General features: G+C 72.5%; 43 protein-coding genes, 1 other RNA gene and 1 pseudogene (1 of these 45 running past the window's edge). 25 read left to right on the top strand and 20 right to left on the bottom strand.

What is annotated here, in order from left to right:
- Positions 1-111: 111 nt before the first annotated feature.
- Genes IE237_RS29485 through IE237_RS29505 form a run of 5 tightly spaced genes read right to left on the bottom strand, consistent with a single transcriptional unit; the run spans position 112 to position 5,522 of the window.
- A complete protein-coding gene (locus IE237_RS29485) occupies positions 112-1,422 on the bottom strand; it encodes a DUF58 domain-containing protein (protein ID WP_189805182.1) in 1,311 nt (436 codons plus the stop codon).
- Between the two features lie 12 nt (positions 1,423-1,434).
- Positions 1,435-2,418: an AAA family ATPase gene (locus tag IE237_RS29490; RefSeq protein ID WP_189805183.1), complete on the bottom strand. Its 984-nt coding sequence runs from the start codon at positions 2,416-2,418 to the stop codon at positions 1,435-1,437.
- Positions 2,415-3,614 carry a DUF4350 domain-containing protein gene (locus IE237_RS29495; RefSeq protein ID WP_189805184.1) on the bottom strand — a complete coding sequence of 400 codons (1,200 nt, stop codon included), beginning with the start codon at positions 3,612-3,614 and terminating at the stop codon, positions 2,415-2,417. Before IE237_RS29495 ends, IE237_RS29490 begins: the two co-directional genes overlap by 4 nt.
- On the bottom strand, positions 3,611-4,303 hold the full coding sequence (locus IE237_RS29500; protein ID WP_189805185.1) for a DUF4129 domain-containing protein: 693 nt from the start codon (positions 4,301-4,303) through the stop codon (positions 3,611-3,613). The genes IE237_RS29495 and IE237_RS29500 overlap by 4 nt, the downstream gene beginning before the upstream one ends.
- A gap of 4 nt (positions 4,304-4,307) precedes the next feature.
- The gene (locus IE237_RS29505) at positions 4,308-5,522 is read right to left on the bottom strand and encodes a DUF7847 domain-containing protein (RefSeq protein ID WP_189805186.1); all 1,215 of its coding nucleotides are present in this window, start codon (positions 5,520-5,522) and stop codon (positions 4,308-4,310) included.
- A 330-nt stretch (positions 5,523-5,852) separates the two neighbouring features.
- Between IE237_RS29505 and mtrA the strand changes: the two genes are divergently transcribed.
- The 6 genes from mtrA (at position 5,853) to IE237_RS29535 (ending at position 13,218) form a co-directional block, all read left to right on the top strand.
- Positions 5,853-6,530, top strand: coding sequence for a two-component system response regulator MtrA (mtrA, locus tag IE237_RS29510; RefSeq protein ID WP_010356958.1), 678 nt, complete (start codon positions 5,853-5,855; stop codon positions 6,528-6,530).
- 1 nt (position 6,531) lies between these two features.
- Positions 6,532-8,544 (top strand): MtrAB system histidine kinase MtrB, encoded by a 2,013-nt coding sequence (gene mtrB, locus IE237_RS29515; RefSeq protein WP_189805187.1) that lies wholly within the window; start codon positions 6,532-6,534, stop codon positions 8,542-8,544.
- Between the two features lie 91 nt (positions 8,545-8,635).
- Positions 8,636-10,399, top strand: a complete 1,764-nt coding sequence (locus IE237_RS29520; protein ID WP_189805188.1) for an LpqB family beta-propeller domain-containing protein — start codon at positions 8,636-8,638, stop codon at positions 10,397-10,399.
- A 77-nt stretch (positions 10,400-10,476) separates the two neighbouring features.
- Positions 10,477-11,280 (top strand): ComF family protein, encoded by an 804-nt coding sequence (locus IE237_RS29525; protein ID WP_189805189.1) that lies wholly within the window; start codon positions 10,477-10,479, stop codon positions 11,278-11,280.
- Positions 11,281-11,575: 295 nt separating this feature from the next.
- Entirely contained in the window at positions 11,576-12,256 is a 681-nt protein-coding gene (gene hpf, locus IE237_RS29530; RefSeq protein ID WP_370468315.1) for a ribosome hibernation-promoting factor, HPF/YfiA family, read from the top strand.
- Between the two features lie 209 nt (positions 12,257-12,465).
- Positions 12,466-13,218, top strand: coding sequence for a response regulator (locus IE237_RS29535; protein ID WP_056558135.1), 753 nt, complete (start codon positions 12,466-12,468; stop codon positions 13,216-13,218).
- A gap of 11 nt (positions 13,219-13,229) precedes the next feature.
- On the opposite strand, the gene IE237_RS29540 is transcribed toward IE237_RS29535, so the two are convergent.
- Positions 13,230-14,393 carry a winged helix-turn-helix domain-containing protein gene (locus IE237_RS29540; protein ID WP_189805191.1) on the bottom strand — a complete coding sequence of 388 codons (1,164 nt, stop codon included), beginning with the start codon at positions 14,391-14,393 and terminating at the stop codon, positions 13,230-13,232.
- A 42-nt stretch (positions 14,394-14,435) separates the two neighbouring features.
- Positions 14,436-15,023, bottom strand: coding sequence for a GNAT family N-acetyltransferase (locus IE237_RS29545; RefSeq protein WP_189805192.1), 588 nt, complete (start codon positions 15,021-15,023; stop codon positions 14,436-14,438).
- A gap of 239 nt (positions 15,024-15,262) precedes the next feature.
- On the opposite strand from IE237_RS29545, the gene secA reads away from it, so the two are divergent.
- The gene (gene secA / locus IE237_RS29550; protein ID WP_189805193.1) at positions 15,263-18,073 is read left to right on the top strand and encodes a preprotein translocase subunit SecA; all 2,811 of its coding nucleotides are present in this window, start codon (positions 15,263-15,265) and stop codon (positions 18,071-18,073) included.
- 53 nt (positions 18,074-18,126) lie between these two features.
- On the opposite strand, the gene IE237_RS40960 is transcribed toward secA, so the two are convergent.
- On the bottom strand, positions 18,127-18,654 hold the full coding sequence (locus IE237_RS40960) for an Rv3235 family protein (protein ID WP_229842968.1): 528 nt from the start codon (positions 18,652-18,654) through the stop codon (positions 18,127-18,129).
- A 284-nt stretch (positions 18,655-18,938) separates the two neighbouring features.
- On the opposite strand from IE237_RS40960, the gene IE237_RS29560 reads away from it, so the two are divergent.
- Complete coding sequence (locus IE237_RS29560; RefSeq protein ID WP_189805194.1) at positions 18,939-19,445, top strand: DUF6912 family protein; 507 nt, start codon at positions 18,939-18,941, stop codon at positions 19,443-19,445.
- Between the two features lie 44 nt (positions 19,446-19,489).
- Positions 19,490-20,146: an HAD family hydrolase gene (locus IE237_RS29565; protein WP_189805195.1), complete on the top strand. Its 657-nt coding sequence runs from the start codon at positions 19,490-19,492 to the stop codon at positions 20,144-20,146.
- A gap of 87 nt (positions 20,147-20,233) precedes the next feature.
- Here the strand turns inward: IE237_RS29565 and IE237_RS29570 are convergent, their stop codons facing one another.
- Positions 20,234-20,788 (bottom strand): DJ-1/PfpI family protein, encoded by a 555-nt coding sequence (locus IE237_RS29570; protein WP_189805196.1) that lies wholly within the window; start codon positions 20,786-20,788, stop codon positions 20,234-20,236.
- Positions 20,789-21,218: 430 nt separating this feature from the next.
- Between IE237_RS29570 and IE237_RS29575 the strand changes: the two genes are divergently transcribed.
- Positions 21,219-26,186 (top strand): NAD-glutamate dehydrogenase, encoded by a 4,968-nt coding sequence (locus tag IE237_RS29575; RefSeq protein WP_189805197.1) that lies wholly within the window; start codon positions 21,219-21,221, stop codon positions 26,184-26,186.
- 102 nt (positions 26,187-26,288) lie between these two features.
- Here IE237_RS29575 and IE237_RS29580 read toward each other — a convergent pair whose 3' ends face one another.
- The 3 genes from IE237_RS29580 to IE237_RS29590 are packed head-to-tail and all read right to left on the bottom strand — an operon-like array spanning position 26,289 to position 29,429.
- Positions 26,289-27,701: a glycosyltransferase 87 family protein gene (locus tag IE237_RS29580; protein WP_370468316.1), complete on the bottom strand. Its 1,413-nt coding sequence runs from the start codon at positions 27,699-27,701 to the stop codon at positions 26,289-26,291.
- A gap of 26 nt (positions 27,702-27,727) precedes the next feature.
- Entirely contained in the window at positions 27,728-28,525 is a 798-nt protein-coding gene (locus IE237_RS29585; protein ID WP_189805198.1) for an ABC transporter ATP-binding protein, read from the bottom strand.
- A complete protein-coding gene (locus IE237_RS29590; RefSeq protein ID WP_189805199.1) occupies positions 28,518-29,429 on the bottom strand; it encodes an ABC transporter permease in 912 nt (303 codons plus the stop codon). The genes IE237_RS29585 and IE237_RS29590 overlap by 8 nt, the downstream gene beginning before the upstream one ends.
- Before the next feature lie 159 nt (positions 29,430-29,588).
- Between IE237_RS29590 and IE237_RS29595 the strand changes: the two genes are divergently transcribed.
- Positions 29,589-30,188 (top strand): TetR/AcrR family transcriptional regulator, encoded by a 600-nt coding sequence (locus IE237_RS29595; protein WP_189805200.1) that lies wholly within the window; start codon positions 29,589-29,591, stop codon positions 30,186-30,188.
- A 10-nt stretch (positions 30,189-30,198) separates the two neighbouring features.
- On the opposite strand, the gene IE237_RS29600 is transcribed toward IE237_RS29595, so the two are convergent.
- The 4 genes from IE237_RS29600 to IE237_RS29615 all read right to left on the bottom strand — a co-directional run bounded on the left by IE237_RS29600 (position 30,199) and on the right by IE237_RS29615 (position 37,911).
- Entirely contained in the window at positions 30,199-31,116 is a 918-nt protein-coding gene (locus tag IE237_RS29600) for a carbohydrate ABC transporter permease (protein ID WP_189805201.1), read from the bottom strand.
- Positions 31,113-32,423 (bottom strand): carbohydrate ABC transporter permease, encoded by a 1,311-nt coding sequence (locus IE237_RS29605; protein WP_229842969.1) that lies wholly within the window; start codon positions 32,421-32,423, stop codon positions 31,113-31,115. The genes IE237_RS29600 and IE237_RS29605 overlap by 4 nt, the downstream gene beginning before the upstream one ends.
- 10 nt (positions 32,424-32,433) lie before the next feature.
- Positions 32,434-33,795: an ABC transporter substrate-binding protein gene (locus IE237_RS29610; protein WP_189805202.1), complete on the bottom strand. Its 1,362-nt coding sequence runs from the start codon at positions 33,793-33,795 to the stop codon at positions 32,434-32,436.
- A gap of 138 nt (positions 33,796-33,933) precedes the next feature.
- Positions 33,934-37,911 (bottom strand): FHA domain-containing protein, encoded by a 3,978-nt coding sequence (locus IE237_RS29615; protein WP_189805343.1) that lies wholly within the window; start codon positions 37,909-37,911, stop codon positions 33,934-33,936.
- Positions 37,912-38,396: 485 nt separating this feature from the next.
- Here IE237_RS29615 and IE237_RS29620 point away from each other — a divergent pair, with 485 nt between their 5' ends.
- The 3 genes from IE237_RS29620 (at position 38,397) to prfB (ending at position 42,650) form a co-directional block, all read left to right on the top strand.
- Positions 38,397-40,124, top strand: coding sequence for a serine/threonine-protein kinase (locus tag IE237_RS29620; RefSeq protein WP_189805203.1), 1,728 nt, complete (start codon positions 38,397-38,399; stop codon positions 40,122-40,124).
- A 107-nt stretch (positions 40,125-40,231) separates the two neighbouring features.
- Positions 40,232-41,470: a serine/threonine-protein kinase gene (locus tag IE237_RS29625; RefSeq protein ID WP_189805204.1), complete on the top strand. Its 1,239-nt coding sequence runs from the start codon at positions 40,232-40,234 to the stop codon at positions 41,468-41,470.
- Positions 41,471-41,546: 76 nt separating this feature from the next.
- Complete coding sequence (gene prfB / locus IE237_RS29630) at positions 41,547-42,650, top strand: peptide chain release factor 2 (RefSeq protein ID WP_189805205.1); 1,104 nt, start codon at positions 41,547-41,549, stop codon at positions 42,648-42,650.
- Positions 42,651-42,886: 236 nt separating this feature from the next.
- Here prfB and IE237_RS41540 read toward each other — a convergent pair whose 3' ends face one another.
- Positions 42,887-43,777 carry a hypothetical protein gene (locus tag IE237_RS41540; RefSeq protein ID WP_308433124.1) on the bottom strand — a complete coding sequence of 297 codons (891 nt, stop codon included), beginning with the start codon at positions 43,775-43,777 and terminating at the stop codon, positions 42,887-42,889.
- Between the two features lie 64 nt (positions 43,778-43,841).
- On the opposite strand from IE237_RS41540, the gene IE237_RS41545 reads away from it, so the two are divergent.
- Positions 43,842-44,042, top strand: coding sequence for an LPXTG cell wall anchor domain-containing protein (locus IE237_RS41545; RefSeq protein WP_229885608.1), 201 nt, complete (start codon positions 43,842-43,844; stop codon positions 44,040-44,042).
- Positions 44,043-44,144: 102 nt separating this feature from the next.
- Here IE237_RS41545 and IE237_RS29640 read toward each other — a convergent pair whose 3' ends face one another.
- Positions 44,145-44,327 carry a hypothetical protein gene (locus IE237_RS29640; protein ID WP_189805207.1) on the bottom strand — a complete coding sequence of 61 codons (183 nt, stop codon included), beginning with the start codon at positions 44,325-44,327 and terminating at the stop codon, positions 44,145-44,147.
- Between the two features lie 233 nt (positions 44,328-44,560).
- Between IE237_RS29640 and ftsE the strand changes: the two genes are divergently transcribed.
- Both ftsE and ftsX read left to right on the top strand, forming a co-directional pair.
- Complete coding sequence (gene ftsE, locus IE237_RS29645) at positions 44,561-45,250, top strand: cell division ATP-binding protein FtsE (protein ID WP_030692056.1); 690 nt, start codon at positions 44,561-44,563, stop codon at positions 45,248-45,250.
- Positions 45,251-45,278: 28 nt separating this feature from the next.
- The gene (ftsX, locus tag IE237_RS29650; protein WP_189805208.1) at positions 45,279-46,196 is read left to right on the top strand and encodes a permease-like cell division protein FtsX; all 918 of its coding nucleotides are present in this window, start codon (positions 45,279-45,281) and stop codon (positions 46,194-46,196) included.
- Between the two features lie 33 nt (positions 46,197-46,229).
- Here the strand turns inward: ftsX and IE237_RS29655 are convergent.
- Positions 46,230-46,601: pseudogene (locus tag IE237_RS29655) on the bottom strand (zinc ribbon domain-containing protein); the annotation flags it as partial.
- A gap of 127 nt (positions 46,602-46,728) precedes the next feature.
- Between IE237_RS29655 and IE237_RS29660 the strand changes: the two are divergent.
- From IE237_RS29660 to ssrA, 3 genes are all read left to right on the top strand, one after another.
- Positions 46,729-47,904 (top strand): S41 family peptidase, encoded by a 1,176-nt coding sequence (locus IE237_RS29660; protein ID WP_189805209.1) that lies wholly within the window; start codon positions 46,729-46,731, stop codon positions 47,902-47,904.
- Positions 47,905-47,922: 18 nt separating this feature from the next.
- The gene (gene smpB, locus IE237_RS29665; protein ID WP_229842970.1) at positions 47,923-48,462 is read left to right on the top strand and encodes an SsrA-binding protein SmpB; all 540 of its coding nucleotides are present in this window, start codon (positions 47,923-47,925) and stop codon (positions 48,460-48,462) included.
- Positions 48,463-48,551: 89 nt separating this feature from the next.
- Positions 48,552-48,945, top strand: a transfer-messenger RNA (tmRNA) gene (ssrA, locus tag IE237_RS29670).
- Between the two features lie 52 nt (positions 48,946-48,997).
- Here ssrA and IE237_RS29675 read toward each other — a convergent pair.
- On the bottom strand, positions 48,998-50,314 hold the full coding sequence (locus IE237_RS29675) for an MFS transporter (protein WP_189805210.1): 1,317 nt from the start codon (positions 50,312-50,314) through the stop codon (positions 48,998-49,000).
- A gap of 83 nt (positions 50,315-50,397) precedes the next feature.
- Between IE237_RS29675 and IE237_RS29680 the strand changes: the two genes are divergently transcribed.
- The 5 genes from IE237_RS29680 to IE237_RS29700 form a co-directional block, all read left to right on the top strand.
- Positions 50,398-51,363 (top strand): LysR family transcriptional regulator, encoded by a 966-nt coding sequence (locus IE237_RS29680; protein WP_229842971.1) that lies wholly within the window; start codon positions 50,398-50,400, stop codon positions 51,361-51,363.
- Between the two features lie 179 nt (positions 51,364-51,542).
- Positions 51,543-52,898 (top strand): nitrate/nitrite transporter, encoded by a 1,356-nt coding sequence (locus tag IE237_RS29685; RefSeq protein WP_189805212.1) that lies wholly within the window; start codon positions 51,543-51,545, stop codon positions 52,896-52,898.
- A gap of 84 nt (positions 52,899-52,982) precedes the next feature.
- Positions 52,983-54,119: a uroporphyrinogen-III synthase gene (locus IE237_RS29690; protein WP_189805213.1), complete on the top strand. Its 1,137-nt coding sequence runs from the start codon at positions 52,983-52,985 to the stop codon at positions 54,117-54,119.
- Positions 54,120-54,271: 152 nt separating this feature from the next.
- Positions 54,272-56,602 (top strand): HelD family protein, encoded by a 2,331-nt coding sequence (locus IE237_RS29695; RefSeq protein ID WP_189805214.1) that lies wholly within the window; start codon positions 54,272-54,274, stop codon positions 56,600-56,602.
- A gap of 388 nt (positions 56,603-56,990) precedes the next feature.
- Positions 56,991-57,671, top strand: partial view of an NAD-dependent malic enzyme gene (locus IE237_RS29700; RefSeq protein WP_189805215.1) — the 5' end (the start) only. The gene runs 750 nt beyond the window's last position; 681 of the gene's 1,431 nt are visible here — the first part of the coding sequence; it begins with the start codon at positions 56,991-56,993; its stop codon lies beyond the right edge, outside the window.

The following is a 57,671-nucleotide window of genomic DNA, read 5'->3' on the forward strand; positions in this document are numbered from 1 at the left end:
CCGCCGAACAATCATTGTGGGAAAGCCCCGCACCTCATGGTGCGGGGCTTTTCTGCGTTTACGGCACGTCCACGCCACCGAGCCCCTTTTCGGAGGGATGCGGCGCCGTGCTCAGAGGCGGCCGGCTGCCTTCAGAGCGAGGTAGGCGTCCGCCAGGGCGGGAGCGAGGGTGTCGGGGGTGGCGTCGACGACCGTGACGCCGTGGCGCTGGAGCTGGTCCGCGGTGCGGGCACGCTGGGACTGGGCCTGAGTGGCGGCGGCCGCCTCGTAGACGCCTTCGATCGTGCCGCGGGCGGCGGCCATGCGGGCGACGTGGGGGTCGGCGACGGAGGCCACCAGGACCGTGTGGCGCTGGGCCAGCTGCGGCAGGACCGGGAGGAGGCCCTCCTCGATCGGGGCCGCGTCGAGGCTGGTCAGAAGGACGATGAGAGAGCGGCGTGGAGCGCGTGCGAGGGCGGTCGCGGCCAGGCCGCGGGCGTCCGTCTCCACCAGTTCGGGTTCCAGCGGGGCGAGGGCGTTGACGACGGCCGGCAGGACATCGCCGGCGGAGCGGCCCTGGACCTGGGCGCGGAGCCGGCGGTCGTAGGCCAGGAGGTCCACGCGGTCGCCCGCGCGGGAGGCGAGCGCGGTGAGGAGGAGGGCCGCGTCCATGGAGGCGTCCAGGCGGGGCACGTCGCCGACGCGGCCGGCCGAGGTGCGGCCGGTGTCGAGGACGATCAGGATGTGCCTGTCCCGCTCGGGACGCCAGGTGCGGACCGCGACGGCGGTCTGGCGGGCCGTGGCCCGCCAGTCGATGGAGCGGGTGTCGTCGCCGGGGACGTACTCGCGGAGGCTGTCGAACTCCGTGCCCTCGCCGCGGGTGAGCACGCTGGTGCGGCCGTCGAGTTCGCGGAGCCGGGCCAGGCGCGACGGCAGGTGCTTGCGGCTGGTGAAGGGGGGCAGGACGCGGACGGTCCAGGGGACCTCGTGGTGGCCCTGTCGGGCCGCGAGACCGAGGGGGCCGAAGGATCGGACCGTGATGCGTTCGGCGTGGCGGTCGCCGCGTCGGGTCGGGCGCAGGCTCGTGGTGAGGCGGCGGCGCTCGCCGGCGGGGACGGTCAACTCGTGGCGCGAGGAGCCCTGTTCGGTGCCGGGAACCCAGCTGCTGGGCGGCCAGGCGTCGCGGAGCTGGGCGCGCAGCCGTCGGCGGGAGGGGTTCGTGACGGTGAGTTGGACCTGTGCCCCGTCACCGAGTCGAACGGATGTATCACCACTTCGGGTGAATTGGAGCGTTCGTACTGGCGCCGCCAGGGCGTAGTCGCACAGAATTGCGAGGGAGAGGGGCGCGTTCACCGCCAGCATCCCCGCCCAGCTGGGCGCGAGGATGCCGACGGGGAGCGATCCGAGGGCGGCGAGCAGCGCGGTTCGTCCGGTGAGGGCCATGGGGCGCCGTTCTCAGCGGGGGACGGGGACGTGGGCGAGGATCGAGTTGATGACGGAGTCGGGGGTGACCCCCTCCATCTCGGCCTCGGGCCGCAGGTGGATGCGATGACGCAGGGTGGGGAGAGCGAGGGCCTTCACATCGTCCGGGGTGACGTAGTCCCGGCCGGTGAGCCAGGCCCAGGCGCGGGCGGTGGAGAGCAGGGCGGTGGCGCCTCGGGGGGAGACCCCGAGCGTGAGTGAGGGGGATTCACGCGTGGCACGACAGATATCGACGACATAGCCGGCGATCTCGGCGGAGACCGAGACCTTGGCGACGGCGGCCCGGGCCGCTTCGAGCTCGGCGGGGCCCGCGACGGGGCGGACGCCGGCGGCCTTCAGGTCGCGCGGGTCGAAGCCCTCGGCGTGACGGGTGAGGACGTGGATCTCGTCCGCGCGTGAGGGCAGAGGGACCGTCAGCTTGAGGAGGAACCGGTCCAGTTGGGCCTCGGGGAGCGGGTAGGTCCCCTCGTACTCGACGGGGTTCTGGGTCGCGGCGACGAGGAACGGCTCCGGGAGGAGGCGGGGGGTGCCGTCGACCGTGACCTGACGTTCCTCCATCGCCTCCAGGAGGGAGGACTGGGTCTTCGGGGGCGTGCGGTTGATCTCGTCGGCGAGCAGCAGGTTGGTGAAGACCGGCCCGGGCTGGAAGGAGAACTCGGCGGTGCGGGCGTCGTAGACCAGGGAGCCCGTGACGTCACTCGGCATCAGGTCGGGGGTGAACTGGACGCGCTTGGTGTCGAGTTCGAGCGCGGCGGCCAGCGTGCGGACCAGGAGGGTCTTGGCGACTCCCGGGACGCCTTCGAGGAGGACGTGTCCCCGGCAGAGCAGGGCGACGACGAGACCGGTGACGGCGGGGTCCTGGCCGACCACGGCCTTCGCGATCTCGGTGCGCAGGGCCTCCAGGGATGCGCGGGCGCTGTCCGAGTCCGTCGCGGTCTCGGGGGTCGGGGCGCTCATGAGGTGCGTACCTCTCTTTCGAGGGCGTCGAGTTGGTCCGCCAGGCGGATGAGGGTGGCGTCGTCGGCGGGAGCCGGGCCGAAGAGGAGGTTCCTGGGGTCCGCGGTGGTCTCGGGGAGACGGGCGGAGAGTGCGGGGAGGAGACGGTCGGGGGAGTGGGCGTCCTGGACGGGGACGCCGAGCAGCGGGGCGAGCCGGGTGCGGGTCGCGGTGCGCAGGACGGAGGCGGCGCGGTCGCGGGCGTTCGCCTTGCGGTAGAGGCGGGCGCGGCCCTCGGTGGCCTCGGAGGCGCGGAGGGCGACGGGGAGGCGCTCGGTGACCAGCGGGCCGAGGCGGCGGCCGCGCCAGATGGCGGCCAGCACGGCCGCGAGGGCGAGTTGGAGAGTGCCCCACAGCCAGCCGGAGGGGATGAGGGCGAGGAAGTTGCCCGTGGTGTCGTCGGCGGGCGCGTCGGCGGTGTCGGAGAGGGAGGGGAGGTACCAGACGAGATGGGGCCGGGAGCCGAGGAGTTGCAGGGCCAGCGAGGCGTTGCCCCGTTGATCCAGGCGGGAGTTGTAGAGGATGTCGGGCGAGCCGAGGAGGACGGTGTCGGTGGCCGTGCCGTCGCTGGTGCCGGGGAGGAGGAGCAGGGTCGGCAGGCCGTCGGCGCGGTAGCAGGCTTCGGCGGTGGCGCCGGGGGCGGTCTCGTAGCGCTCGCCGCCGAGGTCGACGCTGCCGGCGCGGGTGGCGGCGGGCAGGGTGCAGGAGGGGGTGCGTTCCCGCACGGGGGTGCTCGGGGCGGCGGTGACTCCGGGGGCCAGGGTGGCGAGGGAGGCGTGGCCGGCTCCTACGAGGACCGTGCGGTTGGAGTTGTCCATCGCCGAGTGGAGCGTGGCCTGCTGAGTCTCTGTCAGCAGGTCGGGGGTGGTGACCAGGAGGGTGGTTCCGGTGCCCGTGGCCGCGGTGGCCTCGGCGAGGGTCGTCGCGAGGGTGAGGGTGACGCCGCGGGCCTTGAGGAGTTCGGCGACGGCTCGGCTTCCGTGGGGGTCGGCGGAGCGCGGGTCGAGGGCGCCGTGGGCGTCGGTGGACCGGACCGTCGCGAGGGCGAGGCCGCCGGTCAGGATCAGGGCGAGGACGAGGGCCGCGCCGCGGACGCGGGTCCAGACCTGGCGGGCGGAGGGGGCGGTCGAGGTGGTTCCGGTGTCCGCGCGGCTCATGCGGGTGCCCCCGTGGAGGCGGTGTCGAGGGTGGGGCGGGTCCGCTCGAGGGCGGTGTCCAGGTCCTCGACGCGGCGGTACGCGGGCTCGTCGGCGGTGCGGCCGCCGTACGTGACGTCGTCGAAGGTGCGCGCCGCGAGGCGCAGGTCGTCCGCGTGGGACGGGAGGGAGCGGCCGGCTTCGGCGGCGGCCTCGTCGGCGGTGCGGCCGGGGCGGGGTTCGAGGAGGGTGCGTTCCTCGAGGGAGCGGACGATGGCCCGCATCCGTTCCTGGACGGCTTCGTTCCAGCGGCCGGCGGAGGCGTGGCGGGCGGCGGCCGTCCGGTGGTCACGGGCGGTGCGGGGGCCGTCCGCGAAGAGGGAGTCTCCGGTGGTGCCCGGCGCGCGGTGCGGGGTGCCGAGGCGCCACCAGAGCGCGGCGACGAGCCCGGCCGCGGCCAGGACGATGACGACGAGTCCGAGGACGCCGCCCGGGGTGGCCCCCGAGGCGGCGCCGAAGAGCTCGTCGAGCCACTCCCAGAAGCGGTCGAGGCCGCGCTGGAGGAGGTTCGGGTCGTTCTCGTGGTACCTCGGGTCGGACAGCTCCCGCTCCGCCGCCTCACGGGCGGGGAGGCGGGAGATGTCGACCGGTACGTCGCCGTCGGCGCGCAGCCGCGCCAGTGCCGCGGCCGCTCCCCCCGTGACCGTCACCGCATCAGCCCCCGACGGTGTCGGTGCCCGGTGTGGGGCCGTAGCCGGGGAGGCCCGCCGCCCGGGCCAGTTCGAGGTCCAGGGCTTCGCGGCGGATGCGCTGGTCCACGTACAGGAGGACGGTCACACCGGCCGAGATCGGGTAGGTGACGGCGCTGGTGATCACGCCGCCGATGCCCGTGACGATCAGGAACGGCCAGCCGAAGGTGGTGGCGGTGCCGGAGAGCAGACCGGAGAAGCCCTCGCCGTCGACCGCGATGCCGATGATGGTGAACGGGATCGCGATGATCATGGCGAAGAGGAAGATCAGCAGCTGCGTCAGCAGGGTGATGCCGAAGATCCGCCACCACGAGCCCTGCACCAGCTTCGCCGAGCGCTTCAGCGACTGGACGACGCCCCGGCGCTCCAGCATGAGGGCGGGGGACGCGAGGTTGAAGCGGATCATCAGCCAGACGACCGCCACGATGGCGCCGAGGCCGCCGACGACAGTGAGGGCCACGCCGGCGGCGCCGCCGATCAGGAGCCCGGGGACCAGGCCGACGCTTATGATGGCGACGCTCATCGCCGCGAGCAGCAGGGTCAGGCCCAGCAACTGGAGCAGGCGCGGGCGGGCCTCCTGCCAGGCGGAGCCGAGCGAGACCGGGCGGCCGAGGACCGCACGGCTGATGACGACGGTCAGCAGGGCCGCGCTCACGAGCGAGGCCATCATCGTCACGAGCAGAGCCGGGCCCAGGCCGATCAGGGAGGCCTGGGCGGAGTCCAGGGACTGCTCCAGCTGCTCGGCGGGCGTGGCGTCCGCGTTCACCTCCGGGGCCGCCGGTACGAGGTACTTCTGGGCCAGGATGTCGGCGATCTGGGAGATCACCGCGACCGTGACCGTGATGGCGAGGACCGTGCGCCAGTAGCTGCGGAGGGTCTTCACCGCGCCGTCGAGGATCTCGCCCATGCCCAGCGGGCGCAGCGGGATGACACCGGGTTTCGCGGCCGGAGGCTTGCCCCAGTTGACGTTCGGGGGCGGGGCTCCCCAGTTCTGGCCGGGTGCGGGGGGCGGGGTCCGGTCGGTCGGCGGGGACCACTGGCCGGCGGGCGGCTGGTCCTTGGACCACTGGGCGGCGGAGCCGTTCGCGTCGGCCGGGGCGGAGGGCACGGGGACCCCCGAGCCCTCCTGGCCGTCGGAGGGGGCGGATCCGGGCGAGGTCCAGCCCGGAGTGTCGTTCACGGTCGTCCACCTCGGAGGAATGGTCGCGGTGCCGGATCGGCGAACCGGCTCGGTCACGGCGGCCGACACCTGACACGGCGGCGGGCCGGGTGCCATCGTGCCACGCGGGGCCCGCCCGTGGGCCGGAGCCCGGATCTCCTTCGTACGTTCGTCCGGACCTTCATTGTGGGAGCGGCAGACGGCACACTGTGCGGATGCCCGATCAGGTCGCACGAACCGTGCGCCGGCGGGCCGAGCGGGCCCTCTTCCACGAGATCGGGGCCCGGGCAGGGGGAGGCGCTGTGGGACAGGTCACGGCAGGTAACGATTGGCTAATGGGATGATGTCGATATGAAGGGACGCGTTCTTGTCGTCGACGACGACACCGCACTGGCCGAGATGCTCGGCATCGTGCTGCGGGGTGAAGGGTTCGAGCCGTCGTTCGTCGCGGACGGTGACAAGGCGCTGGCCGCTTTCAGAGAGGCCAAGCCCGACCTGGTGCTGCTGGACCTGATGCTGCCCGGAAGGGACGGCATCGAGGTGTGCCGGCTCATCCGGGCCGAGTCCGGGGTGCCGATCGTCATGCTCACGGCCAAGAGCGACACGGTCGACGTGGTCGTGGGTCTGGAGTCCGGCGCCGACGACTACATCGTGAAGCCGTTCAAGCCGAAGGAGCTCGTCGCCCGTATCCGGGCGCGGCTGCGGAGGTCCGAGGAGCCGGCTCCCGAGCAGCTCACCATCGGTGACCTGGTCATCGATGTGGCGGGGCACTCCGTGAAGCGGGACGGCCAGTCCATCGCGCTGACCCCGCTGGAGTTCGATCTGCTGGTCGCGCTGGCGCGCAAGCCGTGGCAGGTCTTCACCCGTGAGGTCCTGCTCGAGCAGGTCTGGGGCTACCGGCACGCGGCCGACACTCGGCTGGTGAACGTGCACGTCCAGCGGCTGCGCTCGAAGGTCGAGAAGGACCCCGAGCGCCCGGAGATCGTGGTGACCGTCCGCGGTGTCGGATACAAGGCGGGGCCGAGCTGACATGACTACAGGCAGTGCTGCTCCGAAGCCCGGGGACCCGGGAGTCCGTACGGGGCGGACTGCCGGACCGGGGCGGGGGGGCTCGCGATTCGGCCGTCTGCTCCGTGGCGGACGGCTCTTCCGTGACGGGGCGCGCGGCGGACCGGTCCTCCGGCTCTTCGCGCGCTGGGTCCGCCGGCCGCTGCTGCCCGCCGTGCGGCTGTGGCGGCGGAACATCCAGCTGAGGATCGTCGCGGGCACCCTGCTGATGTCTCTCGGAGTGGTGCTGCTCCTCGGCATCGTCGTCATCGGGCAGGTCCGCAACGGTCTGCTCGACGCCAAGGAGAGGGCCGCCCAGAGCCAGGCCGCCGGAGGGTTCTCCGCCGCCCAGGACCGGGCGGCGACCACTCCCTCGGCGTCGGGACAGCAGGACGGCGGGCGGGCCGGTTCCTCCGTGAACTGGCGCTCCACGCTGGTCGAACAGCTCGCCAGTGGTGGCCAGAGCGCCTTCAACGTGGTCGCGCTCTCCCTCGACACCGGTGACACCGCGAGCCGCGGCGCCCGCGCCTCGGGCGAGGTCGACCCGACCACGAGCATCCCGGCGGACCTGCGGCCCTCGGTCGCCCAGGGCACCGGCACCTTCCAGAAGTTCACGCGGATCCACTACACCAGCGGCAAGGCGTCCGAGCCCGGCCTGGTGATCGGCAAGCGGCTGAACGACGCCGACGGCGACCAGTACGAGCTGTACTACCTCTTCCCGCTGACCCAGGAGGAGGACTCCCTCACCCTGGTCAAGGGCACCCTGGCGACCGCCGGGCTCTTCGTCGTCGTCCTGCTCGGCGCCATCGCCTGGCTCATGGTGCGCCAGGTCGTCACGCCCGTGCGGATGGCCGCGGGGATCGCCGAGCGGCTCTCTGCGGGCCGCCTCCAGGAACGCATGAAGGTCACCGGCGAGGACGACATCGCGCGCCTCGGCGAGGCCTTCAACAAGATGGCCTCCAATCTCCAGCTGAAGATCCAGCAGCTGGAGGAGCTCTCGCGGATGCAGCGGCGCTTCGTCTCCGACGTCTCGCACGAGCTGCGCACCCCGCTGACCACCGTCCGGATGGCCGCCGACGTCATCCACGAGGCGCGCGTCGACTTCGACCCGATCACCGCCCGCTCCGCCGAACTCCTCGGCGACCAGCTCGACCGCTTCGAGTCGCTGCTCTCCGACCTCCTGGAGATCAGCCGCTTCGACGCGGGCGCGGCGGCCCTGGAGGCCGAGCCGATAGACCTGCGCCAGGTCGTCCGCCGGGTCATCGGCGGCGCCGAACCCCTCGCCGAGCGCAAGGGCACCCGGATCGTGGTCCGCGGCGACCAGCAGCCCGTGGTGGCCGAGGCGGACGCCCGCCGGGTCGAGCGGGTGCTGCGCAACCTGGTCGTCAACGCCGTCGAGCACGGCGAGGGCCGGGACGTGGTCGTGAAGCTGGCCGCCGCCGGAGGCGCCGTCGCCGTCGCCGTCCGCGACTACGGCGTCGGGCTCAAGCCGGGCGAGGCCACCCGGGTCTTCAACCGCTTCTGGCGCGCCGACCCCGCCCGCGCGCGCACCACCGGCGGCACCGGCCTCGGCCTGTCGATCGCCGTCGAGGACGCGCGGCTGCACGGCGGCTGGCTCCAGGCCTGGGGCGAGCCCGGCGGCGGTTCGCAGTTCCGGCTCACCCTGCCGCGCACCGCGGACGAGCCGCTGCGGGGTTCTCCGATCCCGCTGGAGCCCGAGGACTCACGGCGCAACCGTGAGCAGGCGGCCGCCGGGCGCGATCAGGAGAGCGGCCGGCTCACGGCGGTGCCGGCGCAGCCCGTCGGCGACAGGTCGGCGCTCGCCGTACAGCCGAGGCTGCCCGCGCCGCCGCGGGCGACCGTCGACCCGACGGCGCTGCCGGGCAGCGGCGCGCGGGTCGTGGCACGAGCCGCGACGGACGGCGACGGCGGCGGGGTGGGGACGGCCGGTGGGAACGGGCATCTGGAGCGGGAGGACGGGACACGTGGGCGCTGACTCCCGAGTGGAGCACGCGGGGCGGGGACGGAGTGCACGCGCGGTGGTGCTGGCCGCGTGCGGCGGGCTCCTCGTGACCGGGTGCGCGAACATGCCCGACAGCGGGGACGTGCAGCCGGTGAAGGGGTCCGGCACGGGCGACTCGCAGGTGCGGGTCTACGCCGTCGCCCCGCGGGAGAACGCGGACCCGGACGAGATCGTCGACGGCTTCCTGGAAGCCATGACCAGTGACGACCCCGGCTTCGCCACCGCCCGCAAGTACCTCACGAAGAAGGCCGCGCAGGGCTGGAAGCCGGAGCAGAGCATCACCGTGCTCACCACCGCGCCCGACCGCGAGCCGACCGACCGCAACGCCGACCCCGACAACCAGGGCCGCGCCTACCCGCTGTCCGGTCGCAAGATCGCGACCGTGGACGCCCGCCACGCCTACCAGCCGGTGAGCCCCTCCGAGTACCTGCAGTCGATCCACGTCGTGCAGCAGCCGACGGCGAACGGCAAGGGCAAGGAGTGGCGCATCGACAGCCTCCCGCCCGGTCTGGTCCTCGGAGAGGCCGACTTCCTCCGCAACTACCGGTCGGTCAACAAGTACTACTTCGCCTCCGAGGAGGACTGGGTCGTCGCCGACCCCGTCTACATCCGGCAGCGGCAGGACCCGGTCACCCGGATGGACCCGGTGACGCAGACGGTCAAGGCACTGCTGGAGGGCCCGACGAACTGGCTGAAGCCGGCCGTCGACTCGCAGTTCCCCTCCGGCACGGAGCTGAAGAGCGGCGTCACCACCCTGGCCACGGACGACCAGTCCACGCTGCGGGTGCCGCTCAACCGCAAGGCGGACCACGCCAGTGGCGAGGCGTGCCGGCGGATGGCGGCACAGCTGCTGTTCACGCTGGGCGACCTGACCTCCGTACGCGTCGAGCAGGTGGAGCTCCTGGGGTCGGCGGGGCAGTCGCTGTGCCGACTGGGCAAGGCGCAGGCGGTCGAGTTCGCGGCGGTGCGGAACACCGAGCGCGACGAGCACCCGTACTTCGTCGACGAGCACGGCAAGCTGATGATGCTCCTGGTCGGCGGCAAGGAGGCGGACGCGCCGGTCGAGGTGCCCGGTCCGTTCGGCCAGGGCACGGTGCCGCTCAGGTCGGTCGCCGTCGACCGGGGCGAGACCCGGGCCGCCGGGGTCGGGCAGACCGGCCGCGAGCTGCTGGTCTCCTCCATCAGCACGGAGCAGGACCCGCTGCCGCCGGTCCTGACCAGCCGGGCCGCCCGGCCGGGCGACCGGCTGTCCGCGCCCAGCTGGGACGGCAGGGGCGATCTGTGGGTCGCCGACCGCGACCCCGCCGCGCCCCAGCTGTGGATGGTGCCGGACGGCACCGGTCACCCCGTCAAGGTCCGCACGCCGTGGCTGGGGGACGACGTCCGCATCGATTCCCTGCGGGTCTCGGCGGACGGGGTACGGATCGCCCTGGTGATCACCCGGGGCGAGCGCACGACCCTGCAGATCGGCCGGATCCAGCGGCATACGACGGGTGAGGAACCGGTCGTCTCCGTCCTGGACCTCCAGCCCGCCGCGCCCCGCATGGAGTCGGTCACGGCCGTCTCCTGGGCCGGCCCGAGCCGGCTCGTCGTGGTCGGCAAGGAGGCGGGCGGCGTCCAGCAGATCCGCTACCTCCAGACCGACGGCTCGACCTCGACGACCTCGGTGCTCCCCGGTCTGAACGGGGTGACCTCGGTGGCCGCCCCGCACATGGACAAGGCGCCGGTGGTGGCCGACTCCGGCGACGACGGCATCGTCCGGCTGGCACCGGGCACGAACTGGCAGCCGGTCGCCAAGAAGGGGCGCTCGCCGGTCTACCCCGGCTAGCACCTGACGTACTCCGGGGGGCCCGGCGGTTTTCCACAGGGGTGGCCGGGAGGCGTCCGGAGGCGCACAGTGGAGCCATGCGGGGGTGGTGGCGCGAGATCGCCGGACTGGTGCTGCCGGTCGCCTGCGGAGGCTGCGGCAGACCGCGGACGGAGTTGTGCCCGTCCTGCGCGGACGCGCTCGCCGGGGCGGCACCGCGCCGGGTGCGGCCCGCGCCCGAGCCCGCCGGGCTGCCGGTGGTCCATGCCGCCGCGCCGTACGCCGACGCCGTACGGCAGCTGCTCCTCGCCCACAAGGAACGCGGCGCGCTCCCGCTCGCCGGCCCCCTGGGCGGCGCCCTCGCGGGGGCCGTGGAGGCCGCTGCAGGGCCCTGGGCGGGTCCGGAGGACCGCCCCCTGCTCCTCGTACCGGTGCCGTCCTCGCGGAGCTCCGTACGGGCGCGTGGCCACGATCCGACGCGACGGATCGCGCGGGCCGCGGCGGCCCGGCTGCGGCGGGCGGGCAGGCCGGCGCGGGTCGTGCCCGTGCTGCGGCAGGCGCGCCCCGTCGCGGACCAGGCGGGGCTCGGGGCGCGCGGACGGCGCGCGAACCTGTCGGGGGCACTGGAGGTCGTGCCGGGCGGCGCGCGGCTCCTGACGGCGGGAAGGGTGATTCTCGTGGACGATCTGATGACCACGGGTGCCTCGCTCGCGGAGGCGGCGCGAGCCCTCGGAGCCGTACACCTTCCGTTCATTCCTGGAATACCGCACGGTTTACCGACCGGTTCGGTGCAGCGCGGAATCGAACAGCGGGTGGCGGCTGTGATCGCATCCTCTCCCGCTTCGTTCGAAATAAACCGGAACTCGCCGGAAACTTGGATCGTTGCAGGTGGTGAGAGGTGAAAGCACCCGTCCGGAGGTATGTCGCGGTACCGGGTGCCGACACCCGTCCGAAGGGGCTATGTTCGGTTGTGAGGAACGGCGAATGCCATCGCCTCACCAAGAATATGGTTGCGCCTACAGGACAGGAGTTCAGGGCGAATTAACCTCTTGTCGATGGGGTGGAGATCTCATCGGCGGGGCAGGAGGAGGGCGAAGTCGCCAAGTCCGAGCTCCGGTGACCAGCCGGAGTCTGGTGCAAAGGGAGATGCCCTGCGGCCAAGGTGCCGACCAGGGCGATCCGGGAACGGAGTTCTGCGTGGACATCGTCGTCAAGGGCCGCAAGACCGAGGTGCCCGAGCGGTTCCGCAAGCACGTGGCCGAGAAGCTGAAGCTGGAGAAGATCCAGAAGCTCGACGGCAAGGTGATCAGCCTCGACGTCGAGGTGTCCAAGGAGCACAACCCGCGGCAGGCCGACCGGTCCGACCGCGTGGAGATCACCCTCCACTCCCGAGGCCCGGTGATCCGGGCGGAAGCTGCGGCAGGCGACCCGTACGCAGCGCTCGACCTCGCCAGCGACAAGCTCGAGGCACGACTGCGCAAGCAGCACGACAAGCGGTACACCCGCCGTGGAAACGGCCGGCTGTCCGCCGCGGAGGTCGGGGACGTGGTGCCCGGCGCCGCCAAGCTCAACGGAGACGGTCAACTGGCCGTCGACGAGGCCGACAAGGTGCCCACCACGATGATGGGCTCCATCGAGGTCCAGGGCGAAGGCCCGCTCGTGGTCCGCGAGAAGACCCACCGGGCCGCACCGATGACGCTCGACCAGGCGCTCTACGAGATGGAGCTGGTCGGGCACGACTTCTACCTCTTCGTCGACTCCGACACGAAGCAGCCGAGCGTCGTCTACCGGCGACACGCCTACGACTACGGCGTCATCCACCTGGAGAGCGACCCGCTCGCCGAGGGCGGCGGCGCCGGCGGTGCGCTCGGCGGCTGACCGCCGCTCCGTACCGCCTCCGAACTGAGGTGTCCCTCTCGGTGCCCCTGGAGCGTATTTCGCGCCACCAGGGGCACCCCCGTGCCGCAGTGGATCGCCCCGTCGGCGCCCGGGCATGAAATCATGGCGTGCACGCCAACCGGTGCCGAGTGAGTGCGGGTTGGAGGACCGGAAACGAATTCAGGCCACGGCCTTCAGGGGGAGGAACGATGGCGGACAGCTTCGGGCCGGTGCTCAGCGGGCGCGAGCACGGTGGTGCGGTCCCGGAGGGATCGGATTCGGACAGCGGTGCATTCCGCAAGGAGCCGATCCGGGTCCTCGTCGTGGACGACCATGCCCTCTTCCGCCGCGGACTCGAGATCGTCCTCGCCCAGGAAGAGGACATCCAGGTGGTCGGCGAGGCCGGTGACGGCGCCGAGGCCGTCGACAAGGCCGCCGATCTGCTCCCGGACATCGTCCTGATGGACGTACGGATGCCCCGGCGCGGCGGCATCGAGGCGTGCACCTCCATCAAGGAGGTGGCCCCCAGCGCGAAGATCATCATGCTGACGATCAGCGACGAGGAGGCCGACCTCTACGAGGCGATCAAGGCGGGGGCCACCGGCTACCTGCTCAAGGAGATCTCCACCGACGAGGTCGCCACCGCGATCCGCGCGGTCGCCGACGGACAGTCGCAGATCAGCCCGTCGATGGCGTCCAAGCTCCTCACCGAGTTCAAGTCGATGATCCAGCGCACCGACGAGCGCCGGCTCGTGCCCGCGCCCCGGCTGACCGACCGCGAGCTGGAGGTCCTCAAGCTCGTCGCGACCGGGATGAACAACCGGGACATCGCCAAGGAGCTCTTCATCTCGGAGAACACGGTGAAGAACCACGTCCGGAACATCCTGGAGAAGCTGCAGCTGCACTCCCGGATGGAGGCCGTGGTCTACGCGATGCGGGAGAAGATCCTGGAGATCCGCTAGCGCCGCAGGCGCTAGCCCAGGGCCGTCACCAGGGCCTTCGCCAGCTCCGGCTGGTCCATCCGCTCCACCGCCACCGCGTCGCAGCCCACCCATGCGGCCGCCTCGCGCAGCGCACGCGCCACGGCGGGCACGGCCTTGGGGCCGTCGAGCGAGACCTGCTTCGCCACCAGCGTCCGGCCCTCCCGCGCCGGGTCCACCCGGCCGACGAGCCGGCCACCGGCGAGCACCGGCATCGCGAAGTAGCCGTGGATCCGCTTCTGCTTCGGCACGTACGCCTCCAGGCGGTGCGTGAAGCCGAAGATCCGCTCGGTGCGCGCCCGCTCCCAGATCAGCGAGTCGAACGGCGAGAGCAGCGTCGTGCGGTGCCTCCCGCGCGGCTCGGCGGCGAGCGCCGCCGGATCCGCCCAGGCGGGCTTCCCCCAGCCCGCCACCGTCACCGGCACCAGACCCGCCGCCTCCACCACCGCGTCGAACTGCTCGCCCTTGATCCGGTGGTAGTCGGCGATGTCCGCGCGCGTGCCCACGCCGAGGGCCTCGCCCGCCTGGCGCACCAGGCGCCGCACGCACTCGGCGTCGTCCAGGTCGTCGTGGAGCAGCGCCTGCGGGATCGCCCGCTCGGCCAGGTCGTAGACCCGCTTCCAGCCCCGCCGCTCGACGACCACCACCTCGCCGTACATCAGGGCCCGCTCGACGGCGATCTTGGCGTCGGACCAGTCCCACCACTCGCCCTTGTTCTTCGCGCCGCCCAGCTCCGTCGCCGTCCGCGGCCCCTCGGCCCGCAGCTGGTCGATCACCTTGTCGTACGCCCCGGCCGACAGCTCGTGGCCCCAGTGCGGGCGGTCGCGGTAGGCGCGCCGGCGGAAGGCGAAGTGCGGCCACTCCTCGACGGGCAGGACGCAGGCGGCGTGCGACCAGTACTCGAAGGCGTGAGCCCCCGTCCAGTACGCCTCCTCCACCGCCGGGCGGCCCACGGCGCCCAGCCGTGCGTACGGAATGAGCTCGTGCGAGCGGGCGAGGACCGAGATGGTGTCGAGCTGGACCTGGCCGAGCCCGCGGAGGACCCCGCGCACCCCGGCCCGGCGGTCCGGCGCGCCCAGGAACCCCTGGGCGCGCAGGGCGATCCTGCGGGCTTCGTCGGCGGACAGTTCGGCGGCGGGGCGCGGCGCAGTCGTCATGGACCGCACCCTAGGCCTCGCCACTGACAACGGGCGCGTGGGTCAGTCACCGGTGGAGCGCTCCGGGGCGGGGAGGTAGGGCAGGGGGCTCGGCAGGCCGAAGTCGGACGGCAGGAGGGCTCCGACCCAGGCGTCCCGGAGCGTGCCCTTGTTGGCCAGGCCGGCGCGCTGCACGCCTTCGAGGACGAAGCCGGCCCGCTCGGCCACCGCGCGCGAGCCGGCGTTGCCGACCTCGGCGCGCCAGATCAGGCGGGTGCAGCCGAGCCCGGTGAAGGCCCAGTGGGCGAGGGCCCGGACGATCTCCGTCATGTGGCCGGCGCCGCGATGCTCCTTCGCCAGCCAGTAGCCGATCTCCCAGGCGCCCTGGCCGCGACTGCTCAGGGTGGCGGCGGCGAGCAGCGGGCCGCCCTCCACGGGTTCGGCGGCGAAGGAGTACTCGGTGTCCTCGCGCCAGCCGTCCGGGACCAGCCGGTGCACGAAGAGCTCGGCGTCCTCGCGCTTGTACGGGGAGGGGACGACGGTCCAGCGCTGGATGTCGGGGTCCTGGCAGACGGCGTACACCGCGTCGATGTCCTCGGGGACGAAGTTCCGCAGTCGCAGTCGGTCGGTGGTGAGGGTGATGGGATCCATGCCGGGATTGTGGTGACCCGACGGAGCGGAAGCGAACACTTTTCGGATGGGGCGGCACCTTCCGCCCACCTCGTGCGTTCTCTTTGCGGGCGGACGTACGGCTCGGGCACTGCGGGCCTCCCTGCGCGAGGGCGGTCTCGCTTACGATGGCCGTTGCGGTGGGGACCACCTGCCGTGCCCGCGCTCGCGTCCATCACAAGACCCAGTGCCAGGCCCGACCGGCAAGGAGACCAGCCTCAGTGTCCGTCTTCAACAAGCTCATGCGTGCAGGCGAAGGCAAGATCCTGCGCAAACTGCACCGCATCGCGGACCAGGTCAACTCCATCGAAGAGGACTTCGTCAACCTCTCCGACGCCGACCTGCGGGCGCTCACCGAGGAGTACAAGCAGCGGTACGCCGACGGCGAGAGCCTCGACGACCTGATGCCCGAGGCCTTCGCGACCGTCCGCGAGGCCGCCAAGCGCGTCCTCGGCCAGCGCCATTACGACGTCCAGCTGATGGGCGGCGCCGCCCTGCACCTCGGCCATGTCGCCGAGATGAAGACCGGTGAGGGCAAGACCCTCGTCGGCACCCTCCCGGCGTACCTCAACGCGCTCTCCGGCAAGGGCGTGCACCTGATCACGGTCAACGACTACCTGGCCGAGCGTGACTCCGAGCTCATGGGCCGGGTGCACAAGTTCCTCGGTCTGAGCGTCGGCTGCATCCTGGCCAACATGACGCCGGCCCAGCGCCGTGAGCAGTACAACTGCGACATCACGTACGGCACGAACAACGAGTTCGGCTTCGACTACCTGCGCGACAACATGGCGTGGTCCAAGGACGAGCTCGTCCAGCGCGGCCACAACTTCGCCTGTGTCGACGAGGTCGACTCCATCCTCGTCGACGAGGCCCGTACGCCGCTGATCATCTCCGGCCCCGCCGACCAGGCGACGAAGTGGTACGGCGACTTCGCCAAGCTCGTCACCCGGCTGAGCAAGGGCGAGCCTGGCAACCCGCTGAAGGGCATCGAGGAGACCGGCGACTACGAGGTCGACGAGAAGAAGCGCACCGTCGCCATCCACGAGGCGGGCGTCGCCAAGGTCGAGGACTGGCTGGGCATCGACAACCTCTACGAGTCGGTCAACACCCCTCTCGTCGGCTACCTGAACAACGCCATCAAGGCGAAGGAGCTGTTCAAGAAGGACAAGGACTACGTCGTCATGGACGGCGAAGTCATGATCGTCGACGAGCACACCGGCCGTATCCTCGCCGGCCGCCGCTACAACGAGGGCATGCACCAGGCGATCGAGGCGAAGGAGGGGGTGCAGATCAAGGACGAGAACCAGACGCTCGCCACGATCACCCTCCAGAACTTCTTCCGCCTGTACTCGAAGCTCTCCGGCATGACCGGTACGGCCATGACCGAGGCGGCCGAGTTCCACCAGATCTACAAGCTCGGCGTCGTCCCGATCCCCACGAACAGGCCGATGATCCGCAAGGACCAGTCCGACCTGATCTACCGGACCGAGGTCGCCAAGTTCGCCGCGGTCGTCGACGACATCGCGGAGAAGCACGAGAAGGGTCAGCCGATCCTCGTCGGCACGACCTCCGTCGAGAAGTCCGAGTACCTCTCGCAGCAGCTCTCCAAGCGCGGCATCCAGCACGAGGTCCTCAACGCCAAGCACCACGAGCGCGAGGCCAGCATCGTCGCCCAGGCCGGCCGCCGCGGCGCCGTCACCGTCGCCACGAACATGGCCGGTCGCGGTACGGACATCAAGCTCGGCGGCAACCCGGACGACCTCGCCGAGGCCGAGCTGCGCCAGGCGGGCCTGGACCCGGTCGAGCACGTCGAGGAGTGGGCCGCGGCCCTGCCCGGCGCCCTGGAGCGTGCCGAGAAGGCCGTGAAGGCGGAGTTCGAGGAGGTCAAGGACCTCGGCGGGCTCTACGTCCTCGGTACCGAGCGCCACGAGTCGCGTCGTATCGACAACCAGCTGCGCGGTCGTTCCGGCCGTCAGGGCGACCCGGGCGAGTCCCGCTTCTACCTGTCGCTCGGCGACGACCTGATGCGGCTGTTCAAGGCGCAGATGGTCGAGCGCGTGATGGCCATGGCCAACGTGCCGGACGACGTGCCGATCGAGAACAAGATGGTCACCCGCGCCATCGCCTCCGCGCAGTCCCAGGTCGAGACCCAGAACTTCGAGACCCGTAAGAACGTCCTGAAGTACGACGAGGTCCTCAACCGGCAGCGCGAGGTCATCTACGGCGAGCGCCGCCGCGTCCTGGAGGGCGAGGACCTGCACGAGCAGGTCCAGCACTTCATGGACGACACGATCGACGACTACATCCGCCAGGAGACCGCCGAGGGCTTCGCGGAGGAGTGGGACCTCGACCGTCTGTGGAACGCCTTCAAGCAGCTCTACCCGGTGAAGGTCACCGTGGACGAGCTGGAGGACGCGGCCGGGGACCGGGCGGGCATCACCGCCGAGTTCATCGCCGAGTCCATCAAGGACGACATCCACGAGCAGTACGAGACGCGCGAGAAGCAGCTCGGCTCGGACATCATGCGTGAGCTGGAGCGGCGCGTGGTCCTCTCCGTCCTCGACCGCAAGTGGCGCGAGCACCTCTACGAGATGGACTACCTCCAGGAGGGCATCGGCCTGCGCGCGATGGCGCAGAAGGACCCCCTGGTCGAGTACCAGCGCGAGGGCTTCGACATGTTCACCGCCATGATGGAGGGCATCAAGGAGGAGTCCGTCGGCTACCTGTTCAACCTGGAGGTCCAGGTCGAGCAGCAGGTCGAGGAGGTCCCGGTGCAGGCGAGCGCGCCGTCGCTCGACAAGGAGGACGCCGTGCCGGCGGGCGCCGGGCGTCCGGAGATCCGCGCCAAGGGGCTCGACGCCCCGCAGCGGCCGGACCGGCTGCACTTCTCCGCGCCGACCGTGGACGGGGACGGCGGTGTCGTCGAGGGCGACTTCGCCTCCGACGACGCGGACTCCGGCGACGGGCTGACCCGCGCGGAGCGGCGCAAGGCGCAGAAGAACGCGGGCGGCGGGCGTCGCCGCAAGAAGTGACGTTCTGAACGATGACGAAGGGGCCGGTCGCCGAGGGGCGGCCGGCCCCTTCGTCATGCCGGGCGGGCGGCCGTGCCGAGCCCGTCCAGCTCCACGGCCGCGCAGCGCCAGCGCTGGTCCTCGCCGCGCTCCAGACGGAAGGCCATGGCCCGCACCCGGGCGCCGGTGGCGATGGTCGCGAAGGCCTCGACCGCCGTCTGCGGGGTGCCGCGGCCGGGATGCACCTGGACCGAGCAGCGGCGCAGGACCGGGCGGGGGCCGTGCGAGCGCAGGGGCGTCCCGGGCGCGAGACGGACGAGCTGCTCGTACGCGTCGCCGACGGTGTGGCCGAGCATCCAGTGGACGGGGCGTTCGCCGCTGAGCACGGCGAGCAGGCGCTCGGCGAAGACGGTGTGCGGCGGGAGCGTGCGGGGCGCGGTGCGGGGCGGGCCGCCCTGTGCGGGAGTACGGGGGCGGGTGTCGGCGGGGCCGCGGGGGCGGGCTCCGGCCGCGCCTCGCGGGCGGGTGCCGGCCGGGCCGCCGGGGGCCGTGCGGGAGCGGGGCCGGGGGAGCGGGGAGGGCGTGGTGAGCGTGGTGTTCATGGCGGACCCCTGTCTCTGCGTAACCGAGTGATACCAGTCGGTAACTTCCGTTGGGGATCTTGTACGGGGGGACTCCGGGGGCCCGCAAGGAGGCCGCCGCGGCGGGGCGGCCCCGGAACCGGATCACCTATCAGGGTGACCCGGCCGGAAATCGGCTCCTCCTGCGGCTCGGGGGCTCGGCGGGGCGCCTTCCGCGGCGGGCGGGCGGTGTGCCCGGCCCGCCACCCCGAAGGGGGACTCCGCACGTATCCTGAGGGCCTCTCCGTCTACGAAAGCGGCCTGCCATGCGCGTCTACGTCCCCCTGACCCTCCCCGGTCTCGCACAGGCGCACAAGGCGGGCGAGCTGGGCCCCGGGCCGCTGACCGCCTACGCCGTCACCCCCGCGCTGCGCGAGTGGTACGTCTCCGACGACATCGAGGAGCTGGAGTACGCGGCGCTCAACCGTGCCGCCTCCGCCTCCCTGCGGCTCCTCGCCGGCGACCCCGAGGCCCCCCGGCGCCGGATCGTCGTCGCCGTCGACGTGGCCGACAAGGACGCGACCGTCGACCCCGACCGGGGGCTCGACGCCGGTTCCATCGGCGAGGTCCGCATCGCCGGAGCCGTACCGCTGACCAAGGCGGCGGCCGTGCACGCCGACGCGGACGACGCCGAGGCGGACGTCACGGCGGCTGCGGGCGCGCTCGGCGCGGCGGACCAGGGCGACGACGACGCGCAGTTCGTCGTGGACGGGGCCGAGGACCACGAGCTGCTGTGGTTCGGGGTGCAGGAGATCCCGGGGCTGCTGGGCTGAGTCCGCCGGTCTTCGGTGTCGGTGGCGCCGGGTACCGTCTCTTCATGGGGAAGCACGGAAAACACCTGGTCTGGGACTGGAACGGCACACTGCTCGACGACATCGGCGCGGTGATCGGGGCGACGAACGCGGCCTTCGCCGAGCTCGGACTCGAGTCGATCACTCTGGAGCGGTACCGCGAGCTGTACACGGTGCCGGTGCCGAAGTTCTACGAGCGCCTGATGGGGCGGCTGCCGACGGACGAGGAGTGGACCGTCATGGACGGGGCCTTCCACCGTCACTACTGGGAGCGGGCCGAGTCCTGCGGGCTCACGATCGGAGCGGCGGAGCTGCTCGCCGCGCGGCAGGAGTCCGGGCTCACGCAGTCCCTGCTGTCGCTCGCGCCGCACACCGAGCTGATACCGCTGGTGCGACGGCACGGGATCGCCGAGCGGTTCGTCCGCATGGACGGGCGCCCCGACGCCTCGACCGACGGGAAGTCCGGGCACATGGTCCGGCACCTGGCCGCGCTGGAGGTCCCGGCGGAGCGGGTGGTCGTGATCGGCGACGCCGCGGACGACGCGTTGGCGGCGGCGCACGTGGGGGCGCGGGCGGTGCTGTACACCGGGGGGTCGCACAGCCGGGCCTCGCTCGCGCGGGTGGGGGTGCCGGTCGTCGACTCCCTGGAGGAGGCGGTGGCCGTCGCGGAGGAGCTGGCCTAGGGCCTGTCCTTCGGATCAGTCCCGAGGGGTGTCAGGCCCCAGGGGTGTCCGGCCCGATCGGCAGGACACCCCCCAGGGCCCGGGGCGTCAGGCCTTGGCGCGGAGGACCTTCAGGAACTCGCGCATCCAGGTGGGGTGGTCCGGCCAGGCCCGGGAGGAGACCAGGAGGCCGTCGACGACGGCCGCGCTGTCCTGGAAGGTCGCCCCGGCCGCCTGCATGTCGAGCTCCAGGGCCGGGTAGGCCGTGACGCGGCGGCCCTCCAGGCCGCCGACGGCAGCCGTCAGGAGCGGGCCGTGGCAGATCTGGGCCACCGGCTTGTCGGCGTCGAAGAACGCCTTCAGGATCTTGCGGAGCTCCGGGTCGTTGCGCAGGTACTCCGGCGCGCGGCCGCCCGGGATCACCACCGCCGTGTACGCGCCCGGGTCGACCTCCGAGAAGGCCAGGTCGGCGGGCCAGGTGTACCCCGGCTTCTCCGTGTACGTGTCGTAGCCCGGCTCGAAGTCGTGGACGACGAACCTCAGGGTCTTGCGGGCAGGGGCCGCGATGTCGACCTCGTAGCCCTCCTCGAGCAGCCGCTGGTACGGGTACATCACCTCCAGCGACTCCGCCGCGTCCCCGGTCACGATCAGGATCTTCGCCATGGCTCTCCCAGATCACAGATGGTCGGTCTGTCGTGCTGTGACCATGCTTGCGCACAGGCCGCCCCCGGCGTGGGGGTTTGGCGAGAGGACGCGTGTCGCTGTCCATATCGTCAAACTTCCCCCGCGCTTTTGTACGCATACGGCTCATGACGGTTCGGGGGTCATGAGCGATAGGCTTTTGCCGTGATCAGCGCGATACGCCAGGGGGGCAGTGAAGCCCCCGGCTGCCGCCCGGTCCGCGACAGCGGCCGGGTCGCCCGTGCGTTCGCCGATCCTCTCCGTCCGGGCGCGCCACGCTCCGTGGCCGATAACGACCTGGGCATCTCTCATCCGGGCATAACGTCGACTTCGACCGGAATCACCGCGTCGAGGCGTTGTGTCCTTTCTTCCACCGACGTCACGCAACGGCGCGCGACAGGAGTCAGAGGACATGCAGACCAAGCTGGACGAAGCAAAGGCCGAGCTGCTCGAGAGGGCCGCTCGGGTAGCTGAGCACAGCCCGGTCGGGGGGCGACTTCCGACGGGCCCGGAGGGTGCGGGCAAGCGCCCGGACCGGGACACCGTGCTCGACTACCTCCAGCGCTACTACCTGCACACCGCGCCCGAGGACCTCACCGACCGTGACCCGGTCGACGTGTTCGGTGCCGCGCTCTCTCACTACCGGCTCGCGGAGAACCGCCCGCAGGGCACCGCGAGCGTGCGCGTCCACACCCCGACGGTGGAGGAGAACGGCTGGACCAGCAGCCACTCCGTCGTCGAGGTCGTCACCGACGACATGCCCTTCCTCGTCGACTCGGTCACCAACGAGCTGTCCCGCCAGGGCCGCGGCATCCACGTCGTGATCCACCCGCAGGTCCTCGTCCGCCGAGACGTGGCCGGAAAGCTCATCGAGGTCCTGTCGGCCCAGATCCACGGCGAGCTGCCGCACGACGCGCTCACCGAGTCCTGGATCCACGTCGAGATCGACCGCGAGACCGACAAGGCCGACCTCAAGCAGATCACCAACGACCTGCTGCGTGTCCTGTCCGACGTCCGCGAGACGGTCGAGGACTGGGACAAGATGCGCGATGCCGCCCTGCGCATCGCCGAGGGCCTCGCCGAGGAGCCCACCGCCTCCGACCTGCGGCCGACCGAGGTGGAGGAGGCCCGTGAGCTGCTGCGCTGGCTCGCCGACGACCACTTCACCTTCCTCGGCTACCGCGAGTACGAGCTGGTCAACGGCGACGCCCTGTCCGCCGTGCCCGGCACCGGCCTCGGCATCCTGCGCTCCGACCCGCAGCACGGCGCCGACGGCGAGGGCCACCACGCCCACCCCGTCTCGCCCTCCTTCAGCCGGCTGCCCGAGGACGTCCGCGCCAAGGCGCGCGAGCACAAGCTGCTGATCCTGACGAAGGCCAACAGCCGCGCGACCGTGCACCGCCCCTCGTACCTCGACTACGTCGGCGTGAAGAAGTTCGACGCCGACGGCAACGTCATCGGCGAGCGCCGTTTCCTCGGCCTGTTCTCCTCGGCCGCCTACACCGAGTCCGTCCGCCGGGTCCCCGTCGTCAAGCGCAAGGTCCAGGAGGTCCTCGCGGGCGCCGGCTTCTCGCCGAACAGCCACGACGGCCGCGACCTGCTCCAGATTCTGGAGACCTACCCGCGCGACGAGCTCTTCCAGACCCCGGTCGACCAGCTGCAGTCCATCGTCACCAGCGTCCTGTACCTCCAGGAACGCCGCCGGCTGCGCCTCTACCTGCGCCAGGACGAGTACGGCCGCTACTACTCGGCCCTCGTCTACCTGCCGCGCGACCGCTACACGACCCGCGTCCGGCTGCGGATCATCGACATCCTGAAGGAGGAGCTCGACGGCACCAGCGTCGACTTCACCGCCTGGAACACCGAGTCGATCCTCTCCCGGCTGCACTTCGTCGTCCGCGTCAAGCCCGGCACCGAGCTGGCCAAGCTCACCGACGCCGACGTCGACCGCATCGAGACCCGGCTCGTCGAGGCCACCCGCTCCTGGGCCGACGGCTTCGGCGAGGCGCTCAACGCCGAGTGCGGCGAGGAGCGCGCCGCCGAGCTGCTGCGCCGCTACGGCAACGCCTTCCCCGACGGCTACAAGGCCGACCACTCGCCGCGCGCGGCCGTCGCCGACCTGGTCCACCTGGAGACCCTCGCCGACAGCGGCAAGGACTTCGCGCTCTCCCTCTACGAGCCGGTCGTCGCGGGCCCCGGCGAGCGCCGCTTCAAGATCTACAAGACGGGCGACCCGATCTCCCTCTCCGCCGTCCTGCCGGTCCTCAACCGGCTCGGCGTCGAGGTGACCGACGAGCGCCCGTACGAGCTGCGCTGCGCCGACCGCACCCACGCCTGGATCTACGACTTCGGTCTGCGGATGCCGGCCGCGACGGGCAACGGCGGCGACTACCTCGCCGACGACGCCCGCGAGCGCTTCCAGGAGGCCTTCGCCGCCACCTGGACGGGCGAGGCCGAGAACGACAACTTCAACTCGCTCGTCCTCTCCGCCGGCCTCAACTGGCGCGAGGCGATGGTGCTGCGCGCCTACGCCAAGTACCTGCGCCAGGCCGGTGCGACCTTCAGCCAGGACTACATGGAGGACACCCTCCGCAACAACGTCCACACCACCCGGCTGCTCGTCAACCTCTTCGAGGCCCGCATGGCCCCGGAGCGCCAGCGTGCCGGCACCGAGCTGATCGACGCGCTCCTCGAAGAGCTGGACGCCGCCCTCGACCAGGTCGCGAGCCTGGACGAGGACCGGATCCTGCGGTCCTTCCTCACCGTCATCAAGGCGACGCTGCGGACCAACTTCTTCCAGACCACGGCGGACGGCAAGCCGCACTCCTACGTGTCGATGAAGTTCGACCCGCAGGCCATCCCCGACCTGCCGGCCCCGCGCCCGGCCTTCGAGATCTGGGTGTACTCCCCGCGCGTCGAGGGCGTCCACCTGCGCTTCGGCAAGGTCGCCCGAGGCGGTCTGCGCTGGTCCGACCGCCGTGAGGACTTCCGTACGGAGATCCTCGGCCTGGTCAAGGCGCAGATGGTCAAGAACACCGTCATCGTGCCGGTCGGCGCCAAGGGCGGCTTCGTCGCCAAGCAGCTCCCGGACCCGACCGTGGACCGCGACGCCTGGCTGGCCGAGGGCATCGCCTCGTACAAGACCTTCATCTCGGCGCTCCTCGACATCACCGACAACCTGGTCGCCGGCGAGGTCGTGCCCCCGGTCGACGTGGTCCGCCACGACGAGGACGACACGTACCTCGTGGTCGCCGCCGACAAGGGCACCGCGACCTTCTCCGACATCGCCAACGGCGTCGCGGAGTCGTACGGCTTCTGGCTCGGCGACGCCTTCGCCTCCGGCGGCTCCGCCGGCTACGACCACAAGGGCATGGGCATCACCGCCCGCGGCGCCTGGGAGTCCGTCAAGCGCCACTTCCGCGAGCTGGGCCACGACACCCAGACCGAGGACTTCACCGTCGTCGGCGTCGGCGACATGTCCGGTGACGTCTTCGGCAACGGCATGCTGCTCTCCGAGCACATCCGCCTGGTCGCCGCCTTCGACCACCGGCACATCTTCATCGACCCGAACCCGGAGGCGGCCGTCTCGTACGCCGAGCGCCGCCGCCTCTTCGACCTGCCGCGTTCCTCGTGGGCGGACTACGACACCTCGCTGCTGTCGGCGGGCGGCGGCATCCACCCCCGTACCGCCAAGTCCATCCCGGTCAACGCGCAGATGCGGGCCGCCCTCGGCATCGAGGACGGCGTCACCAAGATGACCCCGGCCGAGCTGATGAAGGCGATCCTCCAGTCGCCCGTCGACCTGCTGTGGAACGGCGGCATCGGCACGTACGTCAAGTCCTCGGCCGAGTCCAACGCCGACGTCGGCGACAAGGCCAACGACGCCATCCGCGTCGACGGCCAGGACGTCCGCGCCCAGGTCGTCGGCGAGGGCGGCAACCTCGGCGCGACCCAGCTGGGCCGCATCGAGTTCGCCCGCACCGGCGGCCCCGAGGGCCAGGGCGGCAAGGTCAACACCGACGCCATCGACAACAGCGCCGGCGTCGACACCTCCGACCACGAGGTCAACATCAAGATCCTGCTCAACGGGCTCGTCGCCGAGGGCGACATGACCGTCAAGCAGCGCAACAAGATCCTCGCCGAGATGACGGACGAGGTCGGCCGGCTCGTCCTGCGCAACAACTACGCGCAGAACACCGCCCTGGCCAACGCCGTCGCCCAGTCGCCGTCCCTGCTCCACGCCCACCAGCGGTTCATGCGCCGCCTGGGCCGCGACGGTGCCCTGGACCGCTCCCTGGAGTTCCTGCCCAACGACCGGCAGATCCGTGAGCTCCTCAACAACGGCCGGGGCCTGAGCCAGCCCGAGCTCGCCGTCCTCCTCGCGTACACCAAGATCACGGTGGCCGACGAGCTGATCGGCACGGAGCTGCCGGACGACCCGTACCTGCGCGGGCTGCTCCACGCCTACTTCCCGACGCTGCTGCGCGAGAAGTTCACCGAGGCCGTCGACAACCACGCCCTGCGCCGCGAGATCATCACGACGGTCCTGGTCAACGACACCGTCAACACCGGTGGCTCGACCTTCCTGCACCGCCTCCGCGAGGAGACGGGCGCGTCGATCGAGGAGATCGTCCGCGCGCAGACCGCCGCCCGGGTCGTCTTCCGCCTCGGCCAGGTCTGGGACGCCGTCGAGGCCCTCGACAACCAGGTGCCGGCCGACATCCAGACCCGGATGCGGCTGCACTCCCGCCGGCTCGTCGAGCGCGGCACCCGCTGGCTGCTCAACAACCGGCCGCAGCCGCTCCAGCTCACCGAGACCATCGAGTTCTTCGCCGACCGCGTCGAGGAGGTCTGGGCGCAGCTGCCGCAGCTGCTGCGCGGCTCGGACCTGGAGTGGTACCAGTCGATCCTGGAGGAGCTGACCGAGGTCGGCGTGCCGGAGCAGCTCGCGCTGCGGGTCGCCGGCTTCTCCTCCGCCTTCCCGACGCTCGACATCGTCGCGATCGCGGACCGGACGGGCAAGGAGCCGCTCGCGGTCGCCGAGGTCTACTACGACCTGGCCGACCGGCTGCGGATCACCGACCTGATGGACCGCATCATCGAGCTGCCGCGCAGCGACCGGTGGCAGTCGATGGCCCGCGCCTCGATCCGCGAGGACCTCTTCGCGGCGCACGCGGCGCTGACCGCCGACGTCCTGACGGTCGGCAACGGCACGACGAGCCCCGAGGAGCGGTTCAAGGCCTGGGAGGAGAAGAACGCGGCGATCCTGGGCCGCGCGCGGACGACCCTGGAGGAGATCCAGGGCTCGGACACCTTCGACCTGGCGAACCTGTCGGTGGCGATGCGGACGATGCGGACGCTGCTCCGTTCGCACAGCTAGTCGTCGCCTGAGTCGTTCTCCGAGTCGTTCTCCGAGTCGCTCTCCGAGGAAGGGCCCCGCCGGTGTTCCGGCGGGGCCCTTCCCGTGTGCGCGGCGGCGGGTTCAGGTGGCGGGTGGTCCGCCGGTGGTCGAGGTCCACAGGCGGCGGGCGGCGAGCAGGGCCGCCGCGAGCAGCAGGCCGTTGCGGAGCACCATGACGGCCAGGCCGGTGGTGGTGCCGGCGACGACCTCGTCGTAGAGGACGGGGTACGCGAGGGAGCTGAGGGCGGCGGCCGGGAGCAGCAGCAGGGCGACCGGGCGCATCACGGTGGAGCGGGAGGTCAGGCAGGCGGCGGCGAGGCCGAGCAGCCAGATCATGTACTGGGGGCTGATCACCCGGCTGGTGACGGTGAAGAGCAGGACGGCGGCGAGGGCCGCGTCGAGCGGGGTGGCGGGGGTCCAGCGGTGGGCCGTGAGGCGCCACAGGAGCAGCCAGCCGAAGGCGATGACGGTGAGCAGCAGGGCGAGGTGGCCGAGGCTGGAGACGTACGGTCCGACGTACTCGAAGGCGCCGTAGCGGAACTCGACCCTGCCCGGCCAGACGCCGGTGGCGCGGGCCACCGCGAGGGCCGTGCCGCCCAGGGACTCGATCTGGATGCCCCGGCTGCCCTGCTGGCGCAGGAAGCCCAGCGAGTCGGAGAAGAACAGCGCGAGGGTGGCGAGGAGCGCGAGGGCGGTGACGACGGCGGCGGTCCAGGCCTCCCGGGTGGTACGGCCCCGGGGCGTGCCGATCAGGGCGAGCGCCGGCCAGACCTTGACCATGGCGCCGATCCCGGCGAGGGCCCCGCCGAGCTGGTGGGCGGCGGTGGAGCGGGCGCCCACGGCGAGGAGGGCGAGCACGGCGAGGGCGGTGGTCTGGACGTCGTACCGGGCGAGCGGGAGGTGGAGGAGGAGCGGGAGGCCGCAGACCCAGATCCAGGTGCCGTGGGTGAGGCGGGCGCTGTCGGCGCGGGCGAGGGCGAGCGTGACGACGGCGTCGGCGAGGAGGGTGAGGGCGACGAAGGCCTGGAAGTAGGTGAGCCAGGGGAGGATGCCCGGCGACATGATCACGAGTCCCGCGCCGGGCGGGTACTGCCAGGTGGCGTCGTCGGGCGGGAAGGTGCCGTCGGCGAACTTCCCGTACCAGTACTGGTAGAGGGCCACCTCGCGGCCCACGCCGCCGATGCCGAGGTCGTCGCGGGCGAGGAGCAGGAGCATGCCGGCCCGGGTGAGCAGCCAGACGGCGGCGAGGGCGAGGTGGGGGCCGCGCTCGACGGTGACGAAGGTGGCGGAGGTGAAGGTGTCAGAGTCGAAGGGGGACCCGGTGAGGGCGGACGGCTCGCTCCGGGAGCGGGCCGGGGCGGAGGGGGCGTTCCCGGGGCGGGACCCGGACCGTGCGGAGGGTTCGCCTTCCTGGAGGGACCCGGGCCGTGCGGAGGGTTCACCTCCGGGTTCTCCTCCGGGGTGGGGCGGCGACTGGGGGTGATCGTTCGTCATCCCACCGCACTTTAGCCCTCAATGTCTTATTTATTCGCTTTCTCCGTGCCCGGCCGGGCCGTGAACTCCTCGTACGCCGCCACCACCTCCTTCGCCGGACCGTCCATCCGCAGCGTCCCCGCCTCCAGCCACAGCGCCCGCTCGCAGGTCTCCGTGATCGTGGAGTTCGAGTGGCTGACCAGGAAGACCGTCCCCGCCTCCGCCCGCAGCTCGTCGATCCGCCGCTGACTGCGTCGCCGGAAGCGCGCGTCGCCGGTCGACAGGGCCTCGTCGATCAGGAGCACGTCGTGGCTCCTGGCGGCGGCGATGGAGAAGCGCAGCCGCGCGCCCATCCCGGAGGAGTACGTCCGCATCGGGCGGGAGATCGCGTCGTCCTTCTCGTTGATGCCGGAGAAGTCGACGATCCCGTCGTAGCGCTCGCGGATCTCCGTACGGCTCATGCCCATCGCGAGGCCGCCCAGGATCACGTTCCGCTCGCCGGTCAGATCCTCCATCAGGGCCGCGTTGACGCCGAGGAGGGAGGGCTGCCCCTGGGTGTGGATCGCTCCCCGGTCGACGGGCTGCAGGCCCGCGATCGCCTTCAGGAGGGTCGACTTCCCAGATCCGTTCGAACCGATCAGGCCAATTGCCTCGCCCCGGTACGCGACGAAGCCGACGCCCCTCACGGCGTGGACCTTGCGGCCGGCCGGAGCAGGACGGCGGTTCAGGATCCGGCCCAGCGCGGCGGTGGCGCCGCCCCGGCCCCCGGGGTGCCCGCCGTGGACGGTGTACGTGATGTGGACGCCGTCGGCGATGACGGTGGGGGTCCGCTGTGCTTCAGCCACGGCCGTACGTCTCCTCCGCCTTCCAGAACCACACGAAACCGCCCGCGAAGGCCAGCAGCGCCCAGCCGGCGGCGAGCGCCCACACGTGCGGGGGCAGCTGCGCCCCGGTGAAGCTCTCGATCAGCGCGAAGCGCATGAGGTCGATGTAGACCGCCGCCGGGTTGCACTGGAGCGCCAGCACCACGGCGTCCGGGAAGCGCCCGCTGCCCGCCAGGTTCTGGATCGAGAACATGGCGCCGGAGGCGTACATCCAGGTGCGGAGCACGAACGGCATCAGCTGGCTGATGTCCGGGGTGCGGGCCGCGAGCCGGGCCAGCACGAGCGCCACGCCCGTGCTGAACAGCGCCTGGAGGAAGAGCGCCGGGACGGCGAGCAGCCAGCTCCAGGTGGGGAACTCGCCGAAGCAGGCGAGCATCACGACGAGTGCGGCGAGCGAGAAGAGCAGCTGCTGGAGCTGCTGGAACGCGAGCGAGATCGGCAGGCTCGCGCGCGGGAAGTGCAGGGCGCGGACCAGGCCCAGGTTGCCGCTGATCGCCCGGGTGCCGGCCTGGACCGTGTTGGCGGTGAAGGTCCACACGAAGATGCCGGTGATCAGGAAGGGGACGTAGTCGGGCACGCCGTTCTTCGCGTTCATCAGGACGCCGAAGATCAGGTAGTACACGGCCGCGTTGAGGAGCGGGGTCATCACCTGCCAGACCTGGCCGAGGCGCGCCTGGCTGAACTGGGCGGTGAGGCGGGCGGTCGCGAAGGCGGTGATGAAGTCGCGGCGCGACCAGAGCTGCCGCACGTAGGCGGGGAGCGAGGGGCGGGCGCCGCTGACGCTCAGACCGTGGCGGCGGGCGAGCGCGCCGAGGTCCTCCGCGGGGGCGGCCGGCGGCGCGGGCGGGGCGAGGGTCGTGGTCACAGGCGGATGCTTTCGACGAGGGCGCGGGGGCGCGTGGGGCCATCGGCGATGGAACGGGTCCGTATCGTCGCTACGGGGAGGTTAGGACGCTCCCACGACGGAACGCAACCGTATCGTCGTAACGCTTCCGGGATATCGCCGTTGGTTAGGATGCCGTTCATGACCGACCCGACCCCCCGCCGCGCCCCCGCCGGGGCCGCCGTACTCCGCGAGGACGTGACCGAGGCCATCCGCGCCGCCGTCTTCGAGGAGCTCGCGGCCGTCGGCTTCGCCCGGATGTCCATCGAGGGCATCGCGCGCCGCGCGGGAGTCGGCAAGACCGCCGTCTACCGGCGCTGGAAGTCCAAGCTCTCCCTCGTCCTCGACCTCGTCGGCGCCTTCGCCGCCCAGGGCCTGCCGGCACCCGCCAGCGGCTCCCTGTACGGGGACGTGCGCGCCCTCCTCGAAGTCGCCTCGCACGCCCTGCGCCACCCGGTCGCCTCGCAGGTCATCCCCGACCTGCTCGTCGAGGCCGCCCGCCATCCCGAGATCGCCGAGACCGTCAAGGCCGTGCTGCTCGACGGGCAGCAGGGCGTCATGACCCAGATCGTCCGCGAGGCCGTCGCCCGCGGCGAACTCCCCGAGGGCACCGACCCCGGAAAGGCCCTCGACCTGGCCGTCGGCCCGCTCTACTGGCGCCTCGTCGTCGTCCGTACGCCCCTGCCGAAGGGGTACGTGGACGAGCTCGCGCGCTCGGCGGTCGCGGCGCTCACGGCGTGACCGGCGCGGGTTACTTCACCGCGCCCGCCATCACCCCCGACGCGAACTGCCGCTGGAACGCGAAGAACACCACCAGCGGCACCACCATCGACACGAACGCCCCCGGCGCCAGCACGTCCACGTTGTTGCCGAACTGGCGCACCTGCTGCTGGAGCGCCACCGTGATCGGCGGCGACTGCGAGTCCGCGAAGATCAGCGCGATCAGCATGTCGTTCCACACCCACAGGAACTGGAAGATCCCCAGCGAGGCGATCGCCGGACCGCCGAGCGGCAGCACCACGCGCGTGAAGAGGCGGATCTCGCCCGCCCCGTCGAGCCGCGCCGCCTCGAGCAGCTCGCGCGGGATCTCCGCGAAGAAGTTCCGCAGCAGGAAGACGGCGAACGGCAGGCCGAAGGCCGTGTGGAACAGGACCACCCCCAGCGTGGTCTCGAAGAGCCCCACCGCGCCGAAGAGCTTCGACACCGGCACCAGGGCCACCTGCACCGGGACCACGAGCAGCGCGACCACGCCCAGGAACCACCAGTCCCGGCCCGGGAACTCCAGCCACGCGAAGGCGTAGCCGGCGAGCGAGCCGATGACGAGGACCAGCAGGGTGGCCGGGACGGTGATCAGGACGGTGGAGAGGAGCGAGCCGGTGATCGTGTCGTTCGCGAGGAGGTGGGTGTAGTTCTCGGTGGTCAGCCGGGCCGGGGCCGTGAACACCTGCCACCAGCCGCTCGCCGCGATGTCGGAGGGCGAGCGGAGCGAGGAGAGCAGCAGCCCGACCGTCGGCAGCAGCCAGAACAGGCCGGTGAGGAGGAGGAAGACCCGGACGGCACCGGAGGCGGCCCCGGAGGCGAGCCGGGCGGCGACGCCCGGGGCCTTCCGGGCGGCGGTCCCGGGCGCCTTCCGGGTCGCGGCGGCCGTCCTGGTGGCCTGCGTCGTCATCGGCGGGTCTCCCTTCGGATGCGGCGGATGTTGACCACCATCACCGGCAGCACGAGAAGGAGCAGGACGACCGCGATGGCCGAGCCGACCCCGAGGTCCGCGTCCGTCCCGAAGGACGAGCGGTACAGCTGGAGCGCGAGCACGTTCGCGTCGTCCTGCGCGGAGCCCGGTGCGATGACGAAGACCAGGTCGAAGACCTTGAGCACGTTGATCATCAGCGTGACGAGGACGACCACGAGGACCGGCGCCAGGAGCGGCACCGTGATCCGCCGGAACACCTGCCACTCGTTCGCCCCGTCCACCCGTGCCGCCTCCAGCAGTTCGCGCGGCACGGCCGCGAGCCCGGCGCCGATCAGGACCATCGCGAACCCGGCCCACATCCACACGTACGCCCCGATCACGGCCGGAGTGACGAGCGAGGGACCGAGCCACTCCACGCCGTTGTACTGCTCGCGGAAGTTGCTCGCGGGGAGCCGGAGGACGGCTCCGTCGGCACGGTCTGCGGGCAGGGTGAAGCGCCCGTCGGCCGCCGCGGTGGCCGTGGCGACCACCTTCCCGTCCCGTACCGCCTCGATCCGCAGCCCCTTCAGGCCCAGCTCCTCGGGGTCGACCACGTTCGGTTTCCCGCCGCCGCCCCGGGTGAAGTCCAGCCAGGCCGTCCCGGTGACGGTGTCCGTGCCCGTGCCCGTGTCCGTGGCGGTCGGTGCGTGCGCGGGGCGGGCGTCCCGGGGCATCTGCCCGGGCGCCACCCCGACCAGCGGCAGCAGCACCGGCGCCCCCGCCCGTACCGGCTCCTTCGTGACGTACGCTCCGCCACCGGCCGCCTCCAGCGGGTGCGCGGGCAGCGGCCGGGCCCGCGGGAAGCCGGAGGACTCGGCGAAGGTGTCGTGCACCCCGACCCAGACGGCGTTGGCGACCCCCCGGTCCGGGTCCTGCTCGTAGACGAGACGGAAGATGATCCCCGCGGCGAGCATCGAGATCGCCATCGGCATGAAGACGACCAGCTTGAACGCCGTCCCCCAGCGGACGCGTTCGGTGAGCACGGCGAAGACCAGGCCGAGCGCGGTGGCGACCGCCGGGGCCACCACCAGCCAGATCAGGTTGTTGCGGACGGCCGTGCGGAGGGACTCGTCGGTGACGAGCGCGAGGTAGTTGTCGAGGCCGACGAAGGACGAGTCCGAGCGGTCGAAGAGCGAGCGCCGGACGGAGTACCCGATCGGGTAGACGACGAGCGCGCCGAGGAGGAGCAGGGCGGGCAGCAGGAAGCCCGCCGCCACCACCCTCCTCCCGCGGGGGATCCGCGGCATGTCCGGCCCCTCAGCCCTTCGCGGCGGCCCGGTACGCCTTCGCCGCGTCCTCCTCCAGGCGCGCCTGCGTCCCGGCGATGTCCTTCGGGTTCTTCAGGAAGTCCTGGAGCGCCTTCCACTCGCCCTTGCCCGGCGTCCCGCCGAAGGACTGCGGCATCTGGTCCGACATGTCGAAACGGAAGTCGTCACCGGCGCCGATGAGCGCCTTGGCGATCTCCCGCTGGACGTCGTTCGGGTAGGCCGCCGGGTCCAGGTTCCTGTTGGGGGAGAGGAAGCCGCCCTCGGCCGCCCAGATCCTCGCCGCGTCCGGCGAGGCCAGGAAGGCGAGCAGCGCCTGCGCGCCCTTGGTGTCCTTCAGCGCCACGGCCGCGTCGCCGGCCGTCACCACGGGGGAGGTGCCGCCGTCGCCGACCTTCGGGAAGGGGAAGACCTTCGCGTCCTTCCCGATCTCCGCCTTGGTCTCGGCGATGTTGACGGCGGCGAAGTCGCCCTCGAAGACCATCGCCCCCTTGGGCTGGTCGCCGCCGGTGAAGGTCTGCGTGACCGAGGCCGGGTACTCCGTCTGGAGCGCGCCGCCCGGCCCGCCCGCGATGAGCGACGGCTTGCCGAAGAGCTCGGCCAGGGTCTTCAGGGCGGCGGTGACGGACGGGTCCGTCCACTTGATCGTGTGCTTCGCCAGCTGGTCGTACTTGGCCGGGCCCGCCTGGGAGAGGTAGACGTTCTCGAACCAGTCCGTGAGGGTCCAGCCGTCCGCGCCGCCGACCGACACCGGGGTCACGCCGGAGGCCGAGATCGTCTCGGCGGTGCCGAGGAAGTCCTTCCAGGTCTTCGGCTCGGAGGCGCCCGCGTTCTCGAAGACGGCGGTGTTGTACCAGACCAGGGACTTGTTCGCGGCCTTGAAGTAGACCCCGTACTGGGTGCCGTCCACCGCGCCGAGCTCCTGCCAGCCGCGCGAGTAGTCCGCCGCGAGCTGGGCCTTCGCCTCCGGGCCGACCGGCTTCAGCCACTTCTGGGCGGCGGCCTGCTGGATCGCGCCCACCTGCGGGAGCATCGCCACGTCGGGCGGGGAACCACCGGCGATCTTCGTGCCGAGGAAGTTCACGATCGGGTCCTGCGCGGGCACGAAGGTGACGGTCGCGCCGGTGCGCTTCTCGAACTCCTTCAGGACCTTGGTGAAGTTCTCCTGCTCCGGTCCGGTCCAGACCGCGGCGACCTCGATCTTCTCGCCCTTGAGGGAGAGTTCGCGGTCGGGCGCGGGCTCTCCCTCGTCCTTGTCGGCCCCGCTTCCGCAGCCCGCGAGGGCGAGTGCGGCCAGCGCCGTCAGCGCCGTGAGGGTCACCGCGGTCCTGCGTGGACGAAGAGTTGTACGCATCGCTGCCCCGTCTCTCCCGTGCGCTTCGCTGTCCCGTGCGTTTCGCTGTCCGTCCGACAGGTCTACGCCGGGCCACGGAGCCCCGCAATACCGCCTCCCGTGTCAAGCGGGCGATCGTGACGCCCTCGTGACGTGCCGTCAGCCGCGCGCGGCCGGGGTGAGCGGGGGCACGGGAGTCGCCTCGACCGAGCGCGCGGCCCGGTCCAGCGCGCTCGCAAGCAGAGCCAGGTCCGTCGGTCCGTTGCCCAGCTCACGGACCGGGCGACGGGTGGGCGGGTCGCCCATCCGCTCCCACTCCAGCGGGACGACCGTCGGGCGGAGCGTCGCCGTCCGGGGGATCCGGCCCGTGACCCGGCCCGCCTGGAAGGGCGTCACCCGGCCGTCCGGATGCCCGAGGCGGCCCCGCCCGGCCGCCGGCACGTCCGGGCCCGCCGCCACCGGGGGCGCGTCGAGCACGATCCGCAGCCGGGCCCCGTGGGCCAGCTCCGTGTCGGCGGTACGGTCCGGGCGCGACGAGGTCGCGACGAGGTGCACCCCGAGCCGCTCGCCGTTCCGCGCGACGGCCTCCAGGGCCCGCACGACGGACCCGGCGGCCGGCCGGCCGGGGGCGCCGAGCGCGGGGGCGACCAGGGCGTCGAAGTCGTCGACGAGGACGACGAGCCGCGGCAGATGCCCGGCCCCCGCCGCCCTCGCGGGAGCCTGCTCGCCCGACGCGGGCCGCGGAATCCGCCCGCCGGTGTCGTCGCCGCCGCGCCCGCCGGTCCGGCCGGTGACGTCGTCGGCGCCGGGGTACGGGACGCGCCCGCTCGGGCGGTCGGTGACATCACCGGCGCCCGGGTGCGGGACCCGGCCGCTCGACCGGCCGGTGACGTCGTCCGCGCCCGGGTACGGGACGCGCCCGCCGGTGAGGTCGCCGTCGCCCGTACGGAGGGTGCGGCTGCTCGGGCGGTCGTCGAGGGCCCCGCCGTCCCGCCGCGGCAGCCGCCCACTGGGCGTGTCGCCCAGGAAGGCGTCCCCGCCGGACCGCGCCCGCGCACCGGACCGCTCGTCGAGCACCCCGTCCCCGGCCCGGGGGACGCGCCCGCTCGGGCGGTCGGTGACATCGCCGGCGCTCGGGTACGGGACGCGGCCGCTGGTCCGGCCGGTGACGTCGTCGGCGCCGGGGTACGGGACGCGGCCACTGGACCGGCCCGTCACGTCGTCCGCGCCCGGGTGCGGGACCCGGCCGCTCGATCGGCCGGTGATGTCGTCCGCGCCGGGGTAGGGGACACGCCCGCTGGTGCGGCCCGTCACGTCGTCCGCGCCCGTGCGGGAGGCGCGGGCGACTCGGCCGCTCGGGTGGTCCGTGAGGTCGCCGTCGCCCGTGCGGAGGGTTCGGCTGCTCGGGCGACCGCCGGCCTCTCCCGTACCCGGGTGGGGGACACGTCCGCTGGACCGGCCGGTGACGTCGTCCGCGCCCGGGTACGGGACCCGGCCGCTCGGGCGGTCGCCCAGGGTGCCGTCCTGCGTGCGGCCGCTGCGGCTGCTCGGGAGCGCGCCGATCGTGCCGTCGCCGGTGCGCAGCGTGCGCCCGCTCGGGCGGCCCGCGAGGTCGGTGTCGGGGACGCGGACGGTCGCGCGGGCGCCCTGGGGCACGGACTCCGCCGCGCTCGGGGCGCGCTGCCCGATCAGCCGGTCGGCGGCGCGCGCCGCTCCCCGGCGGTCGGCGAAGTGCCCGTCACCCAGGAGCTCCGCCCTGCGCTTCAGCTCCGCGCCGAGCGCCTGCGCGAACTCCCGCATCCGCACCGGGTCCGAGGCGACCAGGTGCTCGGTGACGTGCGGCAGCTCCGTACAGACCGCGAGACCGTCGCCGCGCTCGCCGCCCGCGCCGTCCACGAGGAGCAGGCCGAGGCGGTCCGGGCGGCCGCCGGCCGCGAGGGAGGCGGCGATCGAGCGGAGGAGCTCCGTGCGGCCGCTGCCCGCGGGGCCCTCGATCAGCAGGTGCGGGCCCTCCTTGGTGAGGTCGACGGCCAGCGGGCCGCGCGGGCCCGCGCCCAGGACGGCCGTGCCGTCCCCGGCGGAGGCCCAGCGGGCCATCAGGGAGGCGGGGGTGGCCCGGGCGAGCCCGAGCTCGTCGAGCAGGCGGGCGGAGGGGGGCAGGGCGGCGGCCCGGCCGTGCGGGGCCGCCGCGGTCTCCGGACGGAGCGGGGCGAGGGCCCGGCCGAACCGCTCGGCCCAGGCGACGGAGACCGCGTCGACGACGCCGACGGTGCCGTGGCCCGCGAGCCGCCCGCCGGACGTCCGCAGCAGCCGCAGGGCGGTCGCCACGTCACCGCTGAGGAGCGCGGCGGCCCCGCACTCGCGGAAGGCGAGCGACGCCGCGCACGCGGCCTCGTACGTGGCGGCCACCGGGGAGTCCGGGGTCGCGGAGGGAGCCTCGGCGAGGCACAGGAGGTGGATGCCGGCCGCCGCGCCGACGCCCGCGAGCCGGGCGACCGTCTCGCGCAGCGCCGCCGATCCGGGGTCGCCGTCGACGATCACGACCGTCGTCGGCCCCTCGTGGCGGGCCGCGGCCTCGGCGACGGACGCGCGGTCGGCGCTGGGCCAGCCGGGGCCGAGCGGGCCGTCGTCGAGCCGCCGGGTCAGCTCGGCCGTACGTGCCTGGGCCTGCTCGCGGTCGTACGCCAGGAGCAGCCGGCAGTCCTGGCCGTGGGCCGGCCGGACGTGCGGGAGCCAGCCGAGCCAGCCCCAGGCGCGGCGCCGCTCCTCCAGGGAGCGGTTCCGGTCGGCGCTGATGAGCACGATCTCCAGGTCGGAGGGGGAGTGCAGGGCGGCGAGCTGGGCCACGACCGAGCGCGCGAGCCCGGTGAGCCGGTCGCCGGGGCCGGCGAGACCGAGGGAACCGGCCTCGCGCAGTCCGACGGTGACCGGAACGCCGGAGAGTTCGGCGCGGTCCGTCGTGCCGAGCCGGACCACCAGGGACTCGGGGTGGTCCTCGCCCCGCTCCCAGAGCCGGGGGCCCGGGCCGAGCGCGGTGAGCAGGACGGTGGCCGGGTCGGGCCAGGTGTCGGGGGCCGGTACGGGGCCGGGGGCGCCGTCCCGCGTGCCGGGGCCGGGCCGGACGCCGGCGTGCGTGTCCGGGGAGGAGGCGGGGGAGGCGTGGAGGCCGGCGGCGGGCAGGTCCTCGCGGCCGCCCGCGAGCCGCCGGGCCCAGGCGCCGAGCCCGCGCTTGCCGCCGCCGCGCGCGGAGGCGGCGGGAGGCGTGGGCGAGTCCCCCCGGCCGTGGGTCCGGTCGGTCTGCCGGGTCCGCGCGTGCTGCTCGCCGCCGTCCCGGGCGGAGTGCTCGTCGTGCGGGTCCCTCGCGTGCGCGTGGCCTCCGTCGTAGACCTCGCCGAGGGCGATGCCGCGCGCCCCGCCGTGGGTGCTGCCGTCCGCCGGTCCCGCCGGTCCCACGGGGTCGGTCCGGGCCGGCCGGTCCGTCCCGTGCGCGACCCGCAGGTGGCCCTCGCCGTCCGGGGCCGTCGCCACCGCGTCCGTGCCGCCGGGGGCACCGCCGGGGCCCGTCAGACGGAGGGCGGACTCGCCGAGGCGCAGCAGCGCGCCCGGGCGGAGCGGCACCGGGCGGTCGCCGACGGGCGTGCCGTCGAGCGTCGTCCCGTTCGTCGAGCCGCGGTCGGCGACCGTGACCCGGCCGTCCTCGCCGACGGTCACCGTGCAGTGGGAGCGGGAGACGTCCGGGTCGTCGAGCGGTACGTCGGCGTCGACGGAACGGCCGATTCTGATCGCTCCGCCGTGCAGCAGGTGCACTCCGCCCGCGTCCGGGCCCGCCACCACGTGCAGCCGGGCGGTGGCCGTCTCGTCGGCCCGGTCGTCCGGTCCGGGGACCTGGAGGGAGAGGACCGCGCCGTCGACCAGCGGGGGTTCGCCGAGCACGCAGCGCCGGCCGTCGAGCCGCTCCGCGCCCGCGTAGAGCACGGTCGTGCCCGAGGCGGAGGTCTCGGGGCCGGTGACGGAGGCGGCGAGGTTCGAGGCCACGGCGGCGAGGGCCGTCCCGGCGGGGGCCGTGACAAGCACGTCGCAGGCGCGCCCGGCGCCGTGGCCGGCGTACGGCGCGAGGACGGTCAGCCGGATCTGCATCGCCGTCAGCGGTCCCTTCTGCGCGAGATGGCCCGGCAGGGGGGAACCGCCCTGTGTCTCCCCCCACCCGGCACGGACGCGTCGCCCGGTACAGGTCGGCACGGCGCGGGGGCTCCCGACCCCGTCGATGCGACGTGCTGTAGGCATCCTCGCACCTGCCACCGACAACACGCCCGCGGGTCGGCCACAAGTGATCTTGAATGGTCGGCCGTGGACGAGAAATAGCCCGGTTGGGCATGCCTTCGGAGCATGCGTGGCAACCGCCGCCCGCCGTGGAGCGTCTTCTTCCGGACAAGTTCCGTTCGGTTCCGGCCCCCGGCAAGACGCGGACACGGCATCGGAACCGGCCTGTGGACGACCGGTCTGTGACACGTTCGGCGGCACTAAAGTGGGTCGGACACCCGGACGGGTCACAACAGAGGACAAGGACCCCGGGGACACATCGGGAACCACCCCAGGACCACGATCAGCAGGGAGCGCGTGACGTGCGGCCTATCGGCAGCAAGTACCTGCTCGAGGAGCCGCTCGGCCGCGGCGCCACGGGCACCGTCTGGCGAGCCCGCCAGCGGGAGACGGCGGGCGCCGAGGCGGCCGTGCCCGGCCAGCCCGGCGAGACCGTCGCGATCAAGGTCCTCAAGGAGGAGCTGGCCAACGACGCGGACATCGTGATGCGCTTCCTGCGCGAGCGGTCCGTGCTGCTCCGGCTGACCCATCCCAACATCGTGCGCACCCGCGACCTGGTCGTCGAGGGCGATGTCCTCGCCCTCGTCATGGACCTCGTCGAGGGCCCCGACCTGCACCGGTACATCAGGGAGAGCGGCCCGCTCACCCCGGTCGCCGCCGCCCTCCTGACCGCCCAGATCGCCGACGCGCTCGCCGCCAGCCACGCGGACGGCGTCGTCCACCGCGACCTCAAGCCGGCGAACGTCCTGCTCGCCGAGCAGGGCGGCCAGATGCACCCGATGCTGACGGACTTCGGCATCGCGCGCCTCGCGGACTCCCCGGGCCTCACCCGCACCCACGAGTTCGTGGGCACGCCCGCGTACGTGGCGCCGGAGTCCGCCGAGGGCCGCCCGCAGACCTCCGCCGTCGACATCTACGGCGCCGGCATCCTCCTCTACGAGCTGGTCACCGGCCGGCCCCCGTTCGCGGGCGGCACCGCCCTGGAGGTCCTCCACCGGCACCTCAGCGAGGAGCCGCGCCGTCCCTCGACCGTGCCCGGACCGCTGTGGACGGTCATAGAGCGCTGCCTCAGCAAGGACCCGGACCGGCGGCCGAGCGCCGTGAACCTCGCCCGGGGCCTGCGCGCGGTCGCCGCCGGCATCGGCGTGCACGCCACGCCCGCCCAGATCGAGGCGGCGGACGGCGTCGGGGCGCTCCTCGCCCCGGACCCGGCGCCCGCGCCCGTCCCGCAGACCCCGGAGGCCCCGGCCCCGGGCGCCGCCGACCCGACCCAGGTGCTGCCCACCGGTGCGGCCGCGGCCGGCGCCGGGATGCCCCCGCAGTACGACCCCGCCGCCGCGACCAGCGTCATGCCGACCAGCGGCCCGGGCGCCGCCGACCCGACGGCCGTCATGCCCCCCGTGCCGCAGAACCCCCCGGCCGAGGAGCCGCACCCCTGGCAGAGCCAGCTGCGGCAGGTCCGCGACCGCAACGAGCAGACCCAGGTGCAGTACCTGGACCCGAGCGACGACCCGCTGCGCCGCCGCCCGCAGCGCCAGCCGCAGCAGCAGCCCCAGCAGCCCGGTCCGTACGGGCAGCAGCACGGCCAGCAGCCGCCCCAGCCGTACCAGCAGCAGCGCCCGGCGCCGCAGCGGCCCGCGCCCCAGCAGTACCAGCAGCAGCCGCAGCAGTACGCGCCCCCGCCGCCCCCGCCGCAGCAGCAGTACGCCCCGCCCCAGCAGCAGTACACGCCGCCGCAGCCGCCGCCCCAGGCCCCGGCGCCGCGCGAGCCGCGCCCGCCGCGCCAGCGCAGCGCGAACCCGGTGCGGATCCCCGGTCTCGGCTGCCTCAAGGGCTGCCTGATCATGATCATCCTGTTCGTGGTCGCCGGCTGGCTCGTCTGGGAGCTCACCCCGCTCCAGGACTGGGTCGCCCAGGGCAAGGGCTACTGGGAGGCCATCGGCGACGGCATCTCGACGGCCACCGACTGGTTCTCCTCGATCTTCGAGTCCACCGGTTCCGGGGGTACTACCGGCGGTACGGGGCAGTAACACTGCCGATTTGTCGACTTCCGAGGGGTGATTTCCCCTCGGAGGTCGAGACCGGCGGCCGTGGACGCGTAGCTTTGTCGAGAACCGCAGCCGCTGAGGGAGCAGTCTTGGCACGGAACATCGGCAGCCGCTACACCGCCCACCAGATCCTCGGGCGGGGCAGCGCCGGAACGGTGTGGCTCGGCGAGGGACCCGAGGGGCCCGTCGCCGTCAAACTGCTGCGCGAGGACCTGGCCTCGGACCAGGAGCTCGTCGGCCGCTTCGTCCAGGAGCGGACCGCCCTGCTCGGCCTCGACCACCCCCGGGTGGTCAAGGTCCGCGACCTCGTCGTCGACGGCACCGACCTCGCCCTCGTCATGGACCTCGTCCGCGGCACCGACCTGCGCACCCGGCTCGACCGGGAACGCCGCCTCGCGCCCGAGGCCGCCGTCGCGATCGTCAAGGACGTCGCCGAGGCCCTCGCCGCCGCGCACGCCGCCGGCGTCGTCCACCGGGACGTCAAGCCGGAGAACATCCTGCTCGACATGGAGGGCCCGCTCGGCCCCGGCGGCGCCCACCCCGCCCTCCTCACCGACTTCGGCGTCGCCAAGCTGATCGACACCCCCGGCCGCACCAAGGCCACCCGGATCATCGGCACCCCCGACTACCTCGCCCCCGAGATCGTCGAGGGCCTCCCCCCGCGCGCCGCCGTCGACATCTACGCCCTCGCGACCGTCCTGTACGAGCTGCTCGCCGGCTTCACCCCCTTCGGCGGCGGCCACCCCGGGGCGGTCCTGCGCCGCCACGTCACCGAGACCGTCGTCCCGCTCCCCGGCATCCCCGAGGAGCTCTGGCAGCTGATCGTCCAGTGCCTCGCCAAGGCCCCCGCGTCCCGGCTGCGCGCCTCCGAGCTCGCCGCCCGCCTGGGGGACGTCCTGCCGCTGCTCAAGGGCATCCCGCCGCTGGACGTCGACGAGCCGGACGCGGAGCCGGCCCCGGAGCCGTACGAGGAGGACGCGTACGCCACCGGCGCGGGCGCGGGTGAGCCCGGCCCGCGCCGCGCCGCCGTCCCGCTCGTCCCCGGCGCCTCGGCCGACTCCAACCGCGACACCCACACCTCCATGCGGGTCCCGGCCCCCGACGAGCTCTCCGGCGGACCCCTCGGCACCGCCCGTGCCCCGCGCCCCGCCGGTGCCCGCCGTCCCGGCTCGGCCCGCCACAAGGCGGGTGCGGTCCGCAAGCGGCGGATCACCCTCGCCGTCGCGGCGGTCGTGGTCGTCGGCGCGCTGGGCGCGGGCGGCTACCTGGCGGCCTCCGGGGACGGGGAGGCCCCGCCGCAGGACTCCAAGCAGTCGTCCCAGCCGTAGGCCCCGGCCGCCGGTCTCCCGGACGTACCCTCCGCCACAGGTTCGGCTCCTTGCCCGGAGCCGTTACGCTGGACGCGTGGCAGTCGTCGATGTATCCGAAGAGCTGAAGTCCCTCTCCTCGACCATGGGGTCGATCGAGGCCGTCCTGGACCTCGAGAAGCTGAGGGCCGACATCGCCGTGCTCGAAGAGCAGGCCGCGGCCCCGTCCCTGTGGGACGACCCGGAGGCGGCGCAGAAGATCACGAGCAAGCTTTCGCACCTCCAGGCCGAGGTCCGCAAGGCCGAGACCCTGCGCGGCCGGATCGACGACCTCGCGGTGCTCTTCGAGCTCGCCGAGGAGATGGACGACCCGGACACCCTCGCCGAGGCCGAGACGGAGCTGACCTCCGTCCGCAAGGCCCTCGACGAGATGGAGGTCCGCACCCTCCTCTCCGGCGAGTACGACGAGCGCGAGGCCCTGGTCAACATCCGCGCCGAGGCCGGCGGCGTCGACGCCTCCGACTTCGCCGAGCGGCTCCAGCGCATGTACCTGCGCTGGGCCGAGCGCCACGGCTACGCGACGGAGATCTACGAGACCTCGTACGCGGAGGAGGCGGGCATCAAGTCCACCACCTTCGTGGTGAAGGCCCCGTACGCCTACGGCACGCTCTCCGTCGAGCAGGGCACCCACCGGCTCGTCCGCATCTCGCCCTTCGACAACCAGGGCCGCCGCCAGACGTCCTTCGCCGGCGTCGAGATCCTCCCGGTCGTCGAGTCCTCGGACCACGTCGAGATCGACGAGTCCGAGCTGCGCGTCGACGTCTACCGCGCCTCCGGCCCCGGCGGCCAGGGCGTCAACACGACCGACTCGGCCGTGCGCATCACGCACCTCCCGACCGGCATCGTCGTCTCCTGCCAGAACGAGCGCTCCCAGATCCAGAACAAGGCGAGCGCCATGAACGTCCTCCAGGCCAAGCTCCTGGAGCGCCAGCGCCAGGAGGAGCGGGCCAAGATGGACGCCCTCAAGGACAGCGGCAGCTCCTGGGGCAACCAGATGCGTTCGTACGTGCTCCACCCGTACCAGATGGTCAAGGACCTCCGTACGGAGTTCGAGGTCGGCAACCCGCAGTCCGTCCTGGACGGCGAGATCGACGGCTTCCTCGAGGCGGGCATCCGCTGGCGCAAGCAGCAGGACAAGTAGTCCCCCCAGTCGCACGACACCGGGCCCCGCACCTCTTGGTGCGGGGCCCGGTGCCGTTCCGGGGCGCCTCCCGCGTATTCGCTGGCGCAAGCGGAAGCGAGGCCGTCGGGGCGCTTTGTCGACAAGGGAACTGCCCTCACCGGGCCCGGAGTTCAGGGTTTACGTCACAGTTGCATCGTCGCATGTCGGTCACCTGGTGATCTTTCGGGCATCGCACGCGCAACGACCTTGACGCCTCATCGGAAACTCGGAAGGGTGGCGTACTGGCATGCGCTTTCCTGGGACGCGTGTGAACGGGGGCCGGTCCAGTCGTGACACACCCCTGCTGCGCGGGGCCCCGAGCGCTGCCCCATGACGAGATGAGCTACTGGGGGTAGCAGCCAGATGACCAACAAGACGCGAGTCCGCCTGGTGCGGGTCGCGGCCAGTGCCGTGATCATCGCCGGTGCGTCCCTGACGGCGGCCGGTGCCGCGCAGGCCGTCGGCGGATTCGGAACAGAGTCGAACCAGACCCAGGACGCGGGTCTCGGTGTCCAGGACGCCCTGGAGGGCGAGGACACCGGCAACACGAGCCTCGGCCAGACCTCCGGCGGCGCCGCCGCCGCCGGCGAGCAGACCTCGTCGTCCTCGACGACGGGCGAGCAGTCGACCTCGACCACGGGTGAGCAGTCCTCCGCGACCTCGACCTCGGGCGAGCAGTCGACGTCGACGACCGGCGAGCAGTCCTCGTCGTCCTCGACCACGGGCGAGCAGTCGTCCTCGTCGTCGACCACGGGCGAGCAGTCCTCGTCGTCCTCGACGACCGGCGAGCAGTCGTCCTCTTCCTCGACGACGGGCGAGCAGTCCTCGTCGTCCTCGACGACGGGCGAGCAGTCGTCCTCGTCGTCGACCACGGGCGAGCAGTCCTCGTCGTCCTCCTCGTCGTCGACGACGGGCGAGCAGTCGTCCTCGTCCTCCACGACGGGCGAGCAGTCGTCGTCCTCCTCGTCGTCGACGACGGGCGAGCAGTCGTCCTCGTCGTCGACGACCGGCGAGCAGTCGTCGTCCTCGTCATCGTCGTCGACCACGGGCGAGCAGTCCTCGTCCTCGTCGTCCTCGACCGGCGAGCAGACGTCGTCGTCCACCACGGGTGGCTCGTCCACCGACGGTGGCGCCGGCACCTGCACCGTCGACCTCGACGGCGCCGAGTGCGTGGACACCGGCAACAACAACACCGACACCGACCAGGCCGGCTCGCAGCCCGTCCAGCAGGGTGAGGCGAAGGAGGAGCTCGCCGAGACCGGTGCGGCCGAGACCTCGTTCCTGATCATCGGTGCCGCGACGATGATCGCCGGCGGCATCGGCTTCCGGATGCTGCCGCGTCTCGTCGGTGGCGGTCGCGCCGCCGTCTGACGCACCCGCGCGGACGCGTAGACGCACGACGAAGGGCCGGGGAGTCCGCTCCCCGGCCCTTTCGCGTGGTTCCGGCTCGTGTGGGCTCCGCGCGCCCTCCGGTCAGGCCGCCTGGAAGGCGGCAAGCAGTGCGATCGCCGCCAGCAGCGCGATCGCCAGCGTCAGCAGCATCGCGGGGGACAGCCCCTGAGGGGTCAGTCGCTCCCGATTGGCGCGGCAGACGGGGCAGCGGCCCTCGGCGACCGGGGCCGCGCAGTTGGCGCACACCAGTCGGTCGTAGGTCATGCGCTCTCCTCCTCCCGCACTGGGATACACACGGACAACGTCCGGAGGGATCCGGACGTTCCCCCTACCACTGTGCCAGCTCCGCGGCGTTTCGGCGCGCCCCGCCGGATTGCCCGCCTTCCGTCCGCGAGGGCGAAAAGGATAAACGGCGCAAGCCAGGACCGCGACTGCGCGGGCCATCCCCGGTCGCGTAAGGTCACGCACACCTACTCCCGGCCGACCGTGGTGCATCCGTGATCCGATTCGACAACGTCTCCAAGTCCTATCCGAAGCAGAGCCGCCCCGCGCTCCGGGATGTCTCCCTGGAGATCGAGAAGGGGGAGTTCGTCTTCCTCGTCGGTTCCTCCGGCTCCGGAAAGTCGACTTTCCTGCGACTGCTCCTGCGTGAGGAGCGCGCCAGCCAGGGCCAGGTGCACGTCCTCGGCAAGGACCTGGCCCGGCTCTCCAACTGGAAGGTGCCGCAGATGCGGCGCCAGCTGGGCACCGTCTTCCAGGACTTCCGCCTGCTGCCCAACAAGACCGTCGCCGAGAACGTGGCCTTCGCCCAGGAGGTCATCGGCAAGCCGCGCGGCGAGATCCGCAAGGCCGTGCCGCAGGTGCTCGACCTGGTCGGGCTCGGCGGCAAGGAGGACCGGATGCCGGGCGAGCTCTCCGGCGGTGAGCAGCAGCGCGTCGCCATCGCCAGGGCCTTCGTCAACCGGCCGATGCTGCTGATCGCCGACGAGCCCACCGGCAACCTCGACCCGCAGACCTCCGTCGGCATCATGAAGCTGCTCGACCGGATCAACAGGACAGGGACCACCGTCGTCATGGCGACCCACGACCAGAACATCGTCGACCAGATGCGCAAGCGCGTCATCGAGCTCGAAAAGGGCCGCCTCGTCCGTGACCAGGCGCGCGGCGTCTACGGATACCAGCACTGAGCTGTAGCGAGTAGGAGAAAGCAGACCCATGCGCGCTCAGTTCGTGCTCTCCGAGATCGGCGTCGGTCTCCGGCGCAATCTCACGATGACCTTCGCCGTCATCGTCTCCGTGGCCCTCTCGCTCGCCCTCTTCGGCGGCGCGCTGCTCATGCGCGAGCAGGTCAGCACGATGAAGGACTACTGGTACGACAAGGTCAACGTCTCCATCTTCCTCTGCAACAAGGCGGACGCGGCCACGGCGGCCAAGTGCGCCAAGGGCGCGGTCACCGGCCAGCAGAAGGAGCAGATCGAGGCCGATCTGAAGAAGATGGACATCGTCGAGTCCGTCCAGCACGAGACGGCCGACGAGGCGTTCAAGCGGTACAAGGAGCAGTACGGCGACACCGCCATCGCCTCCGTGGTGACGCCGGACCAGATGCAGGAGTCGTTCCGGGTCAAGCTCAAGGACCCGGAGAAGTACAAGGTCGTCGCCACGGCCTTCGCCGGCCGTGTCGGCGTCGAGTCCGTCCAGGACCAGCGGAACATCCTGCAGAACCTCTTCGACCTGATGAACGGCATGAACATCGCCGCCCTCGGCGTCATGGGGCTGATGCTCGTCATCGCGCTGATGCTGATCGTCAACACGGTCCGCGTCTCGGCCTTCAGCCGCCGCCGCGAGACCGGCATCATGCGGCTCGTCGGCGCGTCCAGCTTCTACATCCAGATGCCGTTCATCATGGAGGCCGCCTTCGCCGGCCTCCTCGGCGGCGCCGTCGCCTGTGTGCTGCTGCTCGTCGGCCGGTACTTCCTGATCGACCACGGCATCGCGCTCGCCGAGAAGATGCAGCTGGTCAACTTCATCGGCTGGGACGCGGTCCTCGCCAAGCTGCCGCTGGTGATCGCCATCGGCCTGCTCATGCCCGCCGTGGCCGCCTTCATCGCGCTGCGCAAGTACCTCAAGGTTTGACTGCTCCCCGCTCCTTGGAGTGGGATTTCAGGCTCAGGCCGCCCGGCGGGACTGCGTCCCGCCGGGTCTTCCGCCGTCGGCAGCAGCCGGGTTCAGACCTGCCCGGACGAGCATCACGCGTGCAGAGTTCTTGTCCCTCGGGGACGAGGCTCCGCACGCGGTGCAGGTGTAGACGCGCTCTCCCAGCGGCAGTACGTGCTTGGCTCTCGCTCCGCACTGCGCACAGTCCGTCGTGGTGTGCGCGGGGTGGACCAGGTGCACGGTACGGCCGTGCTTGCGGCCCATCTCGATCAGGGCCCGCTTGGTGGCGCCGACGGCGGCGTCAGCGGCTTTCCTGGCCATCGTCGTCTTGGCGAGGAACTTCGGCCGGAAGTCCTCCACGGCGATCTCGTCGTGGTCGCGGACTTCGCACCTTCACTCGAAGTTCTGACGTTCCCGCGAACGAGTGAGCGGAGATGCCGGTGTCGACCACTGATGACGGCCTCTGGCCAAAGTCCGTGCGTCGCCTTTCGCTTGTCCTAGAGTGGGCGCCATGCCGGCCAAGCCCGCACCCTTCTGTATCCGGCCCCGTGGAGTCGTCCGCGGGGCCGTTCTGACGTTGGTCTTCACCGGGGTCCTCGCCACCGCCGCCGCCACGGGCTCGCTGCCCCGGCAGGAGGACCCGGGGGCGGAGCGGCCGGCCCCGGTGCGGGCGGCGGGTGGTGCGACGGTCGACAGCGCCGCGCTCAGCCGGGCCGCCGCCGCGGCCATGGCCGACGGCAAGTCGGGCAAGAAGGCCGCCGAGGAGTTCGTCAGCCGCAGCGGCGACCGCTGGGGCGCGGTGTACGACAAGAAGGAGTACGCCGAGTTCGAGCAGGCCCTCGGCGGCGCCTACACCGGTGTCGGCCTCTCCGCCGGGCGGGCGGGGGCGAGTGGGGTGCGGGTGACGCGGGTGCAGCCCGGGGGACCCGCCGAGCGGGCCGGTCTGCGGGCCGGCGACCGGCTGGTCTCCGTCGACGGGCGCCCGGTCGACGGGCTCTCCGTCTCCGAGGTCGTCTCCCTGCTGCGGGGCGACGGTGTCCCCGGTTCGCCCGTCGCGCTCCGGGTCGAGCGCGGCCGGGCCGCCTGGACGCAGACCCTGCTCAGGGCCCGGCTGGCGACGGACCCGGTGACCGTCCGCCGCCTGGACGACGGGGCCGTGCTGATCCGGGTGGCCGCCTTCACCAAGGGCGCGGGCACGCGCGTGCGTGACGCGGTACGGGCCGCGCCGGCCGGCGCCGGGGTCCTCCTGGACCTGCGGGGCAACGCGGGCGGTCTGGTCGCCGAGGCCGCCGTCGCCGCCTCCGCCTTCCTCGACGGCGGGCTCGTCGCCACGTACGACGTGGAGGGCGAGCAGCGGGCCGTGTACGCGGAGGGCGGCGGCGACACCGGCAGGCCCCTGGTGGCGCTGATCGACGGGGGCACGATGAGCGCGGCCGAACTGCTCACCGGAGCCCTGCAGGACCGGGGCCGGGCGGTCACCGTCGGTTCGCGGACCTTCGGCAAGGGCTCGGTCCAGATGCCGAGCGCCCTGCCCGACGGCTCCGTCGCCGAGCTGACCGTCGGCCACTACCGCACCCCCGCCGGGCACGCCGTGGACGGCCGGGGCATCACGCCGGACCTGGCGGCGGGGGAGAAGGCCGAGGAGCGGGCGAGAACGGTATTGAGTGGCCTCGGAGGGGGCTCGTAGTGCGAAAATGACCGCACTATGGCAAAGGGACTCGTGAACGTGCAGGGCAAGCCTGCCAAGAAGAACCAGGACAAGGCGCCGGAGCGCAAGCTCATCGCGCAGAACAAGAAGGCGCGGCACGACTACCACATCATCGACACCTATGAGTGCGGTGTGGTGCTCATGGGCACCGAGGTGAAGTCGCTGCGCATGGGCCGTGCCTCGCTGGTCGACGGCTTCGTGCAGATCGACGGCCACGAGGCGTGGCTGCACAACATCCACGTGCCCGAGTACATGCAGGGCAGCTGGACCAACCACCACGCGAAGCGGAAGCGGAAGCTGCTGCTGCACCGGGCCGAGATCGACAAGCTGGAGTCGAAGTCGCAGGAGACGGGTCACACGATCGTGCCCCTCGCGCTGTACTTCCTGAACGGCCGGGTGAAGTGCGAGATCGCGCTCGCCAAGGGCAAGAAGGAGTACGACAAGCGGCAGACCCTGCGGGAGAAGCAGGACACGCGCGAGACGAACCGGGCGATCGCGGCGGCGAAGAGGAAGCAGCGGGCGGCGCAGAGCGCCTAGCGCCGGTAATACGCTGGCGACGGCACCCGTCGGTCACGTACGATGGGTCTTGCACCCCGCAGAGGGTGCGACCTTTGAAAAAACAACATGGGGATGATCGGTTTCGACAGCGGATGTCGAAGCAGTGGGAAGCGTGTCGAGGAAGCGGCAATGATCTCGTAAACCATATGTCGCAACCAATAATCGCCAACACCAAGAGCGATAACTCCCGCTTCGCCCTCGCTGCCTAATTTTAGGTAACGAACAGAAGCCTCTGTGAGGAGCGTCAGCCCGGGGGTGGTCCCGACCCGGATCCTGGCGTCATTCAGGGATCTAAACCTCCAGCCCCGGTCACGGGGGTTGGAGGGAAATCAAACAGTGGCTGAGCCCGTTCCGGACTTGTCTGGGTGATCCGGAGGGCTGAGAAACTCGTACCAGACTGCACACGGAGAAGCCCTGATTCCGCACCGTTGGACGCGGGTTCGATTCCCGCCATCTCCACTCATCCCATGTGGGCACAGGCCCGGTGGTCGCGCGAGCGGCCGCCGGGCCTTTGTCATGCCCGGCGGCCTGCGCCGGTCGCCGTGCACAGGGTCAGGGCCAGCGCTGCCGCCGTCACCGGGATCAGGAAGCCGAACGAGGCGAAGGGCGCGTGGTCGGCCGCCCAGCCGCCGGTGGCCGAGCCGGCCGCGACTCCGGCCAGGAGGGCGGTCACGGCGAGGCTCATGCCCTCGTTGAGCTGGGCCGCCGGGGTGAGGCGCTGGAGCAGGCCCATGGCCGTCACCATCGTCGGAGCCGTGGCCATGCCCGCCAGGAGGAGACCGCCGGCCAGGGCGAGCAGGGAGCCGGTCGAGGCGGCCAGCAGCGGCATCGCCATCAGGACGGCCATCGCGGCCAGGCAGGTGCGCAGCCGGGCGGTGCGGTGGGCGCGGCCGTAGAGGAGGCCCGCCGCGCAGGAACCGGCGGCCTGCAGGGCGAGGACCGGTCCCGCGACGGGGCCGTCCACGTAGGCGAGGGCCACCACCTCCATGGAGCCGAAGACCGCTCCCGTGGTGAGGAGGACCGCGAGCAGCGGGGCCATGCCGGGGGCGCGCAGCGGGGAGCCGGCCGTGGTGCGGGGGGCGATCGGTGGCTCGGTGGAGCGCTGGGCGGTGAAGACCAGGACGCCGCCGAGGAAGAGGGTGGCGGCGGCGAGGGTGCCCGCCTCCGGGAAGAGCGCGGAGCAGAGGACGGCGGCGAGCACCGGGCCGAGCATGTAGCAGAGCTCGTCGGCGGCCTGCTCGAAGGCGTTGGCGGTGTGCAGGGCGTCCGGGTCGTTCCGGAAGAGGTGTGCCCAGCGGGCCCGGGACATGCCGCCCGTGTTCGGGGTGGTGGCGGTGACGGCGGTGGTGAGGAAGAGGGCCCAGACGGGGGTCCTCTCGTGGACGCAGAGCAGCAGGACCAGATGGCCCAGGGCCGCGTAGGCGGCGGCCGGGACCGCGATCCTGGCCTGGCCGTACCGGTCGACGAGCCGGGCGATCAGCGGGCCGGTGACGGAGCCGACGGCGAGGCCGGTGGCGGTGACCGCGCCGGCCAGGGCGTAGGAGCCGTACGCCGCCGCGATCATGATCACGGCGCTGACGCCGAACATGCCCATGGGGAGCCGGGCGATCAGGTTCCCGGCGGTGAAGGCGCGGGTGCCGGGGTGGGTGAAGAGGCGGCGGTAGGGGTTGGCGGGGGGTGAGGGCTTCCCGGGCGGCGCGTGGGGGGTGTCGCGCGGGTGGGGGAGGGCGTGGGGCTCCCGGCGGCGGGGGAGGGCGTGGCTCGCCCGGTCGCGGTAGCGCGGGGCGAGGGCCGGGCCCGCCGGGGTGAGGGTGAGGTCCGGTTGCGGCATGGATCAAGGGTGGGTTGGCATGCCCCTGCCGGTCCAACACCTGAACGGTGGCCATTCACGCGTCTGTGTTGTTAGATGCGGCGGTGGTCACCTCCTCGTACGACATCGACCCCCGCCTTCTGCGCGCCTTCACCGCCGTCGCCGAAGAGCTGCACTTCACCCGCGCGGCCGCCCGTCTCTACCTCGCCCAGCAGGCCCTCAGCCGCGACATCCGGCGTCTGGAGCGGGAGTTGGGCACCGGGCTGTTCGTACGGACCACCCGACAGGTCGCCCTCACCCCCGACGGCGAGCGTCTCCTCCCGTACGCCCGCCGGGTGTTGGCCGCCCACGACGAGCTGAGCGACGCCTTCCGTGCCGCGCCCCGGCCGCTCCTCGTCGACCTCAACAGCCCCGACCTCGTCCAGGAGCGCGTCCTCCTCCGGGCCCGCGAACTCGCCCCGGAGCAGGAGCTGATGGCCCGCTACGAGAGCGGACTCACCGGCGCGGCGCAGTCCATCCTCGCCGGCCGGATCGACACCTCCTTCGGCCGGTACGGAGGGCTCGACGCCCGGCTCAGGGCGGGGCTCGACTCCCAGTTCGTCCGCTACGAGCCGATGGCCGTGATCCTCCCCGAGGACCATCCGCTCGCCGTCCTGCCCGAGGTGCCGCTCGCCCGGCTCGCCGGCGAACGGATCTACGCCGGGGCCGGGAACGACCGCACGCCCGAGTGGACCGACCTCGCCGCCCGCCTCTTCGCCGGCCGCGGCATCGCGATCGCCCCGCCCGCACCCCTGGCCATCGGCCACGAGGAGTTCCGCCGGCTCATGGCCAAGCACGGCCACCCGGTCCTCGCCGTCGTCGACTTCCCGCCCATGCCGAACTGCGTGATCCGGCCACTCGTCGACCCCGTCCCCCTCTCACCCGTGAGCCTCGTGTGGCGCAAGGGGCTCCGCCACCCCGGCCTGGACGCCCTGCGCCGGGCAGCGGCCGAGCTGGGGGCCCGGGAAGGCTGGCTCACCCGCCCGCCCGGCGCCTGGCTGCCCGAGGGGGAGCCGGGGCTGCCCGCGTAGGGCCGTCTTCAAGACAGGCCCCCGGGGCCCGGGGCGGCAGCGGGCGGCGGGGGCGCTCACAGGAGGCCCGTACGCCGGGTGAGAGCAAGGTTCCGTCACCGTCACCTCACGGCACCGGCCTGAAACGCGCCCTTCCTAGCGTCGGTCCCATCAGGGATCCGACTCCGTGGAGGTGCGAGATGGGTGGCCGCTGGATCGAACGCTGGGAACCGGAGGACGAGACCTTCTGGCGGGAGAAGGGAGAACGGATCGCCCGGCGGAACCTGCTCTTCTCCGTCCTCTCCGAGCACATCGGCTTCTCGATCTGGAGCCTCTGGTCGGTCATGGTCCTCTTCATGGGCCCCCAGTACGGGGTCGACCCGGCCGGAAAGTTCTTCCTGATCGGCACCGCCACCTTCGTCGGCGCGCTGATCCGCATCCCGTACACCTTCGCCGTCGCCCGCTTCGGAGGCCGCAACTGGACGATCTTCAGCGCCCTGCTGCTCCTGCTGCCCACCGGCCTCGCCTTCACGGTGATGCACCCCGGCACCTCGTACACCACCTTCCTCCTCGTGGCGGCGCTCACCGGCGTCGGCGGCGGCAACTTCGCCTCCTCGATGACCAACATCAACGCCTTCTTCCCGCTCCGGAAGAAGGGCTGGGCACTCGGCCTCAACGCGGGCGGCGGCAACATCGGCGTCCCCGTCGTCCAGCTCGTCGGCCTCCTCGTCATCGGCACCGCCGGAGCCGTCCACCCGAGGATCGTGCTCGGCGTCTACCTGCCCCTGATCGTCGTCGCCGCCCTCTGCGCCGCGCTGTTCATGGACAACCTCGCCCCCGTGAAGAACGACACCGGAGCCGCGAAGGAGGCCGTGAAGGCCCGGCACACCTGGGTCATGGCCTTCCTCTACATCGGCACCTTCGGCTCCTTCATCGGCTACAGCTTCGCCTTCGGCCTCGTCCTCCAGACCCAGTTCGGCCGCACCCCGCTCCAGGCCGCCTCGCTCACCTTCATCGGCCCGCTGCTCGGCTCGCTCATCCGGCCCGTCGGCGGCTCCCTCGCCGACCGGCACGGCGGCGCCCGCATCACCCTCGGGACCTTCGCCGCGATGGCCGCGGCGACCTCGGTGGTGATCTACGCCTCCGTCGTCGAGTCGCTCACCGTCTTCCTCGTCGGCTTCATCGGACTCTTCGTCCTCAGCGGCCTCGGCAACGGCTCCACGTACAAGATGATCCCGGCGATCTTCCTCGCCCAGGGGCACCGCAAGGGCCTCGCGGGCGAGGCCGCCGAAGTCTACGGACGACGGCTCTCCGGGGCCTCCATGGGCCTCATCGGCGCCGTCGGCGCCCTCGGCGGACTCGGCATCAACCTCGCCTTCCGCCAGTCCTTCCAGACCGCGGGCACCGGCACCGCCGCCTTCGTCGCCTTCCTCGCCTTCTACGCGGCCTGCATGGTCGTCACCTGGGCGGTATACCTTCGGGCCCCGGCCACCGTCCCCGAGACCGCCGAGGCGGTCACGGAGCCGGAGCCCCGGTCCGGCTACGCCCGGGTGTGACCCCCGATGCCCGGCGCGGACCGTAACGACCAGGAAATACGCGCGAACCGAGACCGTCACGCGTCCCCGTCAGGCTCAGGACCCATGGACGAGCAAGAACACGGCCCCCTCGCCGGCTTCACCGTCGGCGTCACCGCGGCACGCCGCGCCGACGAGCTGATCGCGCTGCTGCGCCGGCGCGGCGCGGCCGTCGTCCACGGCCCCGCCCTGCGGATCGTCCCGCTCGCCGACGACACCGAACTCCTCGCCGCCACCAAGGAGCTCATCGGCCACGCCCCGGACGTCGTCGTCGCCACCACGGCGATCGGCTTCCGGGGCTGGGTCGAGGCCGCCGAGGGCTGGGGGTACGGGGAGGAGCTCCTCCGCGTCCTGCGGGACGTCGAGCTCCTCGCCCGCGGACCCAAGGTCAAGGGAGCCGTACGCGCTGCCGGACTCACCGAGTCCTGGTCGCCCTCCTCGGAGTCCATGGCCGAGGTCCTCGACCGGCTCCTCGGCGAAGGCGTGGCAGGCCGCCGGATCGCCCTCCAGCTCCACGGCGAGCCCCTCCCCGGCTTCGTCGAGGCGCTCACCGCCGGCGGCGCCGAGGTCGTCGGCGTCCCCGTCTACCGCTGGATGCCCCCCGAGGACATCGGCCCGCTCGACCGGCTCCTCGACGCGACCCTCTCCCGCACCCTCGACGCGGTCACCTTCACCAGCGCGCCCGCCGCCGCCTCGCTGTTCTCCCGGGCGGAGGAGCGGGGCGTACGGGACGAACTCCTCGCCGCGCTCCGGCACGACGTGCTCGCGGTGTGCGTGGGACCCGTGACCGCGCTGCCGCTCCAGGCGGAGGGCATCGACACCTACCAGCCGGAGCGCTTCCGGCTCGGGCCGCTCGTCCAGCTGCTCTGCCGGGAACTCCCCGGGCGCTCCCGGATCCTGCCCGTCGCCGGCCACCGCGTGGAGGTCCGCGGACACGCCGTCCTCGTCGACGGCGCCCTCCGCCCCGTCCCGCCCGCCGGAATGGCCCTCCTCGGCCTCCTCGCCCGCCGCCCCGGCTGGGTCGTCTCCCGGGCCGACCTCCTCAAGGCGCTCCCCGGAGCGGGCCGCGACGAACACGCCGTGGAGACGGCGATGGCCCGCCTCCGCACGGCCCTCGGCACGCCGAAGCTGATCCAGACGGTGGTGAAGCGGGGGTACCGGCTGGCTCTGGACCCGCCGTCGGAGGAGAAGTACGACGGGTAGGCCCGTCGGGGGCGGTCGCTCCGCCCCTTCGGGCGACCGCCCCCACGGCGCGGGAGGATCGCCCCCACGTGCGTGGGCCCCGCGACTGACACGGTGCCCCCCTGTGGCGTACGCTCGACGGCTGCCCAGTGCACGTGAGAAGGGGGCCTTAGGTGGCCGCGCAGGAAGCCGTGGACACGGTCAGAGACCGTGAGATCGGTGTCGAGCAGGAACATCTGGATCAGGTCTACCGCCGACTGGAGGAGAAGATCCACGAGGCGGAGTTCCTGATGAACGACGCCGCCCAGCGGGGTCAGGTCGGCACGCCCGGCGCCCTCGCCGAGCGGGACGCCCAGGTCTTCCGGGCCGGCATCCACCTCAACCGGCTCAACAACGAGTTCGAGGACTTCCTCTTCGGCCGGATCGACCTTCTGTACGGGAAGGACGGGAAGAAGGGCCCCGACGGCGCCTACACGTCCGTCGAGCCCGCCGAGGACGCCGTACGTCCCGATAACACGGCCGACATCGGCGAGACCCTCCACATCGGGCGCATCGGCGTGCTCGACTCCGACTACGCCCCGCTCGTCATCGACTGGCGCGCGCCCGCCGCCGCGCCCTTCTACCGGTCCACCCCCGTCGACCCCGGCCGGGTCGTGCGCCGGCGCGTCATCCGCTCCAAGGGCCGCCAGGTCCTCGGCGTCGAGGACGACCTCATGCGCCCCGAGCTCCGCGCCACCCTCGACGGGCGCGAGCTGCCCGTGATCGGCGACGGCGCCCTGATGGCCGCCCTCGGCCAGGCCCGCAGCCACACCATGCGGGACATCGTCTCCAGCATCCAGGCCGAACAGGACCTGGTCATCCGCGCGCCCGCCGCCTCCGTGACGTACGTCGAGGGCGGGCCGGGCACCGGGAAGACCGCGGTCGCGCTGCACCGCGCCGCCTACCTGCTCTACCAGGACCGGCGGCGGTACGCGGGCGGCATCCTGATCGTCTCCCCGACCCCGCTCCTCGTCTCGTACACCGAGGGCGTCCTGCCTTCGCTCGGCGAGGAGGGCCAGGTCGCGATCCGCGCCGTCGGCTCGCTGGTCGACGGCGCCGAGGCCACCGCCTACGACGAGCCCGCCGTCGCCCGCGTCAAGGGCTCCTCCCGCATGGTCCACGTCCTCCGCAAGGCCGCCCGCGGCGCCCTGGAGACCCCCGCGCCCAAGGCGCAGCCCGAGCTGGGGGAGGACACCGAGGGCGCGCCCGCCGGTACGCCCACCCGGCTCCGTGTCGTCGCCTTCGGGCGGCGGCTGGAGCTGGAGGCCGACGAGCTCCGCCGCATCCGGCACAACGTCCTCGGCGGCACCGCCCCCGTCAACCTGCTCCGGCCGCGCGCCCGCCGGCTCCTCCTCGACGCGCTGTACGCCAAGTCCGGCGCCGTCGGCCGGCACAGCGACCCCGAGCTCGCCGCCGAGCTGCGTTCCTCCTTCGACGAGGACGTGTCGACGGAGGACTCGTTCCTCGGGTTCCTCGACGCCTGGTGGCCCGAGCTCAGTCCCCGTCAGGTCCTCGACGCGATGGCCGACGAGCGGCGGCTCGGCCGCTGGGCCCGCCGGATCCTCAACCCGGGCGAGGTGCGGCGGCTCGCGCGCTCGCTGCGGCGGCGGGAGCTCTCCGTCCACGACGTCGCCCTCCTCGACGAGCTCAACACCCTGCTCGGCGCCCCGGCCCGGCCCCGCAAGAAGCGGGAGTACGACCCGCTGGACCAGCTCACGGGCCTGGAGGAGCTGATGCCGGTACGGGAGGAGACCCAGCGGGAGCGGGCCGAGCGGCTCGCGGCGGAGCGCACCGAGTACGCGCACGTGATCGTCGACGAGGCCCAGGACCTGACGCCCATGCAGTGGCGGATGGTCGGGCGGCGCGGCCGGCACGCCACCTGGACGGTCGTGGGCGACCCGGCGCAGTCCTCCTGGTCGGACCCGGACGAGGCGGCTGAGGCCCGTGACGAGGCCCTCGGCTCCCGGCCCCGGCGCCGCTTCGAGCTGACCGTGAACTACCGGAACCCGGCGGAGATCGCCGAGCTCGCCGCGAAGGTCCTCGCCCTCGCCATGCCGGGCAAGGAATCGCCGCGCGCGGTCCGCTCGACGGGCGTCGAGCCCCGCTTCGTACAGGTCCCGGACAAGGCGAATCTGGCCGAAACCGTACGGTCCGAGGCCGAGCGGCTCCTCGGTGAGGTCGACGGCACGGTGGGCGTCGTCGTCGCCATGAACCGGCGTCGGGAGGCGGCCCGCTGGCTCGCCGACCTGGGCGACCGGGTGGTGGCCCTCGGTTCCCTGGAGGCGAAGGGGCTCGAGTACGACGCCACCGTCGTCGTCTCCCCGGCCGAGATCGCGGACGAGTCCCCGGCCGGTCTGCGGGTGCTCTACGTGGCCCTGACCCGGTCCACGCAGGCGCTGACGGTGCTCTCGGGCGACCGGGACATGCCGGACGAGGCGGGGGTCCCGGACCTGCTGCGGGACTGAGCCGGCGGGCGCGGGACGCCGATTTCCAGTCAACCTGTGGCGCTGGAATCACCAGCCAGGGTGGTTTGTTAGCCTTGTCGTGGCACCGGCTCGATCCAAGCCCCCGGGCCCAACCTTCGTCCCTCAGAGGGACCACTTGCCGCGAGGCGAGCATGGCGGGTCGGTGCCACTTAGATGTATGTACGAAGTTGAGGCCCCTGTCACCTCCGGTGACGGGGGCCTCTTCTGTTTCCCCGAGAGTTCTCGTATGGTGGAAACTACTTTCCGAAAACAAAATGACCGCATTACCTGCTACCGGCAGGTAGGTGCGACCATCGGAGGGCGCCGCCAGGGCAACCAGCCGGGGCGGCGTAGCAACGAAGCTCAGGGAAAGCAGAGGAACTCGGCCATGGCAACGGCGCCCAGCGTCTCGTACTCGATGACGGTCCGGCTGGAGGTTCCCGCGAGCGGAACCGCGGTCTCCCAGCTCACCACGGCGGTGGAGTCCCACGGCGGATCCGTCACCGGCCTCGACGTGACCGCCTCCGGCCACGAGAAGCTCCGCATCGACGTCACCATCGCCGCGACCTCCACCGCGCACGCCGACGAGATCGTCGCGCAGCTGCGCACCATCGAGGGCGTCGTCCTCGGCAAGGTCTCCGACCGTACGTTCCTGATGCACCTCGGCGGCAAGATCGAGATGGCGTCGAAGCACCCCATCCGCAACCGTGACGACCTCTCCATGATCTACACCCCGGGCGTCGCCCGCGTGTGCATGGCGATCGCCGAGAACCCCGAGGACGCCCGCCGCCTCACCATCAAGCGCAACACCGTCGCGGTCGTCACCGACGGCTCCGCCGTCCTCGGCCTCGGCAACATCGGCCCGATGGCCGCGATGCCGGTCATGGAGGGCAAGGCGGCCCTGTTCAAGCGCTTCGCCGACATCGACGCCTGGCCTCTCTGCCTCGACACCCAGGACACCGACGAGATCGTCGCGATCGTCAAGGCGATCGCCCCCGGCTTCGCGGGCATCAACCTGGAGGACATCTCGGCGCCCCGCTGCTTCGAGATCGAGGCCCGGCTGCGCGAG

The organism is Streptomyces tanashiensis, assembly GCF_014648895.1.
GTDB classification, from domain to species: domain Bacteria; phylum Actinomycetota; class Actinomycetes; order Streptomycetales; family Streptomycetaceae; genus Streptomyces; species Streptomyces tanashiensis.

Bases quoted from the DNA above. Each gene is read 5' to 3' on its own strand.
- IE237_RS29595 (WP_189805200.1), top strand. From the start codon at position 29,589: ATGACCGACCCGACCCCCCGCCGCGCCCCCGCCGGGGCCGCCGTACTC.
- IE237_RS29540 (WP_189805191.1), bottom strand. From the start codon at position 14,393: ATGACGACTGCGCCGCGCCCCGCCGCCGAACTGTCCGCCGACGAAGCC.
- IE237_RS29570 (WP_189805196.1), bottom strand. From the start codon at position 20,788: ATGGCGAAGATCCTGATCGTGACCGGGGACGCGGCGGAGTCGCTGGAG.
- IE237_RS29580 (WP_370468316.1), bottom strand. From the start codon at position 27,701: ATGACGAACGATCACCCCCAGTCGCCGCCCCACCCCGGAGGAGAACCC.
- IE237_RS29560 (WP_189805194.1), top strand. From the start codon at position 18,939: ATGCGCGTCTACGTCCCCCTGACCCTCCCCGGTCTCGCACAGGCGCAC.
- IE237_RS29485 (WP_189805182.1), bottom strand. From the start codon at position 1,422: ATGGCCCTCACCGGACGAACCGCGCTGCTCGCCGCCCTCGGATCGCTC.
- mtrB (WP_189805187.1), top strand. From the start codon at position 6,532: ATGACTACAGGCAGTGCTGCTCCGAAGCCCGGGGACCCGGGAGTCCGT.
- IE237_RS29685 (WP_189805212.1), top strand. From the start codon at position 51,543: ATGGGTGGCCGCTGGATCGAACGCTGGGAACCGGAGGACGAGACCTTC.
- smpB (WP_229842970.1), top strand. From the start codon at position 47,923: ATGGCAAAGGGACTCGTGAACGTGCAGGGCAAGCCTGCCAAGAAGAAC.
- IE237_RS29490 (WP_189805183.1), bottom strand. From the start codon at position 2,418: ATGAGCGCCCCGACCCCCGAGACCGCGACGGACTCGGACAGCGCCCGC.
- IE237_RS29525 (WP_189805189.1), top strand. From the start codon at position 10,477: ATGCGGGGGTGGTGGCGCGAGATCGCCGGACTGGTGCTGCCGGTCGCC.
- IE237_RS29615 (WP_189805343.1), bottom strand. From the start codon at position 37,911: ATGCAGATCCGGCTGACCGTCCTCGCGCCGTACGCCGGCCACGGCGCC.
- IE237_RS29660 (WP_189805209.1), top strand. From the start codon at position 46,729: ATGCCGGCCAAGCCCGCACCCTTCTGTATCCGGCCCCGTGGAGTCGTC.
- IE237_RS29565 (WP_189805195.1), top strand. From the start codon at position 19,490: ATGGGGAAGCACGGAAAACACCTGGTCTGGGACTGGAACGGCACACTG.
- IE237_RS29535 (WP_056558135.1), top strand. From the start codon at position 12,466: ATGGCGGACAGCTTCGGGCCGGTGCTCAGCGGGCGCGAGCACGGTGGT.
- IE237_RS29640 (WP_189805207.1), bottom strand. From the start codon at position 44,327: ATGACCTACGACCGACTGGTGTGCGCCAACTGCGCGGCCCCGGTCGCC.
- ftsX (WP_189805208.1), top strand. From the start codon at position 45,279: ATGCGCGCTCAGTTCGTGCTCTCCGAGATCGGCGTCGGTCTCCGGCGC.
- IE237_RS29605 (WP_229842969.1), bottom strand. From the start codon at position 32,423: ATGCCGCGGATCCCCCGCGGGAGGAGGGTGGTGGCGGCGGGCTTCCTG.
- IE237_RS29495 (WP_189805184.1), bottom strand. From the start codon at position 3,614: ATGAGCCGCGCGGACACCGGAACCACCTCGACCGCCCCCTCCGCCCGC.
- IE237_RS29610 (WP_189805202.1), bottom strand. From the start codon at position 33,795: ATGCGTACAACTCTTCGTCCACGCAGGACCGCGGTGACCCTCACGGCG.
- IE237_RS40960 (WP_229842968.1), bottom strand. From the start codon at position 18,654: ATGAACACCACGCTCACCACGCCCTCCCCGCTCCCCCGGCCCCGCTCC.
- IE237_RS29575 (WP_189805197.1), top strand. From the start codon at position 21,219: ATGCAGACCAAGCTGGACGAAGCAAAGGCCGAGCTGCTCGAGAGGGCC.
- IE237_RS29600 (WP_189805201.1), bottom strand. From the start codon at position 31,116: ATGACGACGCAGGCCACCAGGACGGCCGCCGCGACCCGGAAGGCGCCC.
- IE237_RS29520 (WP_189805188.1), top strand. From the start codon at position 8,636: ATGCCCGACAGCGGGGACGTGCAGCCGGTGAAGGGGTCCGGCACGGGC.
- mtrA (WP_010356958.1), top strand. From the start codon at position 5,853: ATGAAGGGACGCGTTCTTGTCGTCGACGACGACACCGCACTGGCCGAG.
- IE237_RS29690 (WP_189805213.1), top strand. From the start codon at position 52,983: ATGGACGAGCAAGAACACGGCCCCCTCGCCGGCTTCACCGTCGGCGTC.
- IE237_RS29675 (WP_189805210.1), bottom strand. From the start codon at position 50,314: ATGCCGCAACCGGACCTCACCCTCACCCCGGCGGGCCCGGCCCTCGCC.
- IE237_RS29545 (WP_189805192.1), bottom strand. From the start codon at position 15,023: ATGGATCCCATCACCCTCACCACCGACCGACTGCGACTGCGGAACTTC.